This window comes from Mycobacterium sp. 050272 (assembly GCF_039023525.1).
In the GTDB taxonomy this organism is placed as follows: domain Bacteria; phylum Actinomycetota; class Actinomycetes; order Mycobacteriales; family Mycobacteriaceae; genus Mycobacterium.
The window spans coordinates 1-46440 of sequence record NZ_JBCHKV010000028.1; the positions used below are offsets into that span (position 1 = coordinate 1).

At 65.5% G+C, this 46440-nt stretch carries 46 protein-coding genes, 1 tRNA gene and 5 pseudogenes; 25 read left to right on the top strand and 27 right to left on the bottom strand.

Translation table 11 applies throughout. The features are described from left to right. From AAHS21_RS29800 to AAHS21_RS29820, 5 genes and pseudogenes are all read left to right on the top strand, one after another. Window positions 1–100, top strand: a pseudogene (locus AAHS21_RS29800) (IS481 family transposase); the annotation flags it as partial. Continuing rightward, window positions 76–249: pseudogene (locus AAHS21_RS29805) on the top strand (helix-turn-helix transcriptional regulator); the annotation flags it as partial. The pseudogenes AAHS21_RS29800 and AAHS21_RS29805, both read left to right, overlap by 25 nt. A 95-nt stretch (window positions 250–344) precedes the next feature. Continuing rightward, entirely contained in the window at window positions 345–1106 is a 762-nt protein-coding gene (locus AAHS21_RS29810) for an SDR family oxidoreductase (RefSeq protein ID WP_342930976.1), read from the top strand. Between the two features lie 26 nt (window positions 1107–1132). After that, complete coding sequence (locus tag AAHS21_RS29815; protein WP_342930977.1) at window positions 1133–1855, top strand: SDR family oxidoreductase; 723 nt, start codon at window positions 1133–1135, stop codon at window positions 1853–1855. A gap of 98 nt (window positions 1856–1953) precedes the next feature. Then, the gene (locus AAHS21_RS29820) at window positions 1954–3588 is read left to right on the top strand and encodes a multicopper oxidase family protein (RefSeq protein ID WP_342930978.1); all 1635 of its coding nucleotides are present in this window, start codon (window positions 1954–1956) and stop codon (window positions 3586–3588) included. On the opposite strand, the gene AAHS21_RS29825 is transcribed toward AAHS21_RS29820, so the two are convergent. The 8 genes from AAHS21_RS29825 to AAHS21_RS29860 are packed head-to-tail and all read right to left on the bottom strand — an operon-like array spanning window position 3585 to window position 12710. Beyond that, entirely contained in the window at window positions 3585–4403 is an 819-nt protein-coding gene (locus AAHS21_RS29825; RefSeq protein ID WP_342930979.1) for an alpha/beta fold hydrolase, read from the bottom strand. The genes AAHS21_RS29820 and AAHS21_RS29825 overlap by 4 nt on opposite strands. Continuing rightward, entirely contained in the window at window positions 4403–5401 is a 999-nt protein-coding gene (locus tag AAHS21_RS29830; RefSeq protein WP_342930980.1) for a cyclase family protein, read from the bottom strand. The genes AAHS21_RS29825 and AAHS21_RS29830 overlap by 1 nt, the downstream gene beginning before the upstream one ends. Next, on the bottom strand, window positions 5379–6218 hold the full coding sequence (locus AAHS21_RS29835) for a coniferyl-alcohol dehydrogenase (protein ID WP_342930981.1): 840 nt from the start codon (window positions 6216–6218) through the stop codon (window positions 5379–5381). Before AAHS21_RS29835 ends, AAHS21_RS29830 begins: the two co-directional genes overlap by 23 nt. Window positions 6219–6237: 19 nt before the next feature. After that, entirely contained in the window at window positions 6238–7542 is a 1305-nt protein-coding gene (locus AAHS21_RS29840; protein ID WP_342930982.1) for an LLM class flavin-dependent oxidoreductase, read from the bottom strand. An 18-nt stretch (window positions 7543–7560) separates the two neighbouring features. Then, window positions 7561–9258 carry an FAD-binding protein gene (locus AAHS21_RS29845; RefSeq protein WP_342931016.1) on the bottom strand — a complete coding sequence of 566 codons (1698 nt, stop codon included), beginning with the start codon at window positions 9256–9258 and terminating at the stop codon, window positions 7561–7563. Between the two features lie 11 nt (window positions 9259–9269). Next, window positions 9270–10187, bottom strand: coding sequence for a 3-carboxyethylcatechol 2,3-dioxygenase (locus AAHS21_RS29850; protein WP_342930983.1), 918 nt, complete (start codon window positions 10185–10187; stop codon window positions 9270–9272). Further along, entirely contained in the window at window positions 10135–11847 is a 1713-nt protein-coding gene (locus tag AAHS21_RS29855) for a bifunctional 3-(3-hydroxy-phenyl)propionate/3-hydroxycinnamic acid hydroxylase (RefSeq protein ID WP_342930984.1), read from the bottom strand. The genes AAHS21_RS29850 and AAHS21_RS29855 overlap by 53 nt, the downstream gene beginning before the upstream one ends. Further along, entirely contained in the window at window positions 11847–12710 is an 864-nt protein-coding gene (locus tag AAHS21_RS29860) for an alpha/beta hydrolase (protein ID WP_342930985.1), read from the bottom strand. Before AAHS21_RS29860 ends, AAHS21_RS29855 begins: the two co-directional genes overlap by 1 nt. A gap of 127 nt (window positions 12711–12837) precedes the next feature. On the opposite strand from AAHS21_RS29860, the gene AAHS21_RS29865 reads away from it, so the two are divergent. Beyond that, window positions 12838–13515 (top strand): helix-turn-helix domain-containing protein, encoded by a 678-nt coding sequence (locus AAHS21_RS29865; RefSeq protein WP_342930986.1) that lies wholly within the window; start codon window positions 12838–12840, stop codon window positions 13513–13515. Between the two features lie 14 nt (window positions 13516–13529). Beyond that, window positions 13530–15143: an FAD-dependent oxidoreductase gene (locus AAHS21_RS29870; RefSeq protein WP_342930987.1), complete on the top strand. Its 1614-nt coding sequence runs from the start codon at window positions 13530–13532 to the stop codon at window positions 15141–15143. Between the two features lie 4 nt (window positions 15144–15147). Here AAHS21_RS29870 and AAHS21_RS29875 read toward each other — a convergent pair whose 3' ends face one another. After that, entirely contained in the window at window positions 15148–16365 is a 1218-nt protein-coding gene (locus AAHS21_RS29875) for an ATP-binding protein (protein ID WP_342930988.1), read from the bottom strand. Between the two features lie 113 nt (window positions 16366–16478). On the opposite strand from AAHS21_RS29875, the gene AAHS21_RS29880 reads away from it, so the two are divergent. Further along, window positions 16479–17132: a response regulator transcription factor gene (locus tag AAHS21_RS29880; RefSeq protein ID WP_096290117.1), complete on the top strand. Its 654-nt coding sequence runs from the start codon at window positions 16479–16481 to the stop codon at window positions 17130–17132. Here the strand turns inward: AAHS21_RS29880 and AAHS21_RS29885 are convergent. Then, complete coding sequence (locus AAHS21_RS29885; protein WP_342930989.1) at window positions 17125–18024, bottom strand: thiamine pyrophosphate-dependent enzyme; 900 nt, start codon at window positions 18022–18024, stop codon at window positions 17125–17127. The genes AAHS21_RS29880 and AAHS21_RS29885 overlap by 8 nt on opposite strands. Window positions 18025–18152: 128 nt before the next feature. Further along, on the bottom strand, window positions 18153–19040 hold the full coding sequence (meaB, locus tag AAHS21_RS29890) for a methylmalonyl Co-A mutase-associated GTPase MeaB (protein WP_342930990.1): 888 nt from the start codon (window positions 19038–19040) through the stop codon (window positions 18153–18155). Window positions 19041–19328: 288 nt separating this feature from the next. Between meaB and AAHS21_RS29895 the strand changes: the two genes are divergently transcribed. Both AAHS21_RS29895 and AAHS21_RS29900 read left to right on the top strand, forming a co-directional pair. Beyond that, window positions 19329–20198 (top strand): proline iminopeptidase-family hydrolase, encoded by an 870-nt coding sequence (locus AAHS21_RS29895; RefSeq protein WP_342930991.1) that lies wholly within the window; start codon window positions 19329–19331, stop codon window positions 20196–20198. A gap of 142 nt (window positions 20199–20340) precedes the next feature. Beyond that, window positions 20341–20583, top strand: a complete 243-nt coding sequence (locus AAHS21_RS29900) for a general stress protein CsbD (RefSeq protein WP_036471567.1) — start codon at window positions 20341–20343, stop codon at window positions 20581–20583. 37 nt (window positions 20584–20620) lie between these two features. On the opposite strand, the gene AAHS21_RS29905 is transcribed toward AAHS21_RS29900, so the two are convergent. The 4 genes from AAHS21_RS29905 to AAHS21_RS29920 are packed head-to-tail and all read right to left on the bottom strand — an operon-like array spanning window position 20621 to window position 24751. Then, window positions 20621–21388: an enoyl-CoA hydratase/isomerase family protein gene (locus AAHS21_RS29905; RefSeq protein ID WP_342930992.1), complete on the bottom strand. Its 768-nt coding sequence runs from the start codon at window positions 21386–21388 to the stop codon at window positions 20621–20623. A gap of 1 nt (window position 21389) precedes the next feature. Continuing rightward, window positions 21390–22478 carry an acyl-CoA dehydrogenase family protein gene (locus AAHS21_RS29910; RefSeq protein ID WP_342930993.1) on the bottom strand — a complete coding sequence of 363 codons (1089 nt, stop codon included), beginning with the start codon at window positions 22476–22478 and terminating at the stop codon, window positions 21390–21392. After that, the gene (locus AAHS21_RS29915) at window positions 22465–23370 is read right to left on the bottom strand and encodes an acyl-CoA dehydrogenase family protein (protein WP_342930994.1); all 906 of its coding nucleotides are present in this window, start codon (window positions 23368–23370) and stop codon (window positions 22465–22467) included. The genes AAHS21_RS29910 and AAHS21_RS29915 overlap by 14 nt, the downstream gene beginning before the upstream one ends. Next, complete coding sequence (locus tag AAHS21_RS29920) at window positions 23348–24751, bottom strand: AMP-binding protein (RefSeq protein WP_342930995.1); 1404 nt, start codon at window positions 24749–24751, stop codon at window positions 23348–23350. Before AAHS21_RS29920 ends, AAHS21_RS29915 begins: the two co-directional genes overlap by 23 nt. Window positions 24752–24915: 164 nt before the next feature. Here AAHS21_RS29920 and AAHS21_RS29925 point away from each other — a divergent pair, with 164 nt between their 5' ends. From AAHS21_RS29925 to AAHS21_RS29935, 3 genes are read left to right on the top strand one after another with little or no spacing between them, the layout of a single operon-like run. Then, window positions 24916–25236 (top strand): 2Fe-2S iron-sulfur cluster binding domain-containing protein, encoded by a 321-nt coding sequence (locus tag AAHS21_RS29925; RefSeq protein ID WP_342931017.1) that lies wholly within the window; start codon window positions 24916–24918, stop codon window positions 25234–25236. Window positions 25237–25256: 20 nt separating this feature from the next. Further along, a complete protein-coding gene (locus tag AAHS21_RS29930) occupies window positions 25257–25571 on the top strand; it encodes a hypothetical protein (RefSeq protein WP_342930996.1) in 315 nt (104 codons plus the stop codon). Window positions 25572–25594: 23 nt separating this feature from the next. Continuing rightward, window positions 25595–26860, top strand: a complete 1266-nt coding sequence (locus AAHS21_RS29935; protein ID WP_342930997.1) for an amidohydrolase family protein — start codon at window positions 25595–25597, stop codon at window positions 26858–26860. Window positions 26861–26981: 121 nt separating this feature from the next. Here AAHS21_RS29935 and AAHS21_RS29940 read toward each other — a convergent pair whose 3' ends face one another. After that, window positions 26982–27875 carry an SDR family oxidoreductase gene (locus AAHS21_RS29940; RefSeq protein WP_342930998.1) on the bottom strand — a complete coding sequence of 298 codons (894 nt, stop codon included), beginning with the start codon at window positions 27873–27875 and terminating at the stop codon, window positions 26982–26984. Between the two features lie 164 nt (window positions 27876–28039). Between AAHS21_RS29940 and AAHS21_RS29945 the strand changes: the two genes are divergently transcribed. Then, complete coding sequence (locus AAHS21_RS29945) at window positions 28040–28945, top strand: LysR family transcriptional regulator (protein WP_342930999.1); 906 nt, start codon at window positions 28040–28042, stop codon at window positions 28943–28945. Window positions 28946–28951: 6 nt separating this feature from the next. Here the strand turns inward: AAHS21_RS29945 and AAHS21_RS29950 are convergent, their stop codons facing one another. The 4 genes from AAHS21_RS29950 to AAHS21_RS29965 are packed head-to-tail and all read right to left on the bottom strand — an operon-like array spanning window position 28952 to window position 32921. Continuing rightward, the gene (locus AAHS21_RS29950; protein ID WP_342931000.1) at window positions 28952–29989 is read right to left on the bottom strand and encodes a CoA transferase; all 1038 of its coding nucleotides are present in this window, start codon (window positions 29987–29989) and stop codon (window positions 28952–28954) included. Beyond that, window positions 29986–30942, bottom strand: coding sequence for an LLM class F420-dependent oxidoreductase (locus tag AAHS21_RS29955; RefSeq protein WP_342931001.1), 957 nt, complete (start codon window positions 30940–30942; stop codon window positions 29986–29988). The genes AAHS21_RS29950 and AAHS21_RS29955 overlap by 4 nt, the downstream gene beginning before the upstream one ends. Next, window positions 30927–31343 carry a cobalamin-dependent protein gene (locus tag AAHS21_RS29960; protein WP_342931002.1) on the bottom strand — a complete coding sequence of 139 codons (417 nt, stop codon included), beginning with the start codon at window positions 31341–31343 and terminating at the stop codon, window positions 30927–30929. The genes AAHS21_RS29955 and AAHS21_RS29960 overlap by 16 nt, the downstream gene beginning before the upstream one ends. Continuing rightward, on the bottom strand, window positions 31344–32921 hold the full coding sequence (locus AAHS21_RS29965) for a methylmalonyl-CoA mutase family protein (protein WP_342931003.1): 1578 nt from the start codon (window positions 32919–32921) through the stop codon (window positions 31344–31346). 354 nt (window positions 32922–33275) lie between these two features. Here AAHS21_RS29965 and AAHS21_RS29970 point away from each other — a divergent pair, with 354 nt between their 5' ends. Then, window positions 33276–34814: an amidase gene (locus tag AAHS21_RS29970; RefSeq protein ID WP_342931018.1), complete on the top strand. Its 1539-nt coding sequence runs from the start codon at window positions 33276–33278 to the stop codon at window positions 34812–34814. Window positions 34815–34816: 2 nt separating this feature from the next. Here AAHS21_RS29970 and AAHS21_RS29975 read toward each other — a convergent pair whose 3' ends face one another. Both AAHS21_RS29975 and AAHS21_RS29980 read right to left on the bottom strand, forming a co-directional pair. Beyond that, entirely contained in the window at window positions 34817–35623 is an 807-nt protein-coding gene (locus tag AAHS21_RS29975) for a methyltransferase domain-containing protein (protein WP_342931004.1), read from the bottom strand. 60 nt (window positions 35624–35683) lie between these two features. Then, window positions 35684–36376: a M15 family metallopeptidase gene (locus AAHS21_RS29980; protein ID WP_342931019.1), complete on the bottom strand. Its 693-nt coding sequence runs from the start codon at window positions 36374–36376 to the stop codon at window positions 35684–35686. A 250-nt stretch (window positions 36377–36626) separates the two neighbouring features. On the opposite strand from AAHS21_RS29980, the gene AAHS21_RS29985 reads away from it, so the two are divergent. The 3 genes from AAHS21_RS29985 to AAHS21_RS29995 are packed head-to-tail and all read left to right on the top strand — an operon-like array spanning window position 36627 to window position 37773. After that, complete coding sequence (locus tag AAHS21_RS29985; protein WP_342931005.1) at window positions 36627–37124, top strand: hypothetical protein; 498 nt, start codon at window positions 36627–36629, stop codon at window positions 37122–37124. Window positions 37125–37144: 20 nt separating this feature from the next. Next, on the top strand, window positions 37145–37294 hold the full coding sequence (locus AAHS21_RS29990; protein ID WP_342931006.1) for an SDR family oxidoreductase: 150 nt from the start codon (window positions 37145–37147) through the stop codon (window positions 37292–37294). A gap of 23 nt (window positions 37295–37317) precedes the next feature. Then, on the top strand, window positions 37318–37773 hold the full coding sequence (locus AAHS21_RS29995; protein ID WP_342931007.1) for a PPOX class F420-dependent oxidoreductase: 456 nt from the start codon (window positions 37318–37320) through the stop codon (window positions 37771–37773). A 4-nt stretch (window positions 37774–37777) separates the two neighbouring features. Here the strand turns inward: AAHS21_RS29995 and AAHS21_RS30000 are convergent, their stop codons facing one another. Beyond that, window positions 37778–38728 carry a C1 family peptidase gene (locus AAHS21_RS30000; protein ID WP_342931008.1) on the bottom strand — a complete coding sequence of 317 codons (951 nt, stop codon included), beginning with the start codon at window positions 38726–38728 and terminating at the stop codon, window positions 37778–37780. Window positions 38729–38928: 200 nt separating this feature from the next. On the opposite strand from AAHS21_RS30000, the gene AAHS21_RS30005 reads away from it, so the two are divergent. The 4 genes from AAHS21_RS30005 to AAHS21_RS30020 all read left to right on the top strand — a co-directional run bounded on the left by AAHS21_RS30005 (window position 38929) and on the right by AAHS21_RS30020 (window position 42979). Then, window positions 38929–39912, top strand: a complete 984-nt coding sequence (locus AAHS21_RS30005; protein WP_342931009.1) for a LacI family DNA-binding transcriptional regulator — start codon at window positions 38929–38931, stop codon at window positions 39910–39912. Between the two features lie 85 nt (window positions 39913–39997). Then, the gene (locus AAHS21_RS30010; protein ID WP_342931010.1) at window positions 39998–41236 is read left to right on the top strand and encodes a cytochrome P450; all 1239 of its coding nucleotides are present in this window, start codon (window positions 39998–40000) and stop codon (window positions 41234–41236) included. Further along, window positions 41233–42081 carry an SDR family NAD(P)-dependent oxidoreductase gene (locus tag AAHS21_RS30015; protein ID WP_342931011.1) on the top strand — a complete coding sequence of 283 codons (849 nt, stop codon included), beginning with the start codon at window positions 41233–41235 and terminating at the stop codon, window positions 42079–42081. The genes AAHS21_RS30010 and AAHS21_RS30015 overlap by 4 nt, the downstream gene beginning before the upstream one ends. 31 nt (window positions 42082–42112) lie before the next feature. Beyond that, window positions 42113–42979 (top strand): alcohol dehydrogenase catalytic domain-containing protein, encoded by an 867-nt coding sequence (locus AAHS21_RS30020; protein ID WP_342931012.1) that lies wholly within the window; start codon window positions 42113–42115, stop codon window positions 42977–42979. Window positions 42980–43163: 184 nt separating this feature from the next. Here the strand turns inward: AAHS21_RS30020 and AAHS21_RS30025 are convergent. The 3 genes from AAHS21_RS30025 to AAHS21_RS30035 form a co-directional block, all read right to left on the bottom strand. Further along, window positions 43164–43239: transfer RNA gene (locus tag AAHS21_RS30025), tRNA-Phe, on the bottom strand. Window positions 43240–43551: 312 nt separating this feature from the next. Further along, window positions 43552–44211, bottom strand: a complete 660-nt coding sequence (locus AAHS21_RS30030; protein ID WP_342931013.1) for an RES family NAD+ phosphorylase — start codon at window positions 44209–44211, stop codon at window positions 43552–43554. Further along, window positions 44208–44603 carry an XRE family transcriptional regulator gene (locus AAHS21_RS30035; protein ID WP_342931014.1) on the bottom strand — a complete coding sequence of 132 codons (396 nt, stop codon included), beginning with the start codon at window positions 44601–44603 and terminating at the stop codon, window positions 44208–44210. The genes AAHS21_RS30030 and AAHS21_RS30035 overlap by 4 nt, the downstream gene beginning before the upstream one ends. A gap of 534 nt (window positions 44604–45137) precedes the next feature. Between AAHS21_RS30035 and AAHS21_RS30040 the strand changes: the two are divergent. Continuing rightward, window positions 45138–45531: pseudogene (locus tag AAHS21_RS30040) on the top strand (IS30 family transposase); the annotation flags it as partial. Between the two features lie 155 nt (window positions 45532–45686). Here the strand turns inward: AAHS21_RS30040 and AAHS21_RS30045 are convergent. Beyond that, window positions 45687–45938 (bottom strand): annotated as a pseudogene (locus tag AAHS21_RS30045) (hypothetical protein); the annotation flags it as partial. Between AAHS21_RS30045 and AAHS21_RS30050 the strand changes: the two are divergent. Both AAHS21_RS30050 and AAHS21_RS30055 read left to right on the top strand, forming a co-directional pair. After that, the gene (locus AAHS21_RS30050; protein WP_342931015.1) at window positions 45917–46225 is read left to right on the top strand and encodes a transposase; all 309 of its coding nucleotides are present in this window, start codon (window positions 45917–45919) and stop codon (window positions 46223–46225) included. The pseudogene AAHS21_RS30045 and the gene AAHS21_RS30050 overlap by 22 nt on opposite strands. Next, window positions 46222–46440 (top strand): annotated as a pseudogene (locus AAHS21_RS30055) (hypothetical protein); the annotation flags it as partial. The gene AAHS21_RS30050 and the pseudogene AAHS21_RS30055, both read left to right, overlap by 4 nt.

The window sequence follows — 46440 nt, forward strand, 5'->3', positions numbered from 1 at the left end:
CCACTTCAACTACCATCGACCACACTCTGCCGCCGACGGCCAACCACCAGCATCACGACTCACCACCGGCGTCACCAACGTGCTGTCCTCCTACAACTAGCTGGCGAGGGACTGACCAATCCCGAGATCGCCGCCCAGCTGTTCATCAGCACCCATACCGTCGAATGGCACCTGCGCAAGGTGTTCACCAAGCTCGGCATCACCTCGCGCCGGCAACTCCGCAGCGCAGCCATTAATCCGACCCCCTGAGTCGGCAGGACTACGGACTTTCCAGGGTTCCGTGCAACCTAGGGGCGGTCCATGCTGAACAGACCAGTTGATCGGTAACCCGGAAAGGCAAGGTCATGAAGATTCTGGTAGTCGGCGGCAGTGGACTGATCGGATCGCAAGTTGTCAACCAGCTCATCGAACTAGGTCACCAGGCCGTCCCGGCGTCGCCGAGCTCAGGCGTCAACAGCGTCACCGGCGAGGGCCTGGCCGCGGCAGTTGCCGGGGTCGACGCGGTAGTGGACGTGACCAATGCGCCGTCCTGGGGTGATGACGAAGTGCTGGAGTTCTTCACCGTCTCCACTCGCAACCTGCTGGACGCCGAGCGCGCCGCCGGCGTGCGCCACCACATCGCGCTCTCCATCGTGGGAGCCGACCGGGCGGCCGTCAGCGGCTACATGCGGGCCAAGGTCGCTCAGGAGAAACTGATCGAGGAATCCGGAATTCCTTTCACGATCGTGCGGGCCACTCAGTTCTTCGAATTCGTTGGCGGCATTGCCGATTCGATGACCGACGGTGACACGGTTCGCGCGCCGCACGGGGCATTCCAACCGATCGCCGCCGCCGACGTCGCGACCGCGGTCACCCGGGCTGCCGCCGGCGAGCCCGCGGGGCTTGTCAACATCGCCGGCCCGGAAAAGCGCGGCATGGACGACTTCATCCGGACCAGGTTCGCCGCCACCGGCGATGGCCGCCGGGTGGTGACCGACCCGGATGCCCAGTACTACGGTGTGGTGCTCGACGAGCGCATGATCGTTCCCGTTGAGGGCGAAGAGGTAACGCTCTACCCCACCGGGTTCAGCGACTGGTTGTCAGCGCAGGCACACAGCAACGCCTGAACGAACATTCGCAGGAGCTGAGTCCGGTGGAGCTGATGGACCACACCGCGGTGATCACGGGAGGAACGGCCGGTATCGGACTGGAGTCTGCCCGGCTGCTGGCAAGCGAAGGCGCCACGGTCATCATCTCGGGCCGCGACCGGGCCAGGGGCGATCAAGCGGTTGAAGCCATCGGCACGAACGCCCGGTTCGTTCAGGCCGACATGGCGGACGCCGAGTCGGTGAATTCGCTTGTGCAGCAATGTGGCGAGGTCGACATCATCGTCAACAACGCCGGCAGCTTCCCGGCTGCGTTGACAGTCGACCAGGACCGGTCGGTGTTCGAGACGATATTCAACATAAATGTCCGCGGCGCCTACTTCCTGGTCGCCGGTCTGATCCCGCAGATGCTGCAGCGGCGGCGCGGGAGCATCGTCAACGTCACCACGATGGCCGCGTTCAAAGGGATCCCGGGCGCATCGGGCTACAGCGCATCCAAAGCCGCGCTGGAATCGCTCACCCGCACCTGGGCCGCCGAGTTCGGCGCGGCCGGGGTGCGGGTGAACAGCGTCGCTCCGGGCCCCACCCGCACGCTCGGGGTGGCCGCCGCATGGGGCGAGGTCAACGAAGAGCTGGGGCGAGCGTTGCCGCTGGGACGCACCGCTTTCGCCTCCGAGATCGCCGAAGCCGTGCTTTTTCTCAGCTCTCCGCGCGCCAGCTTCATCACCGGCTCCACGTTGCATGTCGACGGTGGTGGTGCGGCTGTCTAAGCAGGGCAACATTGCGTTGTCAACGGTTGCGTTCTGGCAAACTCCCGAGCACGGTATAACTCGCCGGGCCTGTACCGACCGACGACAAGGAGCGATCAATGCCGCTGCTACCCACCAGTGGGGTTACCTTCGACGGGGCGCAGCTGACCCGGCGCGGCTTCATGGCGGCCAGCATCGCGGGCGGATTGACGCTGGCGGCGTGCGGCCATTCCAAGTCCCAGGATCTGAGCAGTGCCGACAAGATGGCCGCCGCGATCGCTGCTGCCGAGGCGGCACGGCCGCACAGCGGGCGCACCGTGAACGTCAACCTGACTCAGCACCTGACCCAGATCGATTTGGGCGGACCGGTCGTGCGGACGCTCGCCTTCGGCGACACGATCCCCGGCCCGCTGATCCGGGCCAGTGTCGGCGACGAGCTGGTGGTCAAGGTCTCGAACAAACTCGACCACATGACTTCGGTGCATTGGCACGGTATCGCGTTGCGCAACAACATGGATGGTGCGGAACCGGCCACCCCGAACATCGAAGCCGGCCAGGAATTCACCTATCAGTTCTCCGTACCGAACTCGGGCACCTACTGGGCACATCCACACACCGGCCTCGACGAAGACACCGGGCTGTACCTGCCGGTCATCATTGATGACCCCACCGAGGGCAACTACGACGTCGAATGGGTTGTCGTCCTTGACGACTGGACCGACGGCGTGGGAAAGAGTCCACAACAACTCTACGAGGAACTCACGAACCCGAACAAGCCGAGCATGTCCAACATGCCGGCCGCACCGTCGACGACCCCGACCACGTCGACGACCCCTACCACCTCGAGCAGCGAGACCACTTCGACCAGCCCGACGACGTCGACCACCCCCACGACCCCGTCCACGTCAGCGTCGGCAATGCCGAATGCCCGGGTCGGAAACAGCGACCTGCTCGGCGGCGACGCGGGAGACATCGCCTATCCGTACTATCTGATCAACGGGCGAATTCCCGCGGCTCCCACCACCTTCAATGCCAAGCCGGGGCAGCGGATCCGGATCCGCTTCATCAACACCGGCTCCGACACCACCTTCCGCGTCGCGCTGGCCGGCCACCCCATGACAGTCACCCACACCGATGGATACGCCGTGGTGCCCAGACAGGTCGACGCCCTGCTGATCGGGATGGCCGAACGGTACGACGTCATCGTGACCGCCGCCGACGGCGTCTTCCCACTGGTCGCCATGGCCGAGGGCAAGGGGGCGCTGGCGCGGGCGCTGCTGTCTACCGGAATGGGCAGCCCGCCCGATCCGCAGTTTCAACCGGCCGAACTCAACCGGCGCGTGGGCACCATCGAGATGTTCACCGCCGCAACGCCGGTCATGTTGGGCCGGCCCGAACCGGGACTCAACCTTCCGGTCGTGCTGGGCGGCAACATGGTCCAGTACGACTGGACGATCAACGGCGAGCCTTACAGCAAGACCAATCCGCTGCACGTTCAGCAGGGCCAGCGGCCGACCATCACCTTCGACAACCCGACGATGATGTATCACCCAATCCATTTGCACGGGCACACATTCCAGCTGATCAACCCCGACGGATCGCTGGGCGCCCGCAAGGACACCGTGATGGTGCTGCCCAAGCAGAAGATCCTGGCCGTTCTGGTGGCCGACAATCCCGGCGTGTGGCAGATGCACTGCCACAACACCTATCACCAGGTCGCCGGAATGATGACCCGGCTGGAATACGTCTTCTAAGAAGCCAGGAATTCCAGCAGCAGTTCGTTGACCGCTGCCGGCTGCTCGATTTGCGGGCAGTGGCCGGCGCTGTCGACCACCGTCGAGCGAGCGCCGTCGATCTGCCCGGCGATCTCGGCGGCCCAACCTCGCGGCAAGAGCTTGTCCTCTCCCCCTTCGACCACCAGCGTCGGCACACCGATGCGCTGGTAGGCTCGGGCGCTCGGCGGGGTCGGGGGCCGCGTCGTACCGGGGCGGCGGAATCGGGCCGCGGCCACCGCTTCCCATGCCCCCGGCGCGGTGCTCGATTCGTAGCGGCGGCTCACGTATTCCTCGTCGGTCGGATAGCCGGGATCGTGAAACAGGGCCTCGACGATGCGGCGCATCGCCTCCAGGCTGGCGTCGTACTCTTGCAACGCCTCAAAGTGCTTGTTCTGCTGGATCTCTCCGCCGCCACAGATGATCGCCAGGCTACGGACCGGCAACCGCGGCGCTTCGGATGTGGTGTCGTTGAGCAGGTTGATCGCACCCATCGAGTTGCCGACGAAATGCGCCGAATCGATACCGAGCAGCTCGCAGAAGCGAGCCACATGTCGTATCCGCATCCCCCGGCCGTCCACGAAGTCGATCACCTTCGCCGAGTTTCCATACCCCAGCATGTCCGGAGCCAGCACCCGGTAGTGTGCGGCCAGCGCGGAAACGTTGCGTTCCCAACCCAGTTCGGCGCTGGCGCCGAACTCGCCGCCGTGTAGCAGCACTACCGGATCGCCGTTGCCGGCCTCCAGGTAACCCGTGGTAAGACCGTCGACCAGCATGGTTTTGCGCGCAAAGTTCATCACTTGATCGCAATCGGGTTGACGGGAGAGCCGACCGCACCGACCACCCGCAGCGGCGGGGCGACGAGCTGGAACTCGTAGACGCCGTCCGCGGCGCAGTCCTGCGCCAGCGCGGTGAGATCCCAGTATTCGCCGAAGATCATGCCCATGTCGCGCAGGCAGAGCAGATGCAGAGGGAAAGTGACGCCGTCGATTCCGGAAACCAGGTCTTCGACCTGAAGGTTATCAGCGGCCACGGCCGCGATCTCGTGATCATGCAGCCACTGGGCACATCGCCAGTCCAGGCCGGAATAACCTTCGGTCCCGTTCCCGGTCATCAGAAACCTTGTCCACCAACCGGTCCGGATCAGCACGATGTCGCCCCGACCGACGGTCACACCCTGGGCGCGAACCACGTCGTCGAGTTCTTCCGGCGAGATCGGGTTTCCTGCTTCGAGGAACACCTCCGCTCCCCGATGGCGGACCAAGTCCAGCAGCACACCGCGAGACGTGATGCCCTTGACGTCAACCTTGTCGATGCCGCAGTGGTAGGCGCCCATGCTGGTCACCGAATCCGCCGCGAAGCCGTTGTACAGCTGATCGTCGTAGTAGACGTGGGACAGCGCATCCCACTGGCTTGCCGCTTGCAGCGGCATGATGATGATGTCGTCGTTGAAGCGGAACGGATTGTCGGCCGTCATGTAGCCGCTGAGCTGCTGAGCCACCGGGTTTCGCGGCCAGCTCGGCCCATACTTGGCCAGCGTGTTCACATCGCCGCCGTCGACGGTCATGATGTGCACCGGGTTGTGCCGAAACGCGAATGCGCCCTGCGGACCCGAGGCGCCGAAGTCGACACCGAGCGGAAATACCTTGCCATGCTTCACCAGACCGGCGGCCTGCGCGACCTTGTCCTCGGTGATGAAGTTCAGGGTGCCGAGCTCGTCGGCGTCCCCCCAACGTCCCCAATTGGAGACCTCCCTCGACACCCGCCGGAAATCAGCCAAGTCGGCTCGGCTCATCTGGAGGGGCTCCTTTCTCGAGTTCACGAGCAATCGCCGCGCCCACGTTTCCACCGTCGACCCAGATGATCTGTCCCGTGATGTAGCTGGCCGCACCACTATTCAAGAAGAGCAGCACGGCCGCCTGCTCGGCGGGGCCGGAAACGCGTCCCAGTGGCTTGGGAATGTCGTCGAGGAAGCCCTGCCCGTACGCCGTGCGCAGCTGATCGAGTATCGGCGTCTCGGTAACGCCGGGGCCGGAGCAGTTGATCCGGATGCCTCTGGCGCCCAACGGCGCAGCACTGCGCATCGTGTAGAAGATGATCGCTTCCTTGGACAGTTGGTAGCCGTTGCCCACCACGTCGGGATTCGCGTCGCACCAGTCGATACCCTCTTGCATCGTCGCGGTATTCAACAACGGCGCGACCGCCGCCGCGTGTTCGCGGTAGGCGGCGGCGGCGAGCGAGGACACGCTGACGATCGACGATCCCGCGACCATTCTCGGGACCAGCGCCTCGGTGACCTGGCGGGTGCCTAGGAAATTGATCGTGGCAACCAGTGCCGGGTTGCCGATCCCGGAGGAGACACCGGCGACGTTGAACAGCGTGTCGACTCGCCCGCCGATGGCCGCCACCGCGTCATCGATCGATTCGGGGTCGGCGAGGTCAACCTGATGAAACTCGTTGAGCTCGAACGACGATCGCCGCTTGTCCAGCCCGACGACTTCGGCCCCGAGTTCGGTGAGCTGACGCACCACGTGTTCGCCAATACCCGACGCACATCCGGTCACCACCGCACGGCGGCCGTCATAGCGCCACAACCCGTCAATCTCGCCCACGGCTGATTATCTTCCGGCGCTATGTCTTTTTCTGCTCTTCCTTGGCGCGCTGTGCCGCCTGCACCCGGCCCTCGTTGATCTCCGCCATGGCCTCGGGGATCTCGCTGGCGGTGAATTTGTCGCGCCCGGTGGGCAAGCCGCCGAACGCGTAGGTTTCGTCGAACAACGGGGCGCTCGGCTTCGGCCGCCGCGCCTCGACCTTCTCGATCACCGGTGCCAGCCGCTTGGCCTTCTCCGCCACCGCCTTCTGGTCACGTTCGATGAACTCGGGCAGTACCTCTTTGCCCATCAGCTCAATGGATTCCATGGTGCCTTCGTGGCTGCGCGGATTGAGCAGCAGGATGATCTCGTCGACGCCGCTCTCCTCGTACCCGCGCAGGAACTCGCGCACGGTGTCCGGGGATCCGATCGCGCCGCGGCCGGGTCCGTAGGCCAGCGTCGGGTCCTTTTCCACCTCTTCGAGGTAACGCTTCCACACTCCGGTGCGGCCCGGGCTGTGCATTCCGGTCAGGTAGTAGTGCATGATCCCGAACGAGAAGAAGCCACCGCCCTGCCCCAGCCGTTGCAGCGCCTCTTCTTCGGTCTTGGCGACCATCATCGACAAGTCACCGCCGATGGCCAGAATGTTCGGGTTGATCTGCGGCGTGATGGGCACGCCGTTCTCCTCGAATTCTTTGTAGTAGCCGTTGACCCGGTCGGTCAGCGGGCCGGGCCCGGTGTAGGCGAAACTCAGTGCGCCGATGCATTTTTGAGCAGCCATCTGCACACTTGCCGGCCGGGTGCAGGCGACCCAGACGGGTGGGTGCGGCTTTTGCAGCGGTTTGGGGATGACGTTGCGAGGCGGCATCTGGATGTGCTCGCCCTTGAAGCCCGTGAACGGCTCTTCGATCATGCATCGGATCGCGACGTCGAGGGACTCCTCCCACTGCGCGCGCTTGTCGGCGGGGTCGACATCGAATCCGCCGAGTTCGCCGACCGAGGAACCTTCCCCGGTGCCGAACTCGACACGCCCGTTGGAGAGCAGGTCGATGGTGGCGACGCGTTCGGCCACCCGCGCGGGGTGATTGACCGCGGGCAGCAGGTGCATGATGCCGAACCCGAGCCGGATGTTCTTGGTTCGCTGGCTGGCCGCGGCCAGGAAGATCTCCGGCGCGGTGGAGTGGCAGTACTCCTCGAGGAAGTGGTGCTCGGTCAGCCAGACGGTGGAGAACCCCGCCTTGTCGGCGGCCTCCACCTCGTCCAGGCAATCCTGCAACAGGACATGTTCGTCATCGGGCGCCCACGGACGGGGCAGAGCGAACTCGTAGAACAGTGAAATTTTCATTGTTACCTCCTTAGGAGACTAGGCCTGGCTGGCAAGGTGTTTGGCGGCGATAAAGCCGAAGGTCATGGCGGGACCGATGGTCGCCCCGGCGCCCGCGTAGCTGCGGCCCATGACCGGCGCGGACGTGTTGCCCACCGCATACAACCCGGGCACGATGGCCCCGTCGGGCCGCAGCACCCGGGCGTATTCGTCGGTCAGCAGACCACCCGAAGTTCCGAGGTCGCCGAGCACGATGCGGAACGCATAGTAGGGCGGATCACCCAGCGGATACAGATTGGGGTTAGGCAGGGTCGGATCGCCGTAGTAGTTGTCGTAAACGCTGTCCCCTCGGTTGAAATCGTCGTCATGGCCGTTGCGCGCGAGTTCGTTGAAGCGCGCTGCGGTGGAACGCAATTGCGCTGCCGGAACTCCGATTTTGGTCGCCATTTCGTCCCAGCTGGTCGCCGCCTTGACCACACCGGATTCCAGCCACGCCTTCGGAATCTTGCGGCCGGTGGGCACGGGAGCACCGGGAATCTTCGGTAGCGGCAGGTGACCACCTACGACGTAGCGATTCCACGACCGATGATCGGTGATCAGCCAGCACGGAATGTGGGTGACACCGGACTTCTGCCCATCGATCATCGCGTGGCCGAAGTCCATGTAAGGAGCCGCCTCGTTGATAAACCGCTTACCTTCGCCGTTGACAATGAATTGCGACGGCATCATCCGCTCGTTGAGCATGAATTGCATTCGGCCGTCCGGCCATTGGATCGCCGGGAACCACCACGCCTCGTCGAGCAGGTCGGTCGCGGCGCCCACCTTTTCGCCTGCGCGAATGCCGTCACCCATCGCGACGGGGTTACCGAAGCTCCAGTCCTGGTCCACAACGGGCAGCTGCTCCTTGCGCCAGGCAAGGTCATGATCGAATCCCCCGGACGCCAGGATGACGCCGCGGCGCGCACCGATCCGCTGCCTGGCGCCGTCACGCTCGATCACCGCGCCGGTCACCGATCCGTCGGCGTCGGTGAGCAGCTCGGTCATCGGCGCGTCCAGCCACAGCGGAATACCGCTGTCCCGCATCGCCAGCCGCAACCGCGCGACCAGCGACTGGCCGATCGCGGCCATCCGCTCGTGGAAGGCTCTCGCCTTGAACATCCGCCAGAGGAGTTTCAACAGCACGCCCTTGCCGGCCCACGTCTGCCTGATCCGGTAGAATGTCCGAAGGTCTTTGGGGCCCAGCCAGATTCCCCGGGGAGCAAGTGCCAGCGGCTTGAGCATCAGTTCTTCGTCGGCACCCAGCTTGCGCAGGTCGATGGCCGGCACGTTGATGGTGCTGCCGAGCTCTGAGGCGCCCGGCAGTTCCGGGTAGTAGTCGGCATAGTCTGGCTTCCAGACGAATTCGAACCACCCGGATAGCCCTTCGAGGAACTCCAGCATTTTCGGCGCCGACTCGACGTACTGCCTGATGCGCGCCTCGCTGACCAATCCCTCGGTGATCCTGAGCAGGTATTCGACCACGCCTTCGGGATCCGGACAGTAGCCCTCTCGGCGTTGCGCGGGCGCACCGGGGACCCAGATGCCACCACCCGACAGTGCGGTGGAACCGCCGAAATACGACGCCTTTTCGATCACCAACGCGTCGAGGCCGGACGCGCGCGCGGTCAGCGCGGCGGCCATGCCGCCGCCGCCGGAGCCGACGATCAGCACGTCGACGACGTGATCGAAGCCGTTCATCTGCGCACTCGTCATGCCGGCATCGCCGTTCGGATCGCGAACCCGGCGATCAGTTCTTCGGCCGGTTTGTAGTAGCGCAACGCCGTCTCATACGGGCCCGCGGTCTCCAGCGCGGCGAAAGCCGCTATCCAGGTGCGGACTTCGTGTGCGGAGCTGCCGCCCTCATAGAGCACGAAGGCGTTCGACCAGAGGTTGAACTCCTCCAGCCGGCCGGCGTCGATGATCTCCAGGAAGCGGTGATCCCACGCCGGATTCAGCGGTTGCAGGTCGCTCTCGCCGCCGGCGAAGGCCCTGGCCGCCTCGATGACGGCGACCTGCCTGGCTTGCCGCTGCTCGGGCGTCATCGGCCGGCCCCCCACGATGCGCTCCCGCACCGGTTCCGGCGCCGTCGAAAGGGTCGGTACCGGCGGGCTGTGAGAAAGCCCACCGGACCCGATCACCAAGACCCGCTTGTCCAGCGTGGCGAGATACTTGCCGACGGCCGCGCCCAGCGCGCGACATCGATGCAACGGTCCCAGCGGCACCGCGACCGCGTTGACGAAGATCGGTATCACCGGACGCGACAGGGCGTCGCCGAAGAGTTTCTCCAGCGGCTGGACGGTCCCGTGATCCACGTCCATGCTGGCCGACACCGCCACGTCGATGCCTGCCTCGAGCACCGCCTCCGCGCACTGTGAAGCCAGGTCGGCCGGGACGTCGAGTGGACCGGCGTGGGTGCCGTAGTCACCGACTCCGTTGGCGTTCAAGCCGATACAGAACGGTGGCATCGCCTTGTAGAAGAATCCGTTGTAGTGATCCGGCGAAAAGATGACGACAAGTTCGGGATCGTAATCGCGGACGAATTGGGCAGCCTGCGCGATCGCCCCTTCGACATCGTCAAGCAGGTCCCGCGACGGCCCCGGAAGATTCAGGAGCGGGCTGTGGGACATACAGCACAGAGCCATTGCCACTGTCGACATCACCCCCTCCCGGGATGAGCGTGAGGGCATCGAGCAGCGATGCGCTCAGATCGGGCGAAAGCTGGGCGATGCAAGCTCCCGCGACGCAGCGATCGGGTCGCAGGAACACCACCGATTCGGAGTGCACGTCGAACCAGGACTTCAGCCCTCCGGTGCGGTCCCCCACGATGACGACATCCGGGTCGTCGTGTCCGGGCCAGTGCAGCTGAGTCTGCGGTCGCAACGCAACAAACCGGGCGCCCAACGCTTTCCACTTCGCGAAGGCCGCGTCACCGAGAATCTTGCGCGGGTTATTGTTCCAGCACAGCACGGCGAACCACGGGCCCAGCACGTCGTCCAGCAAGACATCCTGCTGAGTCCGGGTATCGACCCGGGGCTGAATGAACAGCGTGCCGACCGGCGATTGCGCGCCGCGCGGGGCGGAGTGCACGACGGCCCCGTGCTCGTAGCGTGGCATCGGCTTGAACCGCATCTCGAGCACGTATCGCTTGAGCGTGGGCACAATTGACGCCGAACGCACCAGCAGGTCGCGCGCGGTGGCGACGCGCCGGTTGGTCGGCGAGATGACCCGGCCCACCATCGTGGAAAGGTCGATCATGGCCCGCGCGTGCTTGCGGCGCTCCATGTCGTAGGTGTCGAGCAATGTGTCGTGGGCGCGGCCGTTGACCACCGCGGCCAGCTTCCAGCCCAGGTTGGCCGCGTCCCGGATACCGCTGTTGTAGCCCTGCCCCTGCCACACCGGCATCAGGTGCGCGGCGTCGCCTGCCAGCAGCAGCCGGCCGCTGCGGAACGCCCCGGCGATGCGCGAGTGGTGGGTGTACACGCGGCGACGGATCACGTCGACCCGGTCGGGCCGCGGCACCATCCGGGCCAGCATCTGCTCCAGGAACGCCGGATCCTCGGCTTGCTCGTCGGTCTCGTCGGCGTGAATCATGAACTCGAAGCGGCGAATTCCGTGCGCGATCGAAATCGAGGCATAGGGACGTTCCGGGTCGGCGCCCACCTCACTGTTCGGGTGACCCAGCGGATCGTTGGCGATGTCGACCACCAGCCAGCGCGTCGAGGAGGTCGTCCCGTCGAACGACACGCCCATCATCCGGCGGGTCATGCTGCGGCCGCCGTCGCAGCCCACGACGTAGCGGGCCCGCACCGTGGCGCCCGCGCCCACACCGCCGAGCTCAACCGTGACGCCGTCGGCGCTTTGCCGGCAGGCCGTCATCGGCCGGCTCCAGCGCACCTCGACGCAGTCGAATCGGTCCAGCCCGGCCAGCAATTCGGCGTCGACGAGCGGCTGGACGAACCCATTGCGCTTCGGCCAGCCGAACCGCGAATCGGGCGGTGCCATTTCGGCCAGCACCCGGCGATTGCCGTCGAAGAAACGCAGAATCTGGTTCGGCACCGTGTGCGGCAGCACCCGATCGACCAGGCCGATCGACTGAAAGGTGCGCAACGACTCGTCGTCCAGGCCGACCCCGCGGGGGTAGTCGATCAGCGAATCGCGCTCGTCGACCAACAGGGTCCGGACACCTTGCAGGCCAAGGATATTGGCCAGTGTCAAGCCGACCGGGCCCGCGCCGACGATGACTACGTCCACATCGTGGCCCGGCATCTGGTCCCCGTCGGTCGCCATCAGCGTCCCAGCAGGAAGTCGAGATGCAACTGGTTGAAGGTCTTGGCGTCCTCGTACTGCGGCCAGTGACCACAGCCGGGCATCACCTCGAACCGCGCGCCCGGGATCATCGACGCCATGCGGCGCCCCTCGGTCACGTCGGCGGTAGGGTCGTCACTGGTCCACAACACCAGGGTCGGCGCGACGATCGCACCGTATTCGGCCGGGCCGAGAATGTTGCGCGCGCGAATCTCGGGGTCCTGCAACGCCATGATGTCGCTCATCGCGGAGACGAATCCCGGTTGCCGATACACCCGCTGGCGGCTAGCCACCAGATCGTCGTAGTCCTTCGACTTGTCGGCCATCAGCCATTTGATGCGCGCCTGCACCGTCTCCCAGGTCGGGTTCTCGGCGGCCGCCATCGACAGCGTGATGATCCGTTGCATCACAACCGGATCGGCCTGGGAGCCGCCGGCGGTGTTAAGCACCAGTCGCTCAACCACATCCGGATGATCGATCGCGGTGCGCGCGGCCACCCAGCCGCCGAGCGATTCGCCGCTGACGTAGGCGCGGTCCGCGCCGATGGTGCCCAGCACGGCCATCAGGTGCTCGACGTAATGGCTGACCTCCAGCGGGTGACCCGGCTTCTCGGTGTACCCATGCCCCAGCATGTCGATCGACCAGGTCCAGAAATGCTCGGCGTGGGCGGCAAGGTTGCGCACGTAGGCCTCGGCATGGCCGCCGGATCCGTGCAGCAGCATCAGTACCGGCTGGCCGGGATCACCGGCACGCAAGTAGCGGGTCCGGACGCCCCCGGCGTTGAGATAGCCCTGCTCAAACGCGACACCCTGCAGGTCGCTCCAGATGCTCTCGAACTCCGCCACGGTTCCTCTCCGGCTAGTACTGGTGGAAATCTGGTTCTCGTTTTAGACTTATCGGGTGTGCGAATATCGCACATTGTCGTGCGTTATAAGTTAGAGCTTCGCTCTCGCATGGAGGTATGTCAAGGCTGTGACGGGTTCGGGTGCTGGCTCGCAAACGCTCGCGAGGGGGATCACCGCGCTGCAGTTGGTGGCGGATTCCCCGACCGGACTGACCGTCCAGCAGCTCGCTGACCAGGTCGGGGTGCACCGCACCATCGCCTATCGTCTGCTGTCGACACTGTCCCAATTCCGTTTGGTGGCCAAGGGCGAAGACGGGCGATACCGGCCGGCCGCCGGCCTCGCGGTGCTCGGTGCCTCATTCGACCGCAACGTGCGCCAGCTGAGTCTGCCGACGTTGCGGGCCCTGGCCGACGAGCTGGGCACCACCGTGTCCTTGCTCGTCGCCGAGGGCGACCAACAGGTGGCGGTCGCGGTGATCGTGCCGAGTCACGTGGCCTACCAACTGTCCTTCCACGAGGGCAGCCGGTACCCGCTGGACCGCGGCGCCGCCGGAATCGCTTTGCTGGCAAGCCTGCCCCCGCGCCCGGGTGAACGGGAACTGGTGTCGAGGGCACGCGAGCGCGGCTGGGTGACGACCTATGGCGAGATCGAGCCCAACACGTACGGCCTGGCCGTGGCGGTCCACCGGCCCGCGCCGTCCCCACCGACGTGCATCAACCTCATCTCCCATCGGGAGGACGTCGTGATGCGCGGCCGGGAAGCGGTCGTCACAGCCGCGAAGCAGTTGTCCGAGCTGCTGAGCTGAAGGGATTGCAGTTGATGTCTTGGGATTCCGAAGTCGATGTCGTCGTGCTCGGCACTGGCGGGGCCGGGCTCACCGCCGCGCTGTCGGCGGTGGCCGCGGGCGCCTCCGTCGAGGTGTTCGAGAAGGCCCCGACCGTTGGCGGGACCACCGCGGTGTCGGGTGGCATCATCTGGATTCCCGCCCATAACCGTTCTCCCGACGGCGAATTGACGCAAACCGACGCGTTGCGGTACCTGCGTGCGCAGTCCCTCGGGCAGATGGACGATGCCCTGGTCGAAACGTTCGTGCGTACCGGTCCGACCATGCTGGAATTCGTGGAAGAGCACAGCGCCCTGCGCTTCGATGTCGCCGCCGGTTTCCCCGATTACCAGCCAGAGCTGCCCGGCGGACAGCGGACCGGCGGCCGGTCCCTGAGTGCGGGGCCGTTCGACCTGAACGAGATCGGCGAGTGGGCTCAACGGATTACCTCGTTTCCCGCCGACTGGTCCAACGTCGGTATCGACGCCGAAACCCGAGCCCGGCTACACGTGCAGATCGAGGAAGGCAGCGATCTGTGCGTCGCCGGCACCGCGCTGATCGCGGGACTGCTCAAGGGTTTACTGGATGCCGGGGTGACCCCGCACACCAACGCTCGCGCCGAGGAACTCATCACCGAGGGTGGGGAAATCACCGGCGTTCGAATTGCCTTGGCCACCAGGAAGATCAACGTGCGCGCGCGCCGCGGAGTCGTCCTGGCTGTCGGCGGCTTCGAGTGGGACCCCGGCTTGGTGCGGGCATTCCTGCGCGGCCCGATGCACGGTCCGGTCTCGCCGCCGAACAACACCGGCGACGGGCTCCGGATGGCGATGGCACACGGTGCGGATCTGGCCAACATGGGCGAGGCATGGTGGGTCCCGATCGTGCAGATCCCCGGCGACACCATCGAAGGCAGGCAGCGCAGCCGCAGCGTGCGACTGGAGCGGACCCGGCCGAGAAGCATCATCGTCAACCAGGCCGGACACCGCTTCGTCAACGAGGCATGCGACTACAACTCGATGGCCGGCGCGTTCCAGTACCTGGATCCTCGCGGCGGCTATATCAATGATCGCGGCTGGATAGTGTTCGACTCAGTTCACCTGCAGCGCTACGGATTTCTGGGTGTCGCTCCCGGCGAGCCGGTTCCGGACTGGTTCTGCGAGTCCGTGGACCTGATCGAACTGGGCGCCAAGACCGGTATCGACGCCGAGGGTCTGATCCGCACGATCAACGACTGGAACCGCCATGTCGCCGAGGGTAAAGATCCGGACTTCGGCCGCGGCTCCAGTGCGTACGACGGCTATTGGGGTGATGACAGCGCCACCACGGCTGCCGGGAAGACGCTCGGCCCGATCGACACCGCGCCCTATTACGCCGTGCCGGTGTCGATCGGGGCGATGGGCACTAAGGGCGGGCCGCGTACCGACCACGACGGCCGCGTCCTGCATGTCAACGGGGAACCGATCCCGGGCCTGTTCGCCGCGGGCAACGCGATGGCCGGGGCGACCGGCCGCGCCTACGGCGGTGCCGGCGGAACCCTCGGTCCGGCAATGGTTTTCGGCTACCGTGCGGGTTACGCCGCCGCCACCGGAAAGTCCGTCGACCTGAAGTAGGAGTTCAGCCCTTCAGCGGCACCTCGACGCAGATATGCGTGCCCACCGGGGCGTCGAGGATCACAAAGATGCCACCGGCCGCGTCCACCCTGGTTCGGTGTGACTCCAATCCGATGTGGCCCTCGCCGAGGCGGCGCGCCATGGTCTCTGCGTTGAAGCCCACCCCATCGTCGGTCACATTCAACACACATCTGCCGTCGGTGACCCCGAGCGTGACCGATGCGTGCCGAGCCTTCGAGTGGTGCACGACATTGGACAGCAGTTCGCGCACGGCACCGAAGACGATCCGGTCGATCTCGTCGCGGATCGGGTAATCGATGTCGGTACTGACCTCGATGCCCGACCGTCGCTGGGTGTAGGCGGCCAGTTCCTGCACCGCGGCACCCAACCCGGCCTGCTCCAGCACCGCGGGATGCAGTTCAAAAGTCGCCTGCCGCAAGCTCTGCGAGGCGATCTGAAGACCGGAGAGCGCACGCTCGACGCGTTCATCGCCGGGATAGGCGGCCCTGAGTTCGACGACCTCCTGCCGCACGGCCAGCACGTCTTGCAGGGGTCCGTCGTGAATGGATTCCGAAATGCGGCGCTGTAGCACGTCGGACGCGGTCATCGTCTGAGCCAGCAATTCCTCCCGCAACGCGCTCAGCCCAGCGATCGCGCGCGTGTGCCGCTCCTCCATCCGCACCGCCATATAGGCCGTGCCGCACAGGCACGCGTAAAGGGTGAACCGGAACAAGCACTCGGCAAGTCCGAATTCTTCCCGCATGAACGGATCTTCCAGCACCGCAACGAGAAACCCCGCCATCGAGCAGGCCAATACCACGGCCGCCCGCCGCGACGAGGTATCCAGGCCGATGAAGATGGGCAGCAGCATCATGATCAGCAACGGATCAATGCGGTCTGTGGACAACACCTGAAAGACCGTCAACGTTGCGACGTCCACGATGGTGAATGCGAATGGCTCGAGTCGGCCTATCCCGACCAAGCGCCCCCTCTGGAGCCATTGAAAGGGAGAAAACGCCCGGGCCAACGCAAACAGTGCGACAACTGCGTATAGGACGATCAACAGGGCTTGTTGCGGCCATTCATACCGCGGAGTGCCAATGATCATGGCCGCGATCATCAGCCCCACCACGCCGATCCGAATCACCGACGCGATCCGATACGAGCGCAGCTGGTGAATCCTGCGTACCCGGTGCAGCTCTGCGTCGCTGGTATCCGCCACGCGAACACAGTACTCATCTGTGCGCGCCCCTCCCGGGCTAAGCGGCAAAACCCCCATCAGGTTCTCCGCGGCGACAATCTGCGCTGGTGCGGCAAACCGCTACACTGACCGCCATGGCCGGCGCAGCAACGCCCGAGAAGGTCAGCGTCGTGGTCGGCGATGACCACCCGCTCTTCCGGGAAGGGGTGGTGCGCGCACTTGCGCTCAGCGGGGAGGTGAACGTCGTCGGCGAGGCAGACGACGGCACGCAAGCGCTGGAACTGATCAAGGAGCACCGACCCGACGTCGCGTTGCTCGACTTCCGGATGCCCGGCATGGACGGCGCCCAGGTGGCCGCGGCGGTGCGAAGCAACGACTTGCCCACCCGCGTGCTGCTGCTGTCCGCCCATGACGAGGCGGCCATCGTGTACCAAGCGCTGCAGCAGGGCGCGGCCGGCTTTCTGCTCAAGGATTCGACACGCACCGAGATCGTCAAAGCCGTGCTCGATTGCGCGAACGGGAACGACGTGGTGGCACCCTCTCTTGCCGGAGGCCTCGCCGCGCAGATTCGGCAGCGAGCCGAACCGTCGGCTCCTGTCCTGTCCGCTCGCGAGCGCGAGGTGCTCAATCGGATTGCGCGCGGTCAAAGCATCCCCGCGATCGCCGGCGAGCTGTTCGTCGCGCCGTCCACCGTGAAAACCCACGTGCAGCGGCTATACGAGAAGCTCGGGGTCAGCGACCGGGCGGCAGCTGTCGCCGAGGCGATGCGGCAAGGTCTGCTCAACTAGCGGCCGGCCAAACTTCGGGCTCCCGAATCGGCTCCGGCTGCTCTTCGGCCAACATCGCTTTGGCGTGGGCTTCGGCCTCGGCGACCAGGTGCCGGGCGCGGCGCTCCAGCTCGTAGAGGTGGCCGGCGCTGATGCCGGCGCCGATCAGGCGCTGCCTTTCGAAGACCAGTGGGTCGACCGAGGAGACGCCGTTCTTACGCTTCGTCATCGCCTGAACCAGCACGGGACCCCCACCCTCGCCCGCGCGTCGCACTGCCTCGGCGACCGAGTCACGAACCGCCTCAACGTCGTTGCCGTCGACAGAGAGCACCGGGATGCCGTGGCACTCGGCCGCGAAGCTGTCCTGACGGGCGTTCTCGACGACGAACACCACCGGAAGCTGCCAGGACACCGCGATGTGTGCGGCCTCGGCGAAGTCCGCGGATTTCACGTCACGAGTTTCCATGGCGCACAACGTAACCCGGCCGTCGTCGAGCAATTGCTTGCCGTAGGCATGTCCCACGGCCAGCAGCGGCGACTGCTGCAGAGCGCTTTGGGTTGCCGACAACCCACGAACCGACGCCACGAACGAACCGTCCTCGTCATCGTCTCGACCGAGGCCCGGTCCGGACAGCGCGGCGATGGCCGGACCCAGCGGGAGCGCGCAAGCGACCTGCTGAGCGTGCTGTAGATGAACGATGCCGGTGGTCATGACGTCACCCGGGCGAAGTGCCGCGGCGGTTCCGATGGCAACGGCCTCCTGGCCGAAGGCGGCCTGGACGGGCTGGTTGAGGCGACCGTCGATGCGCAACTCCTCCACCGCCATGTCGAGCAGGCGCAGGACCCACATTTGGCGGTACATCTCCACCTGGTCACGCAACCGTGCCGCGGACAGTTCGGGTGTGCGAGTCATCTTGCGGGTCTCCTTAACTCGTCGTGGATACAAGAGTTAAGTTAGGCCGCTCTAGCTGGCCAAACCTCCGCTGATCGGACCGGAATCCGGATGAAAGCCCGTTCCCCCGATCGGGGGACATACGAGCCTCAATCCCGGCCCTGACCTGCGCGTAACAGCAATCGTGCGGCGGCGGAGTACGGGTCGTCCTGGCCGTCGACCACCGACTGAGCGAGGGCGTCGAGGTCCGCCCGGGTCCGCAACTGGCTTTGGGCCAGGGACAGGATTTGAGCGCGGGCTCGCGCCACCCGACGCTCGCGGTTGTCGGTGCGGTGATGGTCGTCGATGACGGCGACGAGGTCGTCGACACCCTCACCTCGTGCGGCGATCAGGCTGACGATGGGCGCCTTGGTCTCAGCGCGCAGGTCCCGCACGGTCTGTTCGGCACCTTCGCGGTCGGCCTTGTTGACCGCGACGATGTCGGCGACTTCGAGCACCCCCGCCTTGGCGGCCTGGACGGCATCTCCCGCCCCGGGGTTGAGGATCACGACGGTGGGGTCGGCGACGGCGGCGATCTCGATCTCCGACTGCCCCACCCCCACGGTTTCCAGCAGCACCAAGTCGTAGCCGATCGCACCCAGCAGGCGGATGGCCGCCGGTACCGCGGCCGCCAAACCCCCGAGATGTCCGCGGCTTGCCACCGAGCGGATCAGCACGTCAGAGTCATTGATATGCGCGGCCATTCGAATGCGGTCACCCAATAGCGCCCCGCCGCTGAACGGCGATGACGGGTCGACGGCCAGCACGGCCACCCGGGCGCCGCGCTCGCGGTAGGCGCCGACGAGGGCCGCAACCGTCGTCGACTTACCCGCACCCGGCGGGCCGGTAATCCCGACGACACGCACCGTGAGAGCGCTTGCCGGGCCGATGCCGGCCAGCACCTCGTCGCGCTGGTCGCCCTCCACGAGACTGAGCAGCCGACCTGTCGCGCGCTGGGATCCGTTGCGCGCTGCGGCAATTAGATCGGCGACCGTCATGACGACATCATGGAGCCGGCACCTCGATCGCAGCTTTGGGCACGGGTCTCTCCAATTCAACCGGCACGATGCGGGGCTTCGAGAGCCGCCCACAACTTAGTGAGAACGCTATTCTCTCATTCGGAGAGTCTCAGCTGAAAGGGGGTCGCCGACGCGAGTCCTCCCCGAATCCGCGACTCGGCAATTACGTCGCTGGTTGCAGCCTCGCGGCGGCATTCACGAGCGGACTACGATTTCGTGCCATCCGCGGGCACTGCTCTTTCAGACGTAGGGAGGCGGCGGGCAGCCATGACGCAATCAGAGGGGACCATCGCGGTTCCGGGCGGAAAAGTGTGGTTCAAACGCGTCGGCGGTGGGGCGGGTCTTCCCGTGCTGGTGATTCACGGCGGGCCCGGCCTACCGCACAACTATTTGCTGTCGGTGCAACGCCTGGCCGATGAACGCGAGGTCATTTTCTGGGACCAGCTTGGCTGCGGGAATTCGGAGTGCCCGTCGGACACCACACTGTGGACGATGGACCGCTCGGTCGCCGAGGTGGACGCCGTCGTCGGCGCACTTGGCCTGGAACGCTTTCACGTCTTCGGCAACTCGTGGGGCGGCATGCTGGCCCAGCAGTACCTGCTCGACGTACCGTCGACCGCGGTCAGCCTGACCATCTCGAACAGCATCGCGTCCATTCCCGCGTTCTCGGAGATGGTGGCGCGGCTCAAGCGCGACTTGGACCCGGACACTCAATCCGCCATCGACCGCCACGAGGCCGCCGGCACGACGCACTCCCCCAAATACCAGGACGCGATCCGCACCTGGAATGAGACGTATCTCTGCCGCGTCCACCCGTGGCCGCCAGAACTTCAGGACGCGTTCATCCGCATGGGTGCCGAAGTCTTCGAAACGATGTTCGGCCCCAGCGACTTTCGCATCGTCGGCAACGTCAGCAACTGGGACGTATTCGACCGATTGACCGAGCTCGACCTGCCTACCCTCGTCGTAGCGGGCAGGTACGACGAATGCGACCACGAGCACATGTATGCCATGCATCGGCGCATCAAAGGCTCGCGGTTCGAGTTGTTCGAGTCGAGCTCGCACATGCCGTTCATCGAGGAACCCGCATTGTTCGACGAGGTGATGCGCGACTTCCTGGGCCAGCACGACGATTGAGACCGGACGCGACGGCCGTTGTCGCTGGTGAACGGACAAGGTGACCGACACCACACGCGACGCGCCGATTAAAACGTTGTCCCGCCGGTCCGTTCGGGTACGGGAGTTTAGACCAGTAACTTCTCACGAAGGGGGCTCCGTTATGAGTGACCGCGACAATGGACTCGTGGAGGGCATCCGGGGTGTCATCGAGGACGCCATCGGAAAGACCAAGGAGATCGTTGGCATTCTGATCAGCCACGAAGGTCTCCGCAAGGAAGGCCGCGCCCAGCAGGACAAGGCCAAGGCACAGCGCGACGTGGCCAAGAAAGAGGCCCAGGCCGAGGCCGCTCGCGGTGCGGAGAAGACCGCCGAGGCCCGCGAAAAGGCTGCGGCCAAGAGCTGATCACGCCTGTGGCGAAGAACTGAGTCGCGGTTGCGGCTCAGTTCTTCGCGGCGTTGAACTTGGCGACGTTGGCCCGGAAGTCCTCGGTCAGGAATGACTGACTCTCGGCCGAGAGGGCGTAGTCCAGGCTGGCCAGCACCGCCCGCTCCAGGTGAATGTTGAGCACCCGCTTAGTGCTTTCGACCGCCTGCTGCGGCAGCTCCAAAATCTTTTGGGCGCAAGCGATTGCCTCGGTGAGCGGGTCGGCGGCCACGTGGTTGGCCAGGCCGAGTTCGACGGCGCGCTGCGCCTTGATACGAGTGCCGGTCAACGCGTACTCCTTGGCCAGCAGCAGGCTGATGTGCAGCGGCCAGGTCAGCGGGCCGCCGTCGGCGGCGACCAAACCGACCTGCACGTGCGGATCGGCGAGGTAGGCATCCTCGGCGATGTAAACGAGGTCGCTCAGGGCGACCAGGCTGCAGCCCAGCCCCACGGCCGGCCCATTCACCGCCGCTACCACCGGAATTCGGCATCGCGCCATACCCAGTACGATTTCGCGGCCGTCGCGAATGGTCTTGGCCCGCAGGTCCGCATCGTTCGCGAGCTCTTCGAGGTAGCCGAAGTCACCGCCGGCCGAGAATGCTCTGCCGGCACCGGTGATCACCGCGGCGCGGGCGCCCGCATCGTCGGTTAACCGCTGCCATATCCGCGCCAGCCCGGAGTGCAGGTCGTCGTTGACCGAGTTCAGCGAGTCCGGCCGGTTCAGCGTGATGATCCGCAGCGCACCGTCGGCACGGACGTCGATCTCAGCAGGCATGTCGTACACGTCAGACTCCCAATCCCAAGATGCGCGAAGCGATGATGTTTTTCTGGATCTGTGATGTCCCGCCCATGACGCTCTGCGCGCGGCTGTATAGGTAGGCGCTCAGCAGGTCTGGGTCGCGGGTTCCGGCGACCGCCAGCGCGGCGTGGCCCACGGATTGTTCGACCCAGGTCATCAGCAGCTTGTCCAGTGAGCCTTCCGAGCCGTGCGACACCCCGTCCAGCTGCTCGGACAGCCGCCGCCGCACGTGGTGGGTCAACATGTCCGACTGAACAGCGGCCCAGGCCAGCTCTTCGGATACGTCACCCTCGTTGCGCGCCAATAGTTCTCGGACAAGCTTGCCGTATCGCGCTGCGTAGCCGAGGGTCGAGGGCTCACGTTCGTGTCCGACCACGGTCATCGCAACGGCCCAGCCGTCACCGGCAGCACCGACCATCCGATCCGCCGGCACCGTGGCGCCGTCGAAGAACACCTGGCCGAATTCGTTGGTGACGCCGTTCATCATCTGCAACGGGCGTTGTTGCACGCCAGGCTGTTTCATAGCGATCACAAACGCCGACAAACCCCGGTGTCGCTTCGCGTCGGGATCGGTGCGGGCCAGCAGCAAACACCAGTCCGCGACGTCGGAGTAGCTGGTCCAGATTTTGTGTCCGTGGACGACGTAGTTGTCGCCGTCTCGGGTCGCGGTGGTGGTCAGCGACGCCAGATCCGAGCCGGCTCCAGGTTCGCTGAAGCCCTGACACCAGCGCTCGGTGCCGTTGATGATGCCGGGCAGAAAGCGCTTGCGGACCTCATCGCTGGCGTGCTCACCGATGCCATACACCAGATAGCCGACGCTGGGCCGCGGCGGAGCGCCCGCCCGGACCAACTCCTCGTCGACGATGACGTCGTATACCGGCGCCAAATCCTGCCCACCCCAATCGCGTGGCCACGACAGGCCGAAAAACCCGTTCTCGTAGAGGGCACGATGCCAGTCGGCCATCCGCGCCCAGTACTCGTCGCCCGATCCGGAGAATTCCTCGGCGTGCGCCGACAGCCAGCTGCGCAGCCGCTCGCGGAAGGCGGCCTCGTCGGGTGAGTCACGAAAGTCCAAGATCGATCTCCTTCAACGGGACGGGCCACAGCTCCGTCGATGTCAGAGCGCGGCGCAGGTAGACGTGCACAATGCACTCCCAGGTATTGCCGATACCGCCGAATACCTGAACCGCGGTCTCACACACGGTTCGGGTGGCACGCGCGCAGTAGACCTTCGCGATCTGCGCGGCACGAATGGCTTCGGCCGGCTCCAGTTCGTCGACTCCCCACGCGGCATGGCGCAGCACGCTGACCGAACCCTCAATCAGGGCAAGGCTTTCCGCCAGCAGGTGGGCGATGGCCTGATATGAGCCGATCTGCTTGCCGTACTGTTCACGAATTTTGGCGTAGTCACACGCGACGGCGTTTGCGCCCCGGGCGATTCCGACCAGGTCTGCCGTCGTGGTGACCAGCGCGAGCGCGTACCACCGGGCCGCGGCGTCGTCCGTCAGCTCGCCGAGCTTCTCGGCAGAGCCACCCAATTCGGCCTCGGCTCTGGTCAAGTCGGCACCGGCACGCGCCGCACCGGGGTCTGTGGCCAGCACCGTGGTGCCCGACAGCGATAGAACGCGCCGGGCGCCGCGCGCGTCGATCGCGCGGTCGCCGACGGCCACTGTCGCGTCGGAGGCGTCGGCGCCGGTGCGGTGGGCCAGGTCGTCGGCCAGCAGCGGTCCAAGAAACGGGGTGTCGACCAGCCGGCGGCCGAATTCCTCGGCGACGATCGCGACTTCGACGCCAGAGGCCCCGTCGGAGCGTAGCGACCTCCAGCCCGTTGCCGCAATCTGCTTGTCTAGCCTGGTGATTCGGCTGTCGTCGGCGAGGTCGGCAACCGTGGCCGGCCCGAGATCGTCGGCCAGCTTCGCAGCGGCATCACGCAACTGTTGCTGTTCAGCTGTCAGACGTACATCCATAGCGCTCCTTCAGCACTCGGCGCAGCACCTTGCCCGACGGCAGGCGGGGAATATCGGGTACGAACACGACCCTGCTCAGATGTTTGTAGGACGCCAGCTTCTCATCCACCCGGGCGGTGAGATCGGCGGCATCGACGGGGGCCCGGGTGGCGACCGCGGCGACGACGGCTTCCCCGTTGATCCCGTCCGGAACGCCGAACACCGCACAGTCTTTGACGGCCGGATGCCCGTGCAACACCGTCTCGATTTCGGCCGGCGCGACCTGGAAGCCGCGCACCTTGATCATCTCCTTGAGGCGGTCGGTGATCCGCAGCCAACGATCGGCGTCGAGCCAGCCGACGTCCCCGGTGCGATACCAGCCATCGCACACCACCTCGCCGGTCGCCGCGGCCGGCAGGTAGCCGGCCATCAGCGAGCTTGACCGCGCCTGGATCTCACCGACTTCGCCCGCGCCGACGGGCTGGCCGGTCTCCAGCGAGACGACCCGCACCTGGACCCCCGGCACCGGGCGCCCGACCGTGTCGAGCCGGGCGCTGTCCAGCCGATTGCAGGCAATGACAGGCAGTTCCGTGGTGCCGTAGGCCGGGACCCATCCGACGCCGGTGCGCCGTGTCACGGACTCGGCGACGCTGACGCTGACCGGCGTCGCGCCCCACATGATGTAGCGCAGTGACGACAGGTCGTATGACTCGAGCCTCGGGTGCGAGGCGATGGCCAGTGAGATGGGCGCAACTGCCATTTCGATTGTGATGCGGTCTTTTTCGATGTGATAGAGCATCGAGTCGACGTCGAAGCGGCGATGCAGGCGCAGCCAGGCGCCGGTGCGCAGCGCGGTGACGATATTCAGCAGACCGAGGATGTGCGACGGCGGCGTGGCAACCTGGATGCGGTCCCGAAGGGTGAGTTGCAGAGCGTCGCGCCAATGCCGCACGGCCGCGGTCAATGTGGCATGGGTGTGCCGGACCGCCTTCGGCAGGCCGGTGGTACCCGAACTGAACACCAGCACCGCATCGGCGCGCGGCAGAGACGACATCGGCATCGGCTCGGCGGGAGCGACCGGATCGTCCAGGTGCAGCATCGGCATCAGCCCGGCCAGCACCGGATGGTCCCCGACGGCGTGGCCGGGATCGGTCAGCGACAACGCGTGATCGACCTCGTCGTGCTTCCACGCGGGACTGATCAGCACCGCCGTCGCGCCCAGCCGCCAGATCCCGAGCAGGACGGCGACGAACTCCGGACGGTTCGACGACATGACGGCCACCCGCTGGCCCGCGGCGACACCGCTTTTGGCCAGGGCCGCGGCCAGACTGTTGGCCATCGTGTCGAGCTCGGGCAGGCTAAACTGCCGGTCCTCAAACACGAGCGCGGCCGGCTCGGTCACGTCCTGTCCTTCCCCGCAGGCCAGGTTGACCCGACATCGGCGCAGTAGAGAAGATGCTATCGGCTAGTGAGAATAGTATTCTCTATACTGAAGAACGCAAGTACGGTCGGGGGCGGCAAAGGTTGGAACCCGAAGCGTTCCAGCGCGCGGCGGTCGCCGCGACGATCGAGGAGACTCCAAGGGTGGCAGATCCCACATCGAACGGCGCCGAGCCCGGCACGGTGACGATCTTCCTGGAACGCAAGAAGGCGTCGGTGCCGTTAGTGCCCGGCGAGACGCTCCTGGAAAGCGCGCGACGGGCCGGCCTGGATCCCCCGTTCAACTGCGAGGCCGGGAACTGTGGCACCTGCATGGCCCGCCTCGAGACCGGGCACGCGACGATGCGGATCAACGACGCTCTCGACGACGACGAAGTGGACGAAGGCTACATTTTGACGTGCCAGGGCGTACCCGATTCGGATTCGGTCACGGTGCGCTACGAATAGTCACGAAAGAGGTGGCGACAATGGCTAAAGGCATCATCCTGGTGGAGAGTCGACCCAGTTCCCCGGAACGCGACCAGGAGTACAACACCTGGTACGACGAAGTCCATCTGCCTGAGCTCGTCGCTCTCGACGGATTCGTCTCGGCGCGGCGGCTGCGTCCGGTCAACGGGGACGGCCCCTATGTGGCCATCTACGAGATCGAGGGCGACGACCTGCAGGCCGTCCTGGACAACATGATCGCCAGCGCCGGGCAGCTGACGATGTCGGATGCTTTGCTGCTTGATCCCGCGCCGGTCCCCCGGCTGCTGTTGACGACGACCGAGTGCGATGGCTAGCGCTGTCTGGGAAGGAATTCCGTATGGATGTCGATGACCTGATCCTGGTGAGCATTGACGACCACGTCGTCGAGCCGCCGGACATGTTCTTGCGCCACGTGCCCGCCAAGTACAAGCCCGAGGCGCCGATCGTCGTGGTCGACGACAAGGGCGTCGACCAGTGGATGTACCAGGGCAGGCCGCAGGGCGTGAGCGGGCTGAATGCCGTGGTGTCGTGGCCGGCCGAGGAATGGGGTCGCGATCCGGCCGGTTTCGCGGAGATGCGTCCCGGCGTCTACGACGTCCACGAACGCGTTCGGGACATGAACCGCAACGGCATCCTCGCGTCGATGTGCTTCCCGACGTTCACCGGCTTCTCCGCGCGGCATCTCAACATGCACCGCGAGGAGGCGACGCTGGTGATGGTGTCGGCCTACAACGACTGGCACATCGACGAATGGGCCGGGTCCTACCCGGACCGGTTCATCCCGATCGCCATCTTGCCGACGTGGAACCCGGAGGCGATGTGCGCCGAGATCCGGCGGGTGGCGGCCAAGGGCTGCCGGGCGGTGACGATGCCGGAATTGCCGCACCTGGAAGGGCTTCCGAGTTACCACGACGAGGATTACTGGGGCCCGGTGTTCCGGACGCTCTCCGAGGAGAACGTGGTGATGTGCCTGCACATCGGCACCGGATTCGGGGCGATCAGCATGGCGCCCGACGCACCGATCGACAACATGATCATTCTGGCCACCCAGGTGTCGGCGATGTGTGCGCAGGATCTGCTGTGGGGCCCCGCGATGCGCAACTATCCCGACCTGAAGTTCGCCTTCTCCGAGGGCGGCATCGGCTGGATCCCGTTCTACTTGGACCGCAGCGACCGTCACTACACCAACCAGAAGTGGCTGCGCCGCGACTTCGGCGACAAGCTGCCCAGCGATGTGTTCCGCGAGCATTCGCTGGCCTGCTACGTCACCGACAAGACGTCACTGAAGCTGCGCCACGAGATCGGCATCGACATCATCGCCTGGGAGTGCGACTACCCGCACTCGGACTGCTTCTGGCCCGACGCGCCGGAGCAGGTGCTGGCCGAGCTGAACGCCGCCGGCGCCGACCACTCCGACATCAACAAGATCACCTGGGGCAACGCCTGCAAGTTCTTCAGCTGGGACCCGTTCGCCCGCACCGCCCGCGACCAGGCGACAGTTAAGGCTTTGCGCGCCAAGGCGACTGACGTGGACGTGTCCATCCGGCCACGGGCCGAGTGGGCGCGGCTCTACGAGGAGAAGCAGGCCGCCGTAGCGCGGTAGCCCGCTGCAGACGCCGAAGGTCGACTTATTGTTCGGAATCCGCGATTTTGGCGCAACGACTCGACTTTCGGTCCCAACGCTTTTCGGGAGTCCTCGACGATCGAGTCAGCCATGGTGTCGCTCATTCGTCGAAGTAGTGGCCGGCGTCCAGGTCTTCGAGCAGGCCCGCCCGTTCCGGCTGCCAGTCGAGCACCTTCTGCGTCAAGGCGCTCGACGTCGGATTGTCCAGTGCCGCAAACAGCGCGAGGAAACCGAAATGGCCGGCTTCGTCGGCCGGGATGCTGACCACCGGGACGTTCAAGTGTCGGCCGATCACCGCGGCGATCTCCCGGAATGGCACCCCCTCGTCGGCGACACCGTGCAAACGTGTTCCGGGAGGCGCCTTTTCGAGCGCCAGCCGGTACAGGTGGGCGGCGTCCAGCGTGTGGACCGCTGGCCAGCGGTTGGCCCCGTCGCCGATGTAGGCGGACTTGCCCGCGTCCCGGGCGGTGCCGATGAGGTGGTGGGCGAAGCCGTGGTGGTCCAAGTCGCTGTGGACCAACGGAGAAAGCCGGATCACGGACGATCGCACCCCCGCGTCGGCCAGCGCGATTACCGCGTTCTCCGAGTCGACCCGCGGTCCGCTGGGCAGTGTGTCCTGTTCGGTGCCGAAACCACCCTGCCCCAACATCGAGAGCAGCAGCGTGCCCGAGGTGCTGACGAAGGGCCGGTCGGACCCGATGAGCGCCTCCCCGATTGCCCGTACAGCGCGCAGGTCGGTCTCGGCCGCACCCAGGAAGTCGTCGAAGTCGTGTTTGAACGCGAGGTGAATGACGCCGTCGGAGGCCGCGGCGGCGTCTCGCAAGCCGTCGAGGTCGTCGAGGTCACCCCGGTGCACCCTGACGCCCTTCGCCGCGAGCGCGGCGGCGGACTCGTCGGAGCGCGCCAGTCCAGTGACTTGATGCCCGGCTTGAGCGAGTTCGTCGACGACGGCCGAACCGATGTGTCCGCTCGCGCCGGTCACAAAGACATGCATGGGTGATCCCTTTCGTCGCTCCATATTCGCGACTTCAAGTCAAGGAGCGCGCGGACTTCCTGTCCAAGGCCTGTTTCATATGGCGCGATACTGAATCAGCATCACCGCACGTTATGGGGCTAATAGATGCAAAGTTCCTTCGCGTGGATGGTTACACTTCACGCATGACCGATTCGGTGTCGCCGGTGATCGATCTCGACCTGCGGCTGGTCGGATACTTCGTCGTGGTCGCAGAACAGCGACACTTCGGCCGGGCCGCGAGCGCGCTGCGGGTCGCCCAGCCGTCGTTGAGCCGTCAGATCCGCCGACTCGAGCAGCAGCTGGGAGTTCGTCTGCTGGACCGCACGCCGCAGGGCACCCGGCTGACGGGGGCCGGGGAGGTGTTCCTGCCGCGAGCAAAGGCCCTACTGCGTTCGGCCACGCAAGCCGCCGCGCAAGCCCGGGCCGCCGCCCAGCCCAGCCGCATCGCGATCGGATACACGACCGGGATGATCGTCACCCCCGCGGTGCGCGAGATGCGTCGCGAACATCCCGATGCCGACGTGCAAGTGTCGCACCTGGATTGGGGCCAGGCCCTTGACGCCCTACTGGGTCACCGGGTGGACGCCGTCGTCACCCGGTTACCGTTTCCGACCGACGGGCTGCACGTGACGATCCTCTATGACGAGCCACGGGTACTGGCGGTGCCCGTCGACCACCGCCTGGCGGGCCGCGATTTCGTGACCCTCGACGACATCGCCGACGAGCCGATGCCGCGGGTGCGCAACTCCGACCCGGCCTGGAGCGCTTACTGGCGGATCGATCCCCGTCCCGACGGGCGGCGGGCGCCCGATGGACCATTCATCGACGCGCTCGAGGACAAGTTCGAAGTCATCGCCTCCGGACAGGCGGTGGCCATCACGGCCGGCTTCCACGGCAACGCGCTGCGACCCGACATCACCACGGTGCCACTGCAAGGCGTCGAGCCCTGCCGCGTCGTCTTGGCAACGCGCGCCGGGGATCGCAACCGGCTGGTGGCGGCGTTCCGCAAGCTGGCCGAAGCGCACCTCACCGCCCCGGCCCAGGCGTAACTGCGCTCACTCCGGCAGCTCCGGAGGCGGCCGATAGTCGGGCTGGTACCCGGAGACATGGATCGGGCTGCCGATGAGGCGGAAATCCCCTGCCGTCACAATCACTTCCGGCGTCGCCTCGAGCGCTTCGGGCAGGGTCCGCACGGCCGCCGCCGGAACACCCAGCGGGCGCAGTCGTCGTTCCCATCCGGCGGCGCTGTCGGTTGCCAGCATCGCCGTGACCACCGCCAGCACTTCGTCACGGCGAGCGACTCGCTCGGCCATCGTTTCGAACCCCCCGATGCCCGCTTCCGCGGCAAACGACTTCCAGAAGCCGTCGTGCGTGATGAACAGCGCCAGATACCCCTCGGCGGTCGGGAACAGTTGCGCCGGAACGTAATACGAGTGGGCTCCGTACGGTCGGCGCTGCGGTTCGACGCCACTGTTGAGGTAGGCCGACGCGTGATAGTTCAGTTGCGACAGCATCACGTCGCGCAGCGACACATCAACCTGCCCACCGGTTCCGGAGATGATCTTGGCCAAAAGTCCCAGTGCCGCGGTCATTCCGGTGGAGTTGTCGGCCGAGGAGTAGCCGGGCAGCGTCGGCGGGCCATCCGGGTCGCCCGTCAACGCGGCGGTGCCGACGCCGGCCTGCACCACGTAGTCGAAAGCCGGGTCGTCGCCGCCGTACAGGCCGAAGCCAGTGATCGCGACGCAGACGATCCGCTCGTTGTGCCGTCGCAGCGCGTCGTAGGTGAGCCCGAGCCGACGGATGGCAGAGGGCTTCAGGTTCACCAGCAACGCATGCGCTTGACCGACCAGTTCACCCAGGCGTTGCTGTCCTGCATCGGAATTCAGGTCCAGCGTGATGCTGGACTTGTTGCGATTGAGGCTGGCGAAGTAGGTGGCGCCGACGCTGCGGGAGATCTCGCCGCCGGCGGGCTCGATCTTGATGACCTCGGCACCGAGATCGGCGAGCAGCATGGTGGCGTACGGACCCGCCAGCATGGTGCCGACTTCGAGGATGCGTATCCCCGCCAGTGGCCCGGTATTGTTGTCGGTCAACGCAATTCCGCTGCGAGTGATGCGATCACTTCGCGGGTGCGGCGCTTGGAGGCGACCAACTCGTCGCGGTTGTCGCCAATGGGCAACAGCCGCACCGACAGGTCGGTTACGCCGGCGTCGGCGAACCGCCGCATCCGGGCGAGGATCGCTTCCTCGTCGCCGGCCGCACACAAATCGCCGACATCGCGCGCGTCGCCGCGATCGAGCAGGCGCTGGTAGTTGGGCGAAACCTCGGCCTCGCCCAGGATCCGGTTGGCCCGCTCTTTGGCCTCGTCGACGCGTGAAGGCGCACACAGGCATACCGGGATACCCGCGATGATCCGGGGCGCCGGACGACCGGCGTCCGCAGCGGCCTTGGTGATCTTCGGTGCGATGTGATCACCGATCGCGCGCTCATCGGCCATCCACAGCACGGTGCCGTCGGCGAGTTCGCCGGCGATCTGCAGCATCACCGGCCCCAGCGCGGCGACCAGGACCGGCATCGGGGTATCGGCTCCAATCGCCATCGGGTTGTGCACGGTGAACGAGTCATTCTCGACGTCAACCGATCCCGGCCCGGCGATAGCGGCGTTGAGCACCTGCAGGTAGTCGCGGGTGTAGGCGGCCGGCTTCTCGTAGGGCAAGCCGAGCATATCGCGGATGATCCAGTGATGCGACGGTCCCACCCCCAGCGCCAGGCGCCCGCCGGCCACCGCATGCGTCGAAAGTGCCTGGCGAGCAAGCGCAATCGGATGCTGAGCCTGCAGCGGTACCACCGCGGTACCCAGCTCGATGCGTGAGCTGTGCGCGGCCATCAACGACACCATGGTCAGGCAGTCGAAGTCGTTGGGCACCTGCGGCATCCACGCGGTGTCCAGACCCGCGGATTCGGCCCATTCGATATCCGAGACCAGCTTGTCCACCTTGCGGGTCATATCGCCACGCTCGGCGCCGATCATCACTCCGACGCGCATGTTTCCTCCGTGGCAGTGCCGGTCAGTGAGCGGATTTCGCGTACCAGGTTGTCGAGCGGTGTGCCGGTGGGGAATACGGCGGCGGCGCCTGCGGAGAGCAGCTTGGGCACGTCGGCGTGCGGGATGGTTCCCCCGACGACGACGGCGATGTCAGCGGCATCGGCGGCGCGCAACGCTTCGACGGTTCGGGCGGTGAGTGCCAGGTGTGCACCCGACAAGATGCTCAGCCCGACGACGGCGACGTCCTCCTGGACCGCGATCGACGCGATGTCTTCGATGCGCTGCCGAATGCCGGTGTAGATGACCTCGAATCCGGCATCGCGCAGGGTACGGGCGACGATTTTGGCGCCACGGTCGTGTCCGTCGAGGCCCGGTTTCGCGACCAGGATTCTTACCGCCATTCAGAACACCACCGGTTGCTGGAATTCGCCCCAGACCGCCTTGAGTGCGGAAACCATTTCCCCGACCGTGCAGTAGGCGTTGGCACAGTCGATCAACTTGTGCATCAGGTTGTCGTCTCCCTCGGCGGCACGCGACAAGGCTGCAAGACTGGATTGCACTGCGGCCGAGTCTCTTTCGGCCTTGATCTTGGACAGCCGCTTGAGCTGCAAATCACGCCCCTCGGCGTCGAGCTCGTAGGTGACGACATCGTGTTCGGGCTCCTCGGTCACGAACCGGTTGACCCCGACGACCGGTCGCGTACCGGCTTCGACGTCGCGATGCAAGTTGAAGGCTTCGTCAGCGATCAGGCCCTGCAGGTACCCGTCCTCGATGGCATGGACCATGCCGCCGTGCCGCTCGAGGTCGGACATGATCTCGATGATGCGTTGCTCGGTGGCGTCGGTCAGCGCCTCCACGAAATACGAGCCGCCCAGCGGGTCGGCGACGCTGGCGACGCCGGTTTCGTGCGCCAGGATTTGCTGGGTGCGCAGCGCCAGCGTCGTGGTCTCCTCGGTGGGTAGGGCGAACGGCTCGTCCCAGGCCGCGGTGAACATCGACTGGACCCCGCCCAGCACCGCGGCCATCGCCTCGTAGGCCACCCGGACGATGTTGTTGTGGGCCTGCGGCGCGTATAGCGATGCGCCACCACAGACGCAACCGAAACGGAACATCGCCGCCTTGGCCGTCGTAGCTCCGTAACGCTCGCGCACGATGGTCGCCCAACGGCGCCGTCCCGCACGGTATTTGGCGATCTCTTCGAAGAAATCACCGTGGGTGTAGAAGAAAAACGAGATCTGTGGGGCGAACTGGTCGATCGTCATCCGGCCGCGCTGCACCACGGTGTCGCAGTAGGTGACCCCGTCGGCGAGGGTGAAGGCCATCTCCTGCACCGCGTTGGCGCCGGCATCGCGAAAGTGCGCTCCGGCCACCGAAATGGCGTTGAACCGCGGAACCTCGGCCGCGCAGAACTCGATGGTGTCGGCGATCAGCCGCAGCGACGGTTCCGGCGGCCAGATCCAGGTTCCGCGCGAGGCGTATTCCTTGAGGATGTCGTTCTGGATGGTGCCGGTGAGCTTCGCCCGCGGAATCCCTTTCTTCTCGGCGGCAGCGACGTAGAAGGCCAGCAGGATCGCCGCCGTCCCGTTGATCGTCATGCTCGTGCTGAGCGTGTCCAGCGGGATGCCGTCGAACAAAATCTCGAAGTCGGCCAGGGTGTCGACCGCGACGCCGACCCGGCCGACCTCCTCACCGAACTCGGGGTCGTCGGAGTCGTACCCGCATTGCGTGGGCAGGTCGAGCGCCACCGACAGCCCGGTCCCGTCTTGTTCCAGCAGGTAGCGGTATCGACGGTTGGATTCCTCGGCGGTGCCGAAGCCGGAGTACTGGCGGAAAGTCCACAACTTGCCGCGATAGCCGGACGCGAAGTTGCCCCGGGTGAAGGGGAACTCTCCGGGCGCCGGAGGCTCCGCGCCCCTATCCGCCGGCCCGTATACGGGCCGCAGCGGGATGCCAGAGGGAGTGTGGGCCGTATTATCCATCGATGAATAACGTACTTGCAAAAAAAGAGAATGCCAATACCGCGTGTTGACCAGGTCAAATACGTAACTGGGCTGCACATTCACCATCGCGGCAGTGGCAACATGGCCGACGGCGACAAGTTGGCCGGGTCGTCGCGCAGCGCCGAGATCATGGCCGACGCCGCCGTCGAGATCGTCTCCCGGCCCGCTGCCCAAGCCACCGGCAATTGCTACTCAATTCCGACGTCCTGCAATCCGCCGGTGTCACCGACCTGTCTGGCATGGCGGCGGCGAGCAGCCGATACCCGACCCGTTCCTCGATTAACAACTAAGCTGCTGGGCGCACCGACCGCCGACTACCCCGACGAGGTCGAAATGACGGTTTCCCGGCCATCGGCAGCCGATATCGACGCTGCTGCACAGCATTTCGGCTTTCACCTGAACGCCGAGGAACGACCGGGCTACCTCGCAGCCGTTGAGCAGACGTTGGCCTCTTACGACGTGGTCGACGCGCTCTACGACGAATTCGCACGTCCGCAAGTGCCAGAACGCGCATACGACTTCCCGCAGCCGGCCGATAACCCACTGGGCGCCTGGTACGTGACCACCAAGATCACTTCCGGCGCGCACGGCCCGCTGTCGGGACGGTCGGTAGCGATCAAGGACAACATCGCGGTTGCCGGGATTCCGATGATGAACGGATCGCGGGCGCTGGAGGGCTATCTCCCCGGGCGCGACGCGACGGTGGTCGAGCGGCTGCTGGCCGCCGGCGCCACGATCGCGGGTAAGAGCGTCTGCGAGGACCTGTGCTGTTCGGGCTCCAGCTTCACATCGGCCTCCGGGCCGGTGCGCAATCCCTGGGATATCGATCGAGAGACGGGCGGATCGTCCAGCGGCAGTGCAGCATTGGTGGCCAGCGGCCAGGTCGACCTCGCCATTGGGGGCGATCAGGGCGGCTCCATCCGGATCCCCGCTGCACTGTGCGGCATCGTCGGGCACAAGCCGACGCACGGATTGGTCCCCTACACCGGCGCCTTCCCGATTGAGCGAACCGTCGATCACCTCGGCCCCATGACACGCACCGTCGCCGACGCTGCGGTCATGCTCACGGTGCTGGCCGGAGCCGACGGAAACGACCCGCGCCAGTCCACGAACCCGGCGGCGGTCGACTATCGGGCCGCGCTCAGCGGCGAGGTGACCGGTTTGCGGGTGGGCATCCTGCTGGAAGGATTCGGATGGCCCGGTTCGCCGCCGGCGGTAGACGACGTGGTCCGATCGGCAATCCGGCGATTCGGCGAAATGGGCTGCAATATTGGCGAAGTCAGTGTGCCCTGGCACCTCAGCGCCCTGCATATTCTTGCCGTCATCCTCACCGACGGTGGCACCACGCAGATGTTGGACGGCAACGGGTACGGGTCCGGCGTGAAGGGATACTACGACCCAGAACTCATGGCGCACTTCGCCACACAGCGAGTTGCCAAGGCCGATGAACTCTCCGGCGCGGTCAAGGTCGCCGCGCTGACCGGCCACTACGGGCTGCACACGCTGGGTGGAGCGTCGTATGCCAAAGCGCGCAATCTGATACCGCGGGTCAGTGCGGCCTACGACGAGGCGCTGGCGCGTTACGATGTGCTGGCGATGCCCACCGTGCCGGGTCTCGCCAATGTGCTGCCCCAAGGCAGTCCGCGAGACGTCGCCCTGATCCCACGGGCCATGGGTAAAGCCTTCAACACCGGGCCGATGGATATCACCGGCCATCCGGCGATCTCGGTGCCGGCCGGCCTGGTCGACGGGCTGCCGGTAGGAATGATGCTGGTGGGCAAGCACTTTGACGACGCCACCGTGCTCAGGCTCGCCGACGCGTTCGAATCACTGGGCGGCGGCTTTCCGGTGGCACCGGCATTGAGGTCATAAATTCATGCGCGGCAGATGATTTCGCCGTGCGGGATCGCCAGCCAACCGTCTTCGGCGGCAGCCCACTGCCGCCATGCCGCCGAGATCTCCTCGAGCTGCGCGGTGGTGGCCAGGCCGAACCGCAGTATGTCACTGGCGATGCCAGAGTGCAGGATACGGTCGGCCCACATGCCGCCCCACCATTGGCGGGCCTCGGCCGTGGCATAGCACCAGAGGCTACCCGTAGGCGTGACGTCGTCGAAGCCAGCTTCCAGCGCCCAGGACAGCAGCCGCCGGCCCGCGTCGGGCTCACCGCCGTTGGCCCGCGCGGCCTGCTGGTAGATATCACGCCAAAAGTCCAATGCGGCAAGGCGTGGATACCAGATGAACCCCGCGTAGTCGGCATCTCGCGCCGCGACTATGCCCTCGGGCGCACATACCCGGCGCATCTCACGTAACGCCCGTACCGGATCGGCGACGTGCTGCAGCACCTGGTGCGCGTGCACGACATCGAACGTGCCGTCGGCGATGTCGAGCTGCTCGACGTCGGCGGTCGCGAACGAGACGTTGGACAGGTTGTGTCGCTGCGCCTCCGCGCGGGCCACGTCGAGGACGTCGGCGAATTGGTCGATGGCCGTGACCAATCCGGGCGCCACGAGGTCGGCGAGGTCGGCGGTGATCGTGCCGGGGCCGCAGCCCACGTCGAGCAACGACTGCCCGGGCTTGAGGTACGCCAGCAAGTAGCCGGCGGAATCCTGCGCCGTGCGCCGCTGATGACTACGCAGCACCGACTCGTGATGTCCGTGCGTGTAAGTGGCCCGGTCGTTCATCGCGCAAGCCTAACGACCTTCGGCCATATTGTGAAACATGTATCTCACTATATGAGACGACTAGTCGACCGGGACATCGAGAATCGGGCGGTCGACGCCGGCCCCGGGACCGTCGAAGTGCCACCACTCACCCGAGTACGGGGACAATCCGCCGTACTTCATCGCGTCGCGCAACCGGGCCCGATTCGCCTGGGCGTCCGCGCTGACTCCCTGAGTGGCGAATGCCGTTGCGCGCGGAGTGAAGTCGTCGAAGTCGGTGCCCATGTCGGCCAGGCACAGCCCGCCGGCGTGACGTTCCGGTGGGCACTGTGGTTGCACGCTGGTGAATGTCACGTCCACCGAACGTCCCGACTCATGGCTGTGCGCATACGGGCCCGGCCGTGCCACCCAGGCCGGGTTGGGAACCACGTTGAACATCCGGACCTGGACGTCGTGCGGACGGTAGCAATCCCAGAACACCAGTAGATGCCCTTGGGGGCGTAGTGCCGACGCGGCGGTCGCGAGGCCCGCAGACATGGATTGATGCACCAGACATCGGGCGTCGGAGGGATACAACTGCGTGCCGGTGAAATTGTTGGTCGTCGCGTAGCGCAGATCGATGATCGCGTCGGGAACGACGGTGCGAATGTCGACGAAACCGGCCGCGCGCGCCGCGTCGCTGACGGGTGGCACGTCGGGACTCGCGTGTGCGGTTACGGCTCCGAACAGGGCGACCAGGCCGACGGCTGTCGCAACCGACAGGACCAGGCGCATACATCGCATCCAGCCATTGTCGCGGCTGGTGGTCGATTAACCCGGTAGGACGACGGTGGAAAAACGCCGAAGATTAATGCGAAGGGGAAATCATCAACAAAAAGCTTGCGCTCATCGACAGTGTGAGGTGGATTGCAGCCATCGCCGCATGTGATTTGCCTAACTGTCTGATAATTATAGGCGCCGTCGTTCACTAATCTTGATACGTTCTGAGCTATATCTTTGGCAAAAATTAAGCGTCAGGAAGTCAATGCGAAGAAGTATCGCGCTGTTGTGCGTTGGCGCCAATATGCTTGCGTCCGCGACATTCTGGGGCGCAACGGGAGTTGCGACCGCGGACTCCAGTTCGGGTGGCTCCTTCGTCCCGCTGACCCCGAAATTCCGGGCGTGCGACTTCACCTGGGCGGTTAATGTGCCCACGATGGGCAAGGGCAGCGGCCAGGCCGTCATCAGCAGAGCGGCGTCCAACAAGGTCGTCGCGCAGGTGCAACTGATTGCCGCCGAGCCAGGAGCCCATTACAACGTCAGGTTGATTCAGTCGCCCCGGACTTCGGCAGGTTGCGGAGCCGGCGACGTCGGAGTCAGCGCCGGCGGCCTGGACACCGACGGCAGCGGGGCGGGCACGACGACACTGGAAGCCCCGCTCGCCGCGAATTCCACCGGCGTATGGGTTTTCGTTGACCGCCCTTCGCCGCACTCGCAGACACCGATTGACTTCTACACCTCGGAAATAGTCACGCCGATCTAGCGGCCTTTTAGTCCGCCGCGGTGAACTCGATGTGCAGCTCGGTGAGCCCGGGCGGCACGAATGTGGAACCTGTGGATATCAGCAACGCCGTGCTGTTCCTGGCCTCCGATGAATCCCGTTACATCACAGCTCTTCCCGTGACCGTCGACGCCGGGAGCATGCTCAAGTAAGCGCGGTCGCTAGCCTGGAGTTCATGGCTCCCAAAGTGGCGACCGCGGATGTGGTCAGTCTCGCCGATCTTCTCGAGTTCATCCGGGCGCGACACAAGATGCTGCTGACCACCTTCCGTTCGGACGGGTCGTTGCACACCTCTCCGGTGACCGGTGGCGTGGACGAGCAGGGCCGCATCGTGGTCGCCAGCTATCCGCAGCGCGCCAAAAGTGTGAACATCCGCCGCACCCCGTCGGCGAGCGTGCTCGTCCTCTCCGACGACTTCAACGGACCCTACGTGCAAGTCGATGGGGACGCCGAAGTCATCGACTTACCCGACGCAGTGGAGTTGCTCGTCGACTACTTCCGGGTGATCGCAGGAGAACACCCGGACTGGGACGACTACCGCCGCGCCATGGTCGATCAGGGCAAGTGTCTGATCCGCGTCACGCCGCGCCGCTGGGGTCCGGTGGCCACCGGCGGTTTCCCGCCGAAGTAGGCGCTCAAGCCGACTCGGGTACGTACACGCCTTGTCCCTGGGCCAATTTTTCCAGGGTGTCGTAGGCCATCCAGACGAATCCCTTTTGGCCCCACCGTCTTCCCCAGCTGTTCTGAATCCGGACCGCGCCGGTGGTATTCGGGTATGCGTCGTCGTAGCCGACGATGAGCATCACATGACCGGATTTTTTGCCGTCGCGGTCGTGACTCACGTTTCCATTCCCGACATACGGCGACGGCTGGCCGCGGTAGTGCGGAAAGTCCGTGTAGAGCGAGGTGCCGAAGGCGATCGGCACGCCGGACGCGATGACCGTACGGACATTGTTCAATCCGTCCGCCCCGGTGATGTGCGTCAACTTGTACTCGGGGATGCGGAAGCGGGGATCCGGCGGGATTGGCTGCGAGCCGTACTGCGACCATTCCACTCCGCACGTCGCCTTGGACCCCGGCTTGCGGTTCGGGGCGGCAGCCAGGGACGGCGTGCCGCCGTTGGATTGAAGCCATTCCAGGCACTTCGTGATTTGGCCACCGTGACAAGTGTTTTCGGGCGTTTTATTCGCGATTTCGTATCGAATGTAGGCGTAGTCGGGTCCGGCCAGATGGTCGGGACTGGTTGGTGGGATGCGGCTTTTGCGGGCCGCATAGAACGTCGCGAGGCCGTATACGGAAGCCCACACGAAGCAATTCGGCATGGTTTGCCGCCCCACCGGCGGCAGCCACTCGTCCGGGACATGCGCGGCCGGCGGCACTTCGCCCCGGTGCGCGGGCTTTTCCGTTTTCCCGGGTTCTGCGGAATCCGGATCGTAGCCATAGGAGGTGAGATCGGCCGGTTCTTCGCTCTGGTTCTCGATTTGATCGGCGGCTTGCTCGTGCCCGCTGCACGAGGACAATGCCACGGCTAAGGCGCCGGCCGCCGACAAGCTCAGCACCGAACGCCTGCTGATCCTTGGATTCACGCGTACTCCTGGGTCAAGGCGGCGGAGTTTGCCGACGACGCCTCATAACCTAATTGCGCCGGCCCGTGCTCGCCCGGCGTGACAGAACCCGCTTACTCGAGGCGGGCGGTGCACACCACGCCGGGGTACCACCAGCTGCCATGATGGTGCGCGATGCGGTTAGGGAGGTAGCGGTGCGAAACACGGGCGCACGCAGGCCGGTGACTAGTGCCGACGTCGCGCGCCGCGCAGGGGTGTCTACGGCAACCGTCAGCTATGTGCTCAATGGTGCTCCCGGCCAGTCGATCTCGGCGCAAACTAAGGCAGCCGTCCTGGGTGCGGCGAAGGACCTGGGTTACCGGCCCAACCTGGTGGCCCGCCACCTGCGCACCGGCGGCAGCGGACTGGTGCTCTACGTGGTGCCGCGCATGCCTCTGGGCGAGGTGCTCATCGAGGTGGCCAGCCGGCTGACATCCGCGTTGTCGCAACGTGGGCTGGTGCTGTCATTGCAGGTGGAGACCACTGATGCGCAAGACGTCATCGATGCGATCCACAATTTGCGGCCGATGGCGGTGACCAGCGTGTTCCCGCTCAGCGGTCGGGTACGTGACGCCGTGGAAGCCGCTGGACTGCCGCAGGTCTATCTGGGTAGCGCGAACCTGCAGACATTGGAATCGCTCAACGACAGCCTCGGCCGGGTCTGGGTCAACCATCTGGTCAGCCGCGGACATCGCCAACTGGCGTTCGCCTACTCGGGCGACGAGAAACTACGGGCGCAAGGCGACTACTGGCTGAGCGGGCTTCGCGCCGCCGCATCGCAGGCTGGTCTGCCCGACGTGGCGGCGGCAACAGTACCGACGACCGGGGGCAGCGCCGCCGCCGTCGTGGACGACTGGAAACAGTCGGGTATCACAGCGGTCTGTGCGCAAACGGATCTGACCGCGCTGATGGTCCTACGGGGCATCCACAAATTGGGCTTGCGGTGCCCTGGCGACGTGGCGGTGATCGGCGCCGATGCGGGAGAACTCGGCTACGTCAGCGACCCGCTTCTCACGTCGGTGTCGTTCAATATCGAGGCGATCGCCAGACAGGCCGTCACGGCCCTGATGACGCAACTCGGGTTAGACGTCGATTTCGATGTCGACGACAGTCCCGCTGCCGGTGCGACCGAATTCGTCGCCCTGATCCAACGCGAATCCACCTAACCCCGGTGTCGCCATGTCTCCAGGGTTGACTTAATCGTGTAACTAGCTTAATCGTGTAAGCAACCTCGTACGAAAGGACGGTCCCTTGACTGTCAGCAATCCGACTCAGGCGTACTACGACCCCTACGACGCGGCACTGAACACCGACCCTTATGCGATGTTCGCGCGACTGCGTGAGGAGGCGCCGCTGTACTACAACGCCGAACATGACTTTTATGCACTGAGTCGCTTCAGCGACGTCGCCGCTGCACTGGTCGATCACGAGACCTACAGTTCCGCGCGAACCGCGATCGTCGAGTTGATCAAGGCCGACATCACTATCCCGCCCGGTGTCTTGATCTTCGAGGATCCGCCGCTGCACGACGTGCATCGCAAGCTGTTGTCGCGGATGTTCACGCCCCGCAAAGTTCTGGCGCTGGAGCCACAGATCCGGAAGTTCTGCGCCGAGAGCCTCGATCCGCTGGTCGGGACCGGGCGCTTCGACTTCGTCCAGGATCTCGGCGCGCAGATGCCAATGAAGACAATCAGCATGCTGGTCGGTATCCCCGAGGCCGACCGGGAAGCGATTCGCGATCACTCCAACGCCCAGATGCGCACCGACGACGGTAAGCCGATCAGGGCGGCGTCGGAGGGGCTGGTGCTGGGCGAGATGTTCGGCGAGTACCTCGACTGGCGCGCCCAGCATCCCGCTGACGACATCATGACGGAGCTGCTCAACGCGGAGTTCGTCGACGAAACCGGCACCACGCGCCGCCTGACCCGGGAAGAGATCCTCAACTACGTCAACGTCGTCGCCGGCGCGGGTAACGAAACCACCGTGCGACTGATCGGGTGGATTGGCAAGGTGCTCGCCGACCACCCCGACCAACGTCGCGAACTCGTCGAACGCCCGGAGCTGATCCCGCAGGCGATAGAGGAATTGCTGCGGTTCGAGACCCCGGCTCCGCATGTCGCTCGCTACGTCACCCGCGAGGTCGGGTTGCACGGACAGACCGTGCCCGAAGGGAGCATCATGCTGTTGCTGCTGGCCGCCGCGACCCGCGACCATCGTCAGCATCCGCCCAACGGTGACGTGTTCGACATTCACCGCCCGGTGCATCAGCATGCGGTCTTCGGCGTCGGCGCGCACTACTGCCTAGGGTCGGCGTTGGCGCGACTGGAAGGCCGGATTGCCCTCGAGGAAATCCTCAAGCGATTCCCCGAATGGGATGTCGACGTGACCAACGCCCAGTTCTCGACGACATCGACGGGTCGAGGCTGGGACACCCTTCCCGCCCACACCTATCCGGCGAAACACGCCATCGGGCAAGGCGCGCACGCGTGAAGACGATCGTGATCACCGGCGCGACGGCTGGTATCGGCTTGCACAGCGCCGAGCAACTCGGTGCGCAGGGCCATCGCCTGGTGCTGATAGCCCGCAGCGAAGCCAAGCTCGCCACCGCGGCCGCACGAGTCCGTGCCGCCGGCGCAGTTCACGTCGACACCGTTGTCGCCGACTTCCAATCACTGCGTGCGGTCGATGCGGCGGCACGTGTCGTCCTCGACAGCTGCGACCGACTCGACGTCTTGATCAACAACGCCGGCGGGCTGTTCGGGCACCGCACCCTGACACAGGACGGCTACGAGGCCACCTTCGGCGTGAACCACCTGGCGGGTTATCTGCTGACCGAACGTCTCAAATCGTTGCTGATACACAGTGCCCCGGCCCGCGTCGTCATCACCGCCTCGTCCGGGCACTCACACGGGTCCATCGATTTCGACGACCTGCATTTCGCACATCACTACGACGGCTTCAAGGCTTACTACCGATCCAAACTGGCCAACGTCCTCTACATGCGCGCCCTGGCCGCCGAGCTGGACGGCAAGGGGGTCACCGCGAATGCTCTGCACCCGGGCATGGTGGCCACCGACATCTGGGACAGCACACCGGCTTTGGCGCGCCCGCTGGTCGCAGCGGTTAAACGAGTCGCGATGCTGACTCCCGCCCAAGGGGGCGCCCGCATCACCCACGTCGCCGTCGAACCACGGCTCGACAACGTCACCGGCGCCTACTTCAACCGAAATCGCGTCAAGCAACCCTCAAAGCTGGCCCGCGACGCGGCGCTGGGCGCCCAGTTGTGCCGCGTCAGCGACCAACTCACCGGGATCGACCGCAACCCCATTCGCTGATCCCCCGCCACCCACCGAGGAGCAATTACCTATGAAAGCCTGGCACCTGATCGCAGCCAACCGTCCGTTGCAGCGCGTGGAATGCGACGACCCCCAGCCCGGCCTGGGTCAAGTCGTTGTTGACGTCCGCGCCGCAGGGTTGTGCCACAGCGACGTCGGATTCCTCGACGGCACTCTGACCCCGTTGCTCCCCAAGCTGCCGATCATCCCCGGCCACGAAGTGTCCGGCGTCATCGCCGAACTGGGCCCCGAAGTTGAGGATCTGGCCGTCGGCGACCGCGTCGTCATCGAATTGAGCGAACACGGCGCACCCGGCTGGTCGGCCGACGGCGGATTCGCCGATAAGTGCCTGGCCTCGGCCAAGGGCGTCCTCAAACTGGCCGATCAGATCAGCTTCGCCCAAGCAGCGACCGCCACCGACGCGGGCCAAACCGCCTACGGAGCCGTCATGGGAGTCGGCGCACTACAAGCCGGGGAACGCGTGGGGATCGTCGGTCTGGGCGGTTTAGGCCTCACCGGTGCGCGCATCGCGGTGGTGGCCGGGGCTGAGGTCTTCGCCGCCGAACCCAAACGCGAGGTCTGGGAACTGGCGACGCAAAACGGCGTCACCGCAGTCTTCGAGGACGTTCGCGACCTGGCGTCCCTGCAACTGGACGTCATCGTCGACTTCGCCGGATTCGGGACCACCACCGCCGGTGCCATCAGCGCGGTCCGACCAGAAGGACGGGTCATCCAGGTCGGCCTCGGGGTCGACGAAGCGACCATCCCAACCACCGAACTCGTCTACAAAGAAGTGGCCCTGCGCGGCGCGCGGTGGGCACCCCGGCGACCTGGAAGCCGTTCTGGGCCTGATGGCCGCCGGCCAGCTGTCCATCCATACCGAGACCATCGGGTTTGATGACATCCCCGAAGCCATCGAACGACTCAAGACTGGTGACAGCCGAGGACGCCTGGTCGCCGAAACCGAGTGAGCCATCGCGCCTCCGGTAAGGGAATGCCGAAATGCTTACGGCACATGCAGTTTGAAGGCGGCTCGGGATTCTTCGCGGCCGAACTCGACCGGCCAGTACGTTCAACAGTTGTGGCCAGGGCCGGGATCGAACCGGCGACCTTCCGCTTTTCAGGCGGAGTTCTGGCTTACACCAATGTGTTTCAGCCGGTCAGACCAGACGCGCAACCGGCATTCGGACGTGTTGGATCAGTCGGTCTGGCTCGTTGGCCCCATGTTGGCCCCATGAGATAACCCAATCTGCATGGCAAGCCGATCGGGTTACTTGGTCGGTAGAAGCGGACTTGGGCGAAGTCTTAGTGCGATGGTTTTCGCTTACCGAACAGAGCGCGGCAGTCCCGGCGGATCTCATAGAGACGCCAACTGAACGATCGACCGCAACTGACAGGCTGGATGCAGTCCAATTTGCTTGCGTGTGGTCCGATGGGCACCACCGCGCGCATCCCAAATCTCGAGCAGTTTCACGGCGCTGGCTCAAGCACTATGCCCCACGGCGTGGTGACGTTGAGGAGCGGTTCGGGCGGCGGGTCGGTGAGCGCGATGGGGTCTCCCGACAAGCTCGCGGTGCCGCGCCCCTCGAAGAGTGCGACGCAAGCGTTGCCGTCCAGGCGGGACGGGAACCGGACGGCGCCGGCGCCTCGGTCAAAAAGGTCCGCGGCGATCGTCTGCGTGATGGCGCGGCGACTGGTGGTGATCTCGTGCAGATCGAGGTGCTGCAGGTCGTGCTCGAGCAGCAGTTCGACGTGGCGATCCTCGGTCTCCTGGCGTGTGGGCACGTCGGTGAGATCGATCAAGGGGCCATCGAGCTTCAGGACTGTGGGAACGAGGGCGTGCTGTCTGCGCCACTGCGCAGTGACCGGCTTCTCAGTGAAGTCCTGGGCGGCCTCGGGTCCGTAACGCTCGACATGGCGGCGCAGCGCGCCGAGGTTCGGCCGGAAGTCGGCTAGCACCTCGCGGAGACACGTTTCGGCGAAGTCAGCGCAATAAAGCGTGCGGAACCGGCGGTAGATGTCGTCGAAACGGTGACTGAACTGGTATAGCTCCAGCGGAGTGAAGCCGAGCGGATCAGCGTAATAGCCGACCCGCCACAGGGTTCGCCCCTGCTCGGGCGCCGCGATCACGACTGGAAGCAGGCGACCTGCCGTGCGGCCCGTACGACCATCGCGAACTGCGCGGTGTCGATCGCCGCACCGAGCACCTCGATCGGCGCGCGATCGTCCAAGCGCGTGTTGGTGCCAAACAGCCACGCCCGCGCCGTCTTGTCGTCGTAGGCATCGACGAGCATCCTGACGACCTTGTAGCCCTCACGTAACCGGCGTTCGGTCGCGCCGTGAGGTTCCGGGCCGCCCTTGCGCGCGTAGCGGCCGATTTGCTTGGCGTCGGCCAAGCCCGCCATCGCCGCCGCGACGCGCTGGCCGACGGCCTCTTGCAGATACGCGGCGATCTCGCGGATCGAAAGCGTCGCCGCCTCATCATCGAGCCGCTGCGCCGCAGAGACGGTCAAGACCGGCATATCGCACCTCCACGTTGATCTACCTGAGACGCTACCACATAAGCGCCTGAGAACACACCCTGAAGCTACACCTGATAGCCCACCAGGCCTGGCCTACGGTTCGCGGTTGGAGCCGTTGAATCAGCATGTTCGCGCAAAAATGCCACCAACGACGCCTCTCACTGGCCACGATTCGACCTCTAAGTTATGAGCTAACCCGTCGCGGTCTTCCCCATATGCTCGGTCTCATAGCTGCAGGTCAGCGGCGTTCAAGCGTCCTGACCTGGCTCACCTCGTCCCGCTCGTTCGCATCGGTTCCACCGTGTTCCGTGTCCAAATCCGTGGCCAACCCACCGAATTTGTCACGAGACGGTTTACCGGCTTCACAGGGTTGCTTGATGTGGTCGCTGCCCTCCCCGTAGCAGGTGTGCTCCGCGGCGATGTCGCCAAAAAGCCGGCCGCTGGGACGGGGCAATTTTGACGGGAGCGCAGATATCGCGATCCGGGGCGGTAGCCTCCGACTCTGAAGCCGTGTCGCCGTTGAACTCAGCGGGCTCAACCCGTCACGTGATGCTGCTGCATCTGCCCGACGGCGGCAACGCCGCCGCGGTTCGGGACGCGCTGATCACCACCCTTAGCACGCTGCCGACGCAGCTGCGGCGCTCATTGACCTGGGATCAGGGTAAGGAAATGGCCCGCCACCGCCAATTCAGCCTCGCTACCGACATCCAGGTCTACTTCTGCGATCCGCACTCACCATGGCAGCGGGGATCGAATGAGAACAAACGGGTTGCTGCGCCAGTACTTTCCCAAAGGCACCGACCTGTCGGTACACACCGCCAGCGATCTCGCCACCGTCGCGGCCCAACTCAAGACCCGACCCCGCAAAACACTGGACTGGCAAACACCGACCCAACGCCTCGATAAGTTACTCGCACAAGCTCATTGACAACCAGTGCTGCAACGACCGCTAAAACTCGCCCTGTCACAGCCAGATGAGACGCGACCATGGTGCCCGCGTTGGCCGCCATGGGTATTCCCGACCAACGAGCCGCGCGTACAACGCATATTGAGCATCGACACGCCCCCAGGACAGCGGGCGGCTTACTGGGGCGGGTAGGCCGGGGGTGGATATACGCCCCGTAGGATCCACGGCAACCAGTTGAGGCCGTATTCGATCTCGTCGCTGGCATTGTAGTCAGGGCTCGGGTCGAGCGGAACGTTCTCCGATCCGTAAGGTGGAGAACCCGGACGCGTTGCATCCGGGTCTGCTGCACGGATAGGTGACATCTGAGTTGGCTTGCCCCGCTGGGGCCGGCTGGAAGGATGTTCCCGTGCCCAAGCCCTACCCCAGAGAGTTCCGTGACGACGTCGTCCGGGTTGCTCGCACCCGCGATGACGGTGTGACGATCGAGCAGATCGCCGCCGACTTCGGGGTGCACCCGATGACGTTGTCGAAGTGGATGCGTCAGGCTGACGTCGACGAGGGCACCAAGCCCGGGACCAGTACCACCGACTCTGCTGAGCTGCGCGAAGCGCGACGCCGGATCAAGCTGCTCGAGCAGGAGAACGAAGTGCTGCGCCGCGCAGCGGCGTATCTGTCGCAGTCCAATCTGCCGGGAAAAGGCTTTACCCGCTCGTGAACGAGCTCGCCGCCGCCGGGATCCCGGTCGCGGTGACGTGCCGGGTACTGACGCTCGCCCGCCAGCCCTACTACCGCTGGCGGGCCAACTCGGTGACCGACGCCGAGGTCACCGAGGCCTATGAAACGCCCTGGAAATCCCGGAGGCTCCTGACCTTGGAAACGAGGATGCAGGTATGCCGAAGGAACAGTTGCCGGGGAAGCCCACGGCGCGTC

What these genes read in the sequence shown, in the direction of transcription:
- AAHS21_RS29810 (WP_342930976.1), top strand. Translation starts at nt 345, where the DNA reads ATGAAGATTCTGGTAGTCGGCGGCAGTGGACTGATCGGATCGCAAGTT.
- AAHS21_RS29820 (WP_342930978.1), top strand. Translation starts at nt 1,954, where the DNA reads ATGCCGCTGCTACCCACCAGTGGGGTTACCTTCGACGGGGCGCAGCTG.
- AAHS21_RS29825 (WP_342930979.1), bottom strand. Translation starts at nt 4,403, where the DNA reads ATGAACTTTGCGCGCAAAACCATGCTGGTCGACGGTCTTACCACGGGT.
- AAHS21_RS29830 (WP_342930980.1), bottom strand. Translation starts at nt 5,401, where the DNA reads ATGAGCCGAGCCGACTTGGCTGATTTCCGGCGGGTGTCGAGGGAGGTC.
- AAHS21_RS29840 (WP_342930982.1), bottom strand. Translation starts at nt 7,542, where the DNA reads ATGAAAATTTCACTGTTCTACGAGTTCGCTCTGCCCCGTCCGTGGGCG.
- AAHS21_RS29845 (WP_342931016.1), bottom strand. Translation starts at nt 9,258, where the DNA reads ATGAACGGCTTCGATCACGTCGTCGACGTGCTGATCGTCGGCTCCGGC.
- AAHS21_RS29850 (WP_342930983.1), bottom strand. Translation starts at nt 10,187, where the DNA reads ATGTCCCACAGCCCGCTCCTGAATCTTCCGGGGCCGTCGCGGGACCTG.
- AAHS21_RS29855 (WP_342930984.1), bottom strand. Translation starts at nt 11,847, where the DNA reads ATGGCGACCGACGGGGACCAGATGCCGGGCCACGATGTGGACGTAGTC.
- AAHS21_RS29870 (WP_342930987.1), top strand. Translation starts at nt 13,530, where the DNA reads ATGTCTTGGGATTCCGAAGTCGATGTCGTCGTGCTCGGCACTGGCGGG.
- AAHS21_RS29880 (WP_096290117.1), top strand. Translation starts at nt 16,479, where the DNA reads ATGGCCGGCGCAGCAACGCCCGAGAAGGTCAGCGTCGTGGTCGGCGAT.
- AAHS21_RS29885 (WP_342930989.1), bottom strand. Translation starts at nt 18,024, where the DNA reads ATGACTCGCACACCCGAACTGTCCGCGGCACGGTTGCGTGACCAGGTG.
- meaB (WP_342930990.1), bottom strand. Translation starts at nt 19,040, where the DNA reads ATGACGGTCGCCGATCTAATTGCCGCAGCGCGCAACGGATCCCAGCGC.
- AAHS21_RS29895 (WP_342930991.1), top strand. Translation starts at nt 19,329, where the DNA reads ATGACGCAATCAGAGGGGACCATCGCGGTTCCGGGCGGAAAAGTGTGG.
- AAHS21_RS29900 (WP_036471567.1), top strand. Translation starts at nt 20,341, where the DNA reads ATGAGTGACCGCGACAATGGACTCGTGGAGGGCATCCGGGGTGTCATC.
- AAHS21_RS29915 (WP_342930994.1), bottom strand. Translation starts at nt 23,370, where the DNA reads ATGGATGTACGTCTGACAGCTGAACAGCAACAGTTGCGTGATGCCGCT.
- AAHS21_RS29930 (WP_342930996.1), top strand. Translation starts at nt 25,257, where the DNA reads ATGGCTAAAGGCATCATCCTGGTGGAGAGTCGACCCAGTTCCCCGGAA.
- AAHS21_RS29935 (WP_342930997.1), top strand. Translation starts at nt 25,595, where the DNA reads ATGGATGTCGATGACCTGATCCTGGTGAGCATTGACGACCACGTCGTC.
- AAHS21_RS29940 (WP_342930998.1), bottom strand. Translation starts at nt 27,875, where the DNA reads ATGCATGTCTTTGTGACCGGCGCGAGCGGACACATCGGTTCGGCCGTC.
- AAHS21_RS29945 (WP_342930999.1), top strand. Translation starts at nt 28,040, where the DNA reads ATGACCGATTCGGTGTCGCCGGTGATCGATCTCGACCTGCGGCTGGTC.
- AAHS21_RS29955 (WP_342931001.1), bottom strand. Translation starts at nt 30,942, where the DNA reads ATGCGCGTCGGAGTGATGATCGGCGCCGAGCGTGGCGATATGACCCGC.
- AAHS21_RS29960 (WP_342931002.1), bottom strand. Translation starts at nt 31,343, where the DNA reads ATGGCGGTAAGAATCCTGGTCGCGAAACCGGGCCTCGACGGACACGAC.
- AAHS21_RS29965 (WP_342931003.1), bottom strand. Translation starts at nt 32,921, where the DNA reads ATGGATAATACGGCCCACACTCCCTCTGGCATCCCGCTGCGGCCCGTA.
- AAHS21_RS29970 (WP_342931018.1), top strand. Translation starts at nt 33,276, where the DNA reads ATGACGGTTTCCCGGCCATCGGCAGCCGATATCGACGCTGCTGCACAG.
- AAHS21_RS29975 (WP_342931004.1), bottom strand. Translation starts at nt 35,623, where the DNA reads ATGAACGACCGGGCCACTTACACGCACGGACATCACGAGTCGGTGCTG.
- AAHS21_RS29980 (WP_342931019.1), bottom strand. Translation starts at nt 36,376, where the DNA reads ATGCGCCTGGTCCTGTCGGTTGCGACAGCCGTCGGCCTGGTCGCCCTG.
- AAHS21_RS29985 (WP_342931005.1), top strand. Translation starts at nt 36,627, where the DNA reads ATGCGAAGAAGTATCGCGCTGTTGTGCGTTGGCGCCAATATGCTTGCG.
- AAHS21_RS29995 (WP_342931007.1), top strand. Translation starts at nt 37,318, where the DNA reads ATGGCTCCCAAAGTGGCGACCGCGGATGTGGTCAGTCTCGCCGATCTT.
- AAHS21_RS30020 (WP_342931012.1), top strand. Translation starts at nt 42,113, where the DNA reads ATGAAAGCCTGGCACCTGATCGCAGCCAACCGTCCGTTGCAGCGCGTG.
- AAHS21_RS30035 (WP_342931014.1), bottom strand. Translation starts at nt 44,603, where the DNA reads ATGCCGGTCTTGACCGTCTCTGCGGCGCAGCGGCTCGATGATGAGGCG.